The organism is Burkholderia sp. AU30198, assembly GCF_020419825.1.
Taxonomy (GTDB): domain Bacteria; phylum Pseudomonadota; class Gammaproteobacteria; order Burkholderiales; family Burkholderiaceae; genus Burkholderia.
Map to the genome: position 1 here is coordinate 55,895 of NZ_JAIZSA010000014.1, position 55,521 is coordinate 111,415.

Here is a 55,521-nt window from a genome sequence, read left to right on the forward strand (position 1 = left end):
CATCCGGTTGGTGTCGAACGCGGTCGCGCGATCGAACGTGAACGCGCCGCGCAGCATCGCCTGCAGATGCCCGCCCGACGGGCCTGCGAGCAGCCACGCGCCGTAGAACCCGGCCGCGAGCAGCGCGAACGAAGCCAGTTCGCGCGAACGCGCGACCTGCCCCTCCTCGCGCGCCTTCTCGCGGCGCCTGGGAGTGGCGGCTTCGGTCTTGTCGAGATCGCTCTCGTCTGCCACGGGGCCTCCAGTCGGGTACGGCGGAATGCCGCTTTCCAGTGACACCGATTATTCATGGAGGCGTCAAACGCCGATCGGTCGAGCAAAGCCGGGAAAGGGGGGTATTTCGAAGAATCGGGCGAGCCGGTGCGAACGGGGCTCGACAGGGGGACGGAACGGTGTGCGGCGCGGCGGAACAACGTGCCGGCCGGCGCAATGACGGGGCTGGGCTCCGGACGGAGCGGCGACCGCGTGAAGCGAGGAAAAGGGGCGGAAAGCGTGAAGCAGCGTAACGACGCCGCGAGTGCGACGCGAAATCAGGCCCCGACGCGACGGCGTCGCGCGTCGGGGCAGGCGTCGGTCAGGCCGCCGGAATCGGATCCGCGCCGAAGCGGTTCGGACCTTCGGTGCCGCGCGAGCACGTCCACACGAGCAGCAGGATGCTGCCGACGATCGGAATCAGCGCGATCAGCAGGAACCAGCCCGAGCGGCCCGTATCGTGCAGGCGGCGGACGCTGACCGCGATGCCCGGAATGATCAGCGCCAGCGAAACCAGGGAGAGCACGCCGAGCAGCAGCAGCGTGATCAGGCCCGCGTGACGGCCCGCCACGCCGATGACCTGGGCGGCGATCGAAAGAATGAAGCTCAGCAGCACGAAATACCAGTATTCGGCACGACGCGCACGGCCTTCGAATGTCGCGTATTTATTGAGTACGGAACGAACGGCTTCTGAAAAATTCATTTTATTACCCTCCTGTTTTATATTGGCACCCCGGAAACAACGCCGGCATTATATGTTTGAATTTCGACGCACTCCATCTCTTTTCGCATGCTGGCCGGCGCGCCCGCCCGCTCATCCGGCCTGCCGATACAACGCGAGAACGGCCGCAATGGCGTAACGCTGCGTCGCAGGCTTGCATGCCGCGTCATTTTAATAATCTTGAAAACGTGACGGAAATTACAGCTCGAGATAATCCAGCTTTTGATTACAACCAAATGAAATCGAGCGCGATCGATAATCGGCGCGAAGGTGCCGCATTCGATTAACCTGCCGGCATGACGCAGGCGTGCAAAGCGCGCTACCCTTCGCCAATCCCGATTCCGGTCGAACCGCACCATGCACCGTCATCCGCTCGTCCCGTCGCTGTTGCTCGCGTGCGCGCTGGCCGCCGGCTGCGCGCATACGCCGGCCCTGCCGTCCGGTGCGCAGGCGCCTGACGCGCCGCACCCTGGCACGATCGCCCTGCATCACGCGTGGAACGGGTCGACGCAAACCCTGCGCGCGCAGGATTTCCCCGCCAGCTTCGTGTTCCGCTGCGCCGACGCGCGCGGCGAACCGGCGGAACGCGCCCGCGCGGCCTGGTGCGTGCCGGTCGTCGAGATCGAATCGGTGTCGGTCGATGGCGCCGGGCACCTGGCCGCGCCGGCCGATGCCGTCCAGATCGAGAGCACCACGTACGGGCCAGGCCACCGCTTCCTCGACCACACGCGCCTGATGCGCAACGGCCGGCCACCGGTCTAGCGCCCGTTCGTGCCGGTCACGGGCCCGCGCCCTGGCCCGCCGCCGCACGCTGCAGCGCGCCGAGATCGAGCTTCTTCATCGTCATCACCTGCGCCATCACGCGCTCCGCGCGCGCCGGATCGCCCGTCATCAGTTCGGCCATCTGCACCGGCACGACCTGCCACGACACGCCGAACCGGTCGCGCAACCAGCCGCACTGCTGCGCGCGCTCGTCGCCGCCTTCGGACAGGCGCGCCCAGTAACGGTCGATTTCGGCCTGGTCCCGGCAGTTGACGACGAACGACACGGCCGGCGTGATCTGGAATACCGGGCCGCCGTTCAGCGCGACGAACGCCAGCCCGTCGAGCTCGAACACGACGGTCATCACCGCGCCCTCCGCGCTGCCGGCTACGTGTGCGCCGGCCTTGCCGTAGCGCGCGACGTGCACGATGCGCGCGTTGTCGAACACCGACACGTAGAAACCGGCCGCCGCCTCGGCGTCGCGGTCGAACCACAGGAATGGCGTGATGCGTTGTATGCGCGGGTTCATGGCGCTGCCTCCTCGATATCGTGCCGGACGAGTGCCGGTATTACATCGTAGGCGCTGGGCCCGCGCGCGGCGGCGATCCGGTCCGACCCGTCGTGCCGCGCGCGGCCGCCGGATAAAAAAAGGGGGCGATCGCTCGCCCCCTGCTTCCATGTCCGGCCGTACCGCGTCAGAACGCGACGAAAGGCTGCGCGCCGCCGCTCGCCGTCTTGTCCATCCCGAAGAAGATCGTCCGGTTGTAGAAGTGCGGCATGCCGATGTCGAGCGAGCCAGACGATCCGAACGGGCCCGCGATGTCGTCGAATGCGAACGTCGACGGGTTCGAGAACAGCACATCCGCGTTCGCGACGGACATCGCCACGGTCGCGGCCACGCCGTTCTGGCCACTCAGCGTCGCCGAGTAGCTGGCCGGCGGCGATACCGGGCAGTAGAACTGTGTGTTCTTCGGGCAGGTCGTCGACGTGTTCGTCAAATCGTTGAAGAAATACGCGTTCGAACCCGTATCGAAGAACGCAGTCACGTTGCGCCCCTGGAACGTTGCGCTGACATCGCCCGTCGTGGTCGACGTCATCACGGTCTTCCCGGTCAGGTCGGGCAGGCCGAACGTCAGCGTCCCGGTTGCGCTCGCCTGCCCGCTATCCGAGATGCTCGGCATGGTCACGCTCACCCCGCTGCTGTCGGCGAAACGATGAACCGGGTTGGCCACCTGCTGCGCAATCGGCACGAGCGCGACCGTGCAGTTCGCGTTGTTGCCGTTCGGGCACGCGTAGTAGTTGTTGCTCGACGACGTCGACGTCGCGCAGGTCGTGCCACAGTCGACCGGCGCCGGCCCGATGCCGAGGATCCCGTTCGCGCCGAGCGCGCTCGCAGTATTGGCCGATGCGCCGCCGTTCGTGCACGAACTCGGCACGTTCGTCGTGCCGAGGTCGCCGACGATCTGCACGGGCAGCGAGCTCGCCTGCTCGGAACCGATCGACAGGTCGACCGTGCGCACCGACCCCCACGTATAGCTCGACACGAACTTGCCGCACTCGGCGACCGGCGCGCCGCCGCTCGTCACTTGCGGGAAGCTGGCGAGCACGCCCGACACCGCGCTGCCGACGAGCCGCAGCCCGTAGGACGCGGTATCGACGAGCACGTTGTTGACCACCTGGCAGTTCGACGTGCCCGGCGCGCAGACCTTCACGCTGACGGTCGGGATGTTGATCACGTTCGCAACGCCGGCGTTGACGGTGATGACCGCCTTGTTCCCGGAATTGCCGTCCGAGCCGCCCGAACCGTTGTTGCCGTTGTTGCCCGAGTTGCCGCCGCCGTCGCCGCCGCCGCATGCCGTCACGAGTACGGCCGTTGCCGCCGCGAGGCCCAGCACGCCGAGCCAGCGCTTGAATGTACGAGGAATGCTCAAGATCGCTCTCCCGCTGTCACTGGATATCGGTGCCGGCCAGGCCGGCAGGCAGCGCCGCCGGCAGCCACGCCTGGCCCGAGAAGGCGCCCATGTGGCCGCCCGTCCGGATCACGAGGCCGCTCGTATTGACGGACACGGGCGCGCGCCAGCCGCGCGCCTGGTGCGCCGCCTGGACGCCAGCGGTGTACTGCGGGAAATAGCTGCCGAGCAGCGACGCGAGATCCGGCATCGTCGGCCCTCGCCACGCGAGGCCGAACACGCTGCCGGCGGCCGACGTGTATTCGTGGATGACGGTGCCCGATCCGAGCGTGATCTCGCGGACGGTATAGGTGGCCGTGCTCGTCTGCACGCCGTCTGCCGGACGCATCGCGCGCTGCAATGCGCGCACGGTTGCGGCCTGATCGTCCGCCGGCGGCGTCATCGGCGCGCCGCCCAGTTCCGCGTGTGCGTGGACGCTCCACAACACACCCATTGCAGCCGCCGCGTGCGCGACGGCCCAGCCCAAGCGTTTCAGCTTCACGTTCCCCCCCAAGGGACTGGCTTCGTTGCCGACGGTGCGGCCATCGGGCCCGCGCCGCCTCCCAACATATGAAATCGTACGAATGACGCTACGTTGCTGCTGACGCGTAGTATGCCTGCTGAGTGTGTCGAAGTGTCAATTTGACACAGGATCGCCGGGCCGCACATGTGCGGCGGATGGGGGGAAACGATAGGGTGGCGCGGTGACGCGCGCATCGGGCGCCCTCGCGAAACATGGCGCGCCGATGCATGCGGCAGAGTCAGAAGCCCAGGCTGGCGAGCAGGTCGTCGACCTGCCCCTGGTCCTGGACCACGTCGGATTTGCCTTCCGGCGCGATCTGCGGGCCGTTCAGCAGCGACTCGGGGCTGCCGGTCGAGCTCATCTGCACGGCCGCGAGCGCGGCCGCGGTGGCCGCGAACTGCTCGCGCCGCTCGGGCGCGATGTTCTCGACGAGCACGGTGAGGAGCTGCTGCTCGATCAGGTAGACCATGTCCATGATCTTCTTGATCACCTGCCCGGTCAGGTCCTGGAAATCCTGCGCGAGCATGATCTCGAGCAGTTGCGCGCTGGTCGCCGACGTCGATTCCGGCAGCGTGCGCAGGAACGTGCGCGTATCGTCCATCAGCTCGCGCACTTCCGCGTGCTCGATCGGCGCCGCATACCACTGCGCCCAACGCGTATCGAGTGCCTCGGCCTCGTTCTGGATGCGCTCCTGCATCGGCTTCGCGACCTCGATCGCATTCAGCACGCGCACGGCGGCCTGCTCGGTCATCGTCGCGACGTAGCGCAGCCGGTCGCGTGCATCGGGCACGGCTTCCGCCGCACGCTCGACATGCTTGTCGAGCCCGAGCTCGCGCATCGAGTCGCGCAGCGTGCGCGTGACATGGCCGATGCGCGCGAGGATGCGGTCGCTCGCGAAATCGGCGCCTTCGGCCTGGCCGTCGGCGCTGAACCCGGCGCCGGTCAATGCGGCATGGATCGGCTCGTTCACGTCAGCTCCCGGCCTTCGCCATCTTGTCGATGATCTTGTTCAGCTTCTCGTCGAGCGTCGCGGCCGTGAACGGTTTCACGACGTAGCCGCTCGCGCCGGCCTGCGCGGCCGCGATGATGTTCTCCTTCTTCGACTCGGCCGTGACCATCAGCACCGGCAGGTGCGTGAGCGTCGCGTCCGCGCGGATTTCCTTCAGCATCGCGAGGCCGTCGAGGTTCGGCATGTTCCAGTCCGAGATCACGAAGTCGTAGCCGCCGCCGCGCAGCCGCGCTAGGCCGGCAAGACCGTCCTCGGCTTCGTCGACGTTCGAGTAGCCCAGTTCCTTGAGCAGGTTGCGGACGATCCGGCGCATCGTCGGGAAATCGTCCACCACCAGGATTTTCATGCTCTTGTCCATCGTCGTTCCTTTCCAGATTCGTTTCCGTCGGGACGCGTATCGTGGCACGCGCCCCGTGACATTCCATTCAAACGCGCTGCACGCGGTCGCCCATCGTCGCCAGGCGCGCCATCACGCGGCGGCTCATCTCGGCGAGCGGCACGATCTCGTCCGCGCCGCCGAGCGCGATCGCCTCGCGCGGCATCCCGAACACGATGCAGCTTGCTTCATCCTGCGCGAACGTGTGAGCGCCCGCGCGTTTCATTTCCAGCAGACCGGCCGCGCCGTCGCGGCCCATCCCGGTCAGGATCACCCCGATCGCGTTCTTGCCCGCGTGGGTCGCCGCCGAGCGGAACAGCACGTCGACCGACGGACGGTGCCGGTTCACCGGCGGCTCGTCCGACAGTTGCGCAATATAGTTCGCCCCGCTTCTCGCAAGCAACAGGTGCGCGTGGCCCGGCGCGATATACGCGTGGCCCGGCAGCACGCGCTCGCCGTGCTCGGCTTCCTTCACCGCGATCCGGCACAGGCCGTTCAGCCGCTGCGCGAACGATTTCGTGAAGCCCGGCGGCATGTGCTGCGCGATCAGCACGGCCGGCGCATCCGGCGGCAGCGGCGTCAGCACTTCGCGGATCGCCTCGGTGCCGCCCGTCGATGCGCCGATGATGATCAGCTTCTCGGTACTGACGAGCGGGTTGTTGATCATCGGCGCGGCCGGCTGGCCCGCCGCCGCGCGTGCGACGGCCTGCGGCTGCGGCGCCTGGCGCACGCGTGCGCGCGACGCCGCGCGGATCTTGTCGGCGAGCTTTTCCGCGTAGTCGAGCATCCCGTCGCGGATCCCGACGCGCGGCTTCGTGACGAAATCGACCGCGCCGAGTTCGAGCGCGCGCAGCGTGATTTCCGAGCCGCGCTCGGTCAGCGACGACACCATCACGACCGGCATCGGCCGCAGGCGCATCAGCTTCTCGAGGAAGTCGAGCCCGTCCATGCGCGGCATTTCGACGTCGAGCGTGAGCACGTCGGGGTTGTGCTGCTTGATGAGCTCGCGCGCGACGAGCGGATCGGGCGCGGTCGCGCACACCGTCATGTCGGGCTGGCTGTTGATGATCTCCGTCATCAGGCTGCGGATCAGCGCCGAATCGTCGACGCACAATACTTTGATCTTCTGCACTGCGGTCATGCCTCCTGCTTTCTTGATAGGTTCGCCGCCCGCACGCCGCCGGCCGGCGCGGCGCCGCGCGCGCCGAACAGCTCGATGCGCGGCCGCGCCGGCTGCGGCGGGGCCGGACGCTTCGCCGCGAACAGCTCGACCTGCGGACGCGGCCGTGCGGCGCGGGCGCGATCGGCCTCGCGGGCCAGTGCGGCTTCGCGCTCGGTGACGCCCGGCACCTGCAGCCGCAGCTTCTTCACCATCGCGCGCCCGCTGTTCGGCATGAACGCGACCTTGCGCGGATGCACGCCCTGCAGGTCTTCCGCCGTGATGCGGATACGTTCGAGCGCCAGGTAGCGACGCACGAAATCCGCGTTGCGGTCGCCGATGTTGATGGTCGTCATCCCGGCCAGCACGGCCGCGCCGCCGAACACCTTCGCCTCGAAGCGTTCGCGGCGCCCGCCGGCCTTGATCAGCTCGTTGATCAGCACTTCCATCGCATACGCGCCGTAGCGCATCGATTCCGACGCGGCCGCGCCCGGATCGGCGCCATCGTCCGGCAGCATGAAGTGGTTCATTCCGCCGATGCCCGCATACGGGTCGTGCAGGCACGCGGCGACGCACGAGCCGAGCACGGTCATCAGCACCATGTCCTCGGACGTCGTGTAGAACTCGTTCGGCAACAGCTTCACGCCGGGACGGCCGAAGTGGCTGTCGAAGTAGCGATTGGTGGCGATCGGCAGGGCGCTCATCCGCGCTCTCCCAGGGCCGATACGGCACCCGCGGCCCGTGCGCGCACCGGCGACGGCATCGCTAGCGCCTGCGCGCCACGCGGCCGTGCGCCCTGCCCGGCGTCGCGGGTCAGTTCGTACACCGTCTGCCCGCGCAGCCGGAACGCCTGCGAGACATACGTGAAGTTTTCCGAATGCCCGGCGAACAGCAGCCCGCCCGGCTTCACGAGCGGCTCGAAGCGCGACAGCACCTGCCCCTGTGTCGGCTTGTCGAAATAGATCATCACGTTGCGGCAGAAGATCGCGTCGAACGGCTTCGCGATTCCGTAGTCCGCATCGGTCAGGTTCAGCTGCTCGAAGCGGATCATCGCGCGCAGCTCGGGGCGCACCTTCACGCGGCCGGCCTGCGGGCCCGTGCCCTTCAGGAAGAAGCGCTTCAGCCGCTCCGGTGCCAGGTGCTTGACCTGGTCGTACGTGTAGATGCCGGCCTCCGCCTTCGCGAGCACCTGCGTGTCGAGGTCGGTCGCGAGGATCGACGCGCCGCGTGCCGCCGATTCGCCGAGCGCCTCGATCAGCGTGATCGCGATCGAGTAAGGCTCCTCGCCGGTCGACGCCGCCGAGCACCAGACCGATACCGGCGCCGGCCGCCCCTTCACGAAATCCGACAGGATCGGGAAATGGTGCGACTCGCGGAAGAACGCGGTCAGGTTCGTGGTCAGCGCATTGGTGAACGCTTCCCACTCGAGCGGATCGTCTTCCTGCTCGAGCAGGTCGAGGTAGTCGCGGAACGTGTCGAGGCCGCGCGCCCGCAAGCGGCGCGCGAGGCGGCTGTACGCCATGTCGCGCTTGTGCTCGGACAGCGAGATCCCCGCGCGTTGATGAATCAGCGCGCGAATGCGTGCGAAATCCGCGCCCGTGAACGCGAAATCGCGCCCCGGCTCGCCCGCGCGAGGCGAGGCATCCGGTGCATCGGGTCGAAACGGCGCGCGCGCGTGCGGCATGGTTTAGAAGGTCTCCCAGTCGTCGTCGGACGTGCCGGCCGTGGCCGCCGCCGGCTTCTCGCCGTTCAGCGCCGGGCGCACGAGTGCGGGCTTCGCCGCCGGCTTGTCGGCCGGTGCGGCGGATTTCGTGAGACGCGGCCCATAGCCGCCCGCGGCGGTACCGCGGGAAGCCGGTGCGTCCTTCTGCACGTGCGCGCCGGCATCGGCCGCGCGCTTCGGTTCGTGGCTCGCGCCCGACGCAGCCACAGCACGCGGCGCCGGCGCGGCGCGCCGTGCCGGTTGTGCGGCGGGCTGCGGGGCCGGCAGCGCGGCGACCGGCGCCGCGTCGAAACGCGGCTCCGACGGCAGCGCCGGCACGGCCGCCGGCGCATGCGCGACCGGCCGTGCCACCCCGCGCGACGGCGCGAGCACGATGCCGCCCGCCACGTGCCAGCTCGACACGATCGCCTTCATCTGGCGCGTCTGCTCCTCGAGCGACGCGGCCGCGGCCGCTGCCTGCTCGACGAGCGCCGCGTTCTGCTGCGTGACCGAATCCATCTGGCCGACCGCGCGGTTGACCTGCTCGATGCCGGTCGACTGCTCGTCCGACGCGGCACTGATCTCGCCCATGATGTCGGTCACGCGGCGCACGGCCTGCACGATCTCGTCCATCGTCGAACCGGCACGCGACACGAGCGCCGATCCGCTTTCGACCTTCTCGACCGAATCGCCGATCAGCTGCTTGATTTCCTTCGCGGCGCTCGCGCTGCGCTGCGCGAGCGAGCGCACCTCGCCCGCGACCACCGCGAAGCCGCGGCCCTGTTCGCCCGCGCGGGCGGCTTCGACCGCCGCGTTCAGCGCGAGGATGTTGGTCTGGAACGCGATGCCTTCGATCGTGCCGATGATGTCGACGACCTTGCCCGAGCTCGCCGCGATGTCCTGCATCGTCGACACGACCTGGCCGACCACGTCACCGCCCTGCGTCGCGATGTCCGATGCGTTCACCGCGAGCTGGCTGGCCTGCCGCGCGTTCTCCGCGTTCTGCCGCACGGTGCCCGTCAGCTGCTCCATGCTCGACGCGGTTTCCTGCAGCGATGCGGCCTGCTCCTCCGTACGTTGCGACAGGTCAATGTTGCCGGTCGCGATCTCGCGCGCGCCGACGTCGATCGATTCGGTACCGCGATGCACGGCCTGCACCATCGTCGTGACGGCGTCCTGCATCCGCTTGACGCCGCCGAACAGCCGGCCGATCTCGTTCGTGCTGAACACGTTGACCGGCTGCGTGAGGTCGCCGCCGGCGATCCGCTCGAAGTGCGCGATCGCGTCCTCGAGCGGCTTCACGATCAGCCCGCGCAGCGCGAAACGGATCGCGACCACGACGACGAACGCGATCGCGATGCCGGCCGCGATCAGCCCGACCATCAGCGAGATCTGCGACTGCGTCGTGGCCTGGCGATCTTCCGCGCGCTTCTGCAACGATGCGATCACGGCCGACGCGGCCTGGTCGTACGCGACGAACATCGGGCTGATCTTCGTATCGGCGACCGCGTGGTACGCGGCCATGTCGCCCGCGCGCGCGGCCGCGAACTCGGGCTCGACGCCTTCCTTCACGATCGTCGTGTAGCGCGCGGTCAGGTCGTCGACGAGCGCCTGGTCGATGCCGAGCTTCGGCGTCTGCTGGAACGCCTGCCAGTTCTGGTTCGACTTCGCATACAGCTCCTGCGCGCGGTCGAGCACCTTGGCCGCTTCGGCCGTGTTGCCCCCCTCCGTCAGCGAACGGAAGCGGTCGAGCGACACGCGCGCGCGCAGCAGGTACGACGACGTGTCGTCGAGCGTGTGGAGCGCCGGCAGGTCGACGTGCGCGATCTCGTCGAGCGAGCGGCTCGCGTGATTCAGCGCCACCAGGCCGAGCCCGCCAACGGCTGCGGCAAGCGCCGCGAGGATGAGTCCGACCGCCGTGAGCGTCGTACGGATCGACCAGTTATGCAACATTGCAGATTCTCCCGAAATTCCTGCGCGCGCGGCGCGCTTACCCGCCGAGCGTCTCGATCAGCGCCATTTCACGGCTCGACATCAGCTTCTCGATGTCCATCAGGATCAGCATCCGGCCGTCGACCGTGCCGAGGCCCGTCAGGTACTCGGTCGTCAGCGTCGCGCCGAATTCCGGCGCCGGCATGATCTGGTCGGTCTGCAGCGTCAGCACGTCCGACACGCCGTCGACCACCATCCCGACCACGCGATGCGCGACGTTCAGGATGATCACGACGGTCTGGTGGTCGTACTCGACGCGGCCGAGATGGAACTTGATCCGCATGTCGACGATCGGCACGATGATCCCGCGCAGGTTGATCACGCCCTTGATGAACTCGGGCGCGTTCGCGATGCGCGTGACGCTGTCGTAGCCACGGATTTCCTGCACCTTCAGGATGTCGATCCCGTATTCCTCGTCGCCGAGCGTGAACACGAGGAATTCCTGTCCCGCCGCGTCGCCTTGCTCCGCGTTGCGGCGGCTCGTTGCCGCGTTCGCCGCGGCCGGATTGATCATTTGGACTTCAGCAGCCACGTTTGCCCCCAATCGGTTGAATGGCGAGAGACATCAGAACATCGCGAGCTCGGCGCCGGCACGGGCGCCGTGCGTCGCACGGGTTTCGCGGTTCAGCGCCGCGACGTCGACGATCAACGCGACGCTGCCGTCGCCGAGGATGGTCGCCGCCGAGATGCCGTGCACCTTGCGGTAGTTGGTTTCGAGGTTCTTCACGACCACCTGCTGCTGGCCGACCAGCTCGTCGATCAGCATCGCGAAGCGGCGCCCCTCGGTTTCCATGATCGTGACGATCCCTTGCGTCGGGTCGGTACGCGCGTCCTCGACCGAGAACACCTCGTGCAGCGCAACGAGCGGCAGGTATTCGCCGCGCACGCGCACCACGCGCTCGCCGTTGCCGACCGTGTAGATGTCGTCGTTCGACGGCTGCAGCGACTCCATCACGAAGTTCAGCGGCAGGATGAAGATCTCGTTGCCGACCTTCACCGACATCCCGTCGAGGATCGCCAGCGTGAGCGGCAGCACGATCCGCGTGGTCGTGCCGCGGCCGGCCAGCGACGTGATCTCGACGTGGCCGCCCATCGACTGGATGTTGCGCTTCACGACGTCCATCCCGACGCCCCGGCCCGACACGTCGGTCACCGTCTCGGCGGTCGAGAAGCCCGGCGCGAAGATCAGCTGCCAGACTTCGTCGTCGCTGATGGTGTCGGACACCTGCATGCCCTGTTTCGCGGCTTTCGCGAGGATCCGCTCGCGGTTCAGGCCCGCGCCGTCGTCGCTCACCTCGATCACGATGTTGCCGCCGTGATGCGCGGCCGACAGCACGAGCTGGCCGACCGCGTCCTTGCCAGCGGCGACGCGCTTGTCGACGGTCTCGATCCCGTGGTCGAGGCTGTTGCGCACGAGGTGGGTCAGCGGATCGATGATCCGTTCGATCAGGCTCTTGTCGAGTTCGGTCGCCTGGCCGAACGTAACCAGTTCGACCTGCTTGCCGAGCTTGCCGGCGAGGTCGCGCACGAGCCGCGGGAAGCGGCTGAACACGTAGTCCATCGGCATCATGCGGATCGACATCACCGCTTCCTGCAGGTCGCGCGCGTTGCGCTCGAGCTGCGCCATCCCGTTGAACAGGCGGTCGTGCAGCGCCGGATCGAATGCGCTCGCGGTTTCCGCGAGCATCGCCTGCGTGATTACCAGCTCGCCGACCAGGTTGATCAGCTGGTCGACCTTCTCGACGCCGACGCGGATCGAGCTGCCTTCGGCGCCCGATGCAGCCGCGGCGGCCGGGCGCGCGCGCTTGTCGTCGTGATGCGCGGCGGCCTGCGGTGCGTGGTCGGCGTGCGCGTGCTGGGACGGCTGTTGCGCTTGCGCGGCGGCGGCGGCGGCGGCGGCCGGCTCGGCGGGCGCGGGCGCCGCTGCCGATGCGGCTGGTTGCGGCGCGGCGGCCTGCGGCGCGAATACTTCGGCGCGCACCGGTTGCGCGGCGGCGGCCGGTTCTGCCACCGGTGCCGCGGCTTCCTGCGCGGCAGCCGGCGCGGCCGGCGCCGTGCCGTGCGCAACGCGAATCTGGCTTTCGTCGATCACGAAGCAGCACACGGCGACGATGTCGTCGGACGGCACGTCCGATTCGACCCACAGCGTCAGGTCGGCGCCCGCTTCCTCGCGGCCCACGATCCGGCCGAGGTTGCCGAGTTCTTCGGTGAGCAGTTCGCGATCCTTCGCATCGACGCCCACGAGCGTGATCTTCAGGTGCGGGCCGCCTTCGCCCGCGTCGGCCGCCGGATGCGCGGCCGCGACGGCCTGCTCGATCACGTGGTCGGGCGCGCGATCGTCGCTGGCGGCCGGTTCCGCGATCTGAGCCGCCGGAGCGGCAGCAGCAGCAACGACCGGCGCCGCAGGCGCGCCCGCGCTGCTCTCGGCCTTCAGCCGTTCGAGCTTCGCGCAGATCGTCGCGGCGGCGGCCGCGTCGGGTTCGGCGCTGGCGCGGTAGTCGACGAGCTGGTCGGACAGCACGTCCTTGGTCTCGAGGAACGCGTCGACCATGTCCTTGGTCAGCGTCAGCTCATGGTTGCGCGCGCGGTCGAGCAGCGATTCGAGGATGTGCGTCGTATCGGTCAGCGCGGAAAAGCCGAACGTCGCCGCGCCGCCCTTGATCGAATGCGCGGCGCGGAAGATCGCGGCCAGATCCTCGGGGTCGGGTGAATCGACGTCGAGGTTCAGCAGCAGCTGCTCCATCTGCGCGAGCAGCTCGTCCGCTTCGTCGAAAAATGTCTGGTAGAACTGAGTGATGTCGAGAGTCATGCCCGGTCCCGGGTTGAATGCGTCGCGTGAATGTCAGGAAGCGGCCGGTTCGGACAGCGTCGCGACCAGGTCGACCAGCACGGCGGGGTCGATCGGCTTCTCGATCCAGCCGGTCGCACCCGCGTCGCGCGCGGCGTCCTTGAACGCGTCGCTGCCTTCGGTCGTCAGCACGAGGATCGGCGTTTCCGTATAGGCGGTCAGCTGGCGCAGCGCGGCGATCACTTCGAGCCCGCTCTTGCGCGGCATGTTCTGGTCGGTCAGCACCAGGTCGTACGGCACGGTGGCCGCCAGGTCGAAGCCGGCCTCGCCGTCCGGCGCCACCGTCACGTCGTAGCCGGCCTGCATCAGCGTTGCCTGCAGCAGCGCACGCATGGTCGCGGAGTCGTCGATGGCGAGAATGGTTCGGATCATGTCAGCCTCCGCCGGGCCGCCCCAAGGAGGCTGACCGCCCCCGCGGGGGGCAGCGAACAAAGTGAGCGTGGGGGTCGTTTCATACGTGTCTCGGAATCTTGTAAACGTCAGGGTTTCGGCACGGCGACGGCGGACGCCGCGAGCGCCGGGCGCGCGGCCGGCGACGGGGCCAGCTGCTGCGCGAGCTGCTGCGAACCGGCCGCATCGGACGACAGCGTCGTGGTCGTCGCATCGTCGCGCATCAGCGCCTCTTCGGATTTACGATTCAGCACGATCACGCTGATCCGGCGGTTTTCCGGATCGAGCGGGTCGGCCTTGTTCAGGTTCTGGGTCGACGCGAGGCCGAGCACGCGCAGCACTTTCGCCTCGTCCATGCCGCCGGCGATCAGCTCGCGGCGCGACGCGTTCGCGCGGTCGGCCGACAGCTCCCAGTTGCTGTACCCGCCCTCGCCACCGGAGTACGGCACGGCGTCGGTGTGGCCCTGGACGATGATCCGGTTCGGCACGTCGTTCAGCGTCTTGCCGATCTCGCGCAGGATGTCGCGCATGTACGGCTCGACCTGGTCGCTCGACATCGCGAACATCGGCCGCTTCTGCGTATCGACGATCTCGATGCGCAGCCCCATCAGCGTGGAATCGATGCGGATCTGCTGCTTGAACTGGCGCAGCGTCGGGTTGGCCTCGATCGCGGCCATCAGCTTGATCTGCAGGTCGTGCAGGCGTGCCTGCTCGAGCCGGTCCTGCGCGCCCTGCGCCTGCGACCGGGAATGCTCGTCGCCCACTTTCGCGAAGCGCTCGGCGAGCTGCGTCGTGCCGTCGGTGCGGCGCAGCGTGCCGGCGTCGATGCTCGACAGGTCGCGGCCGCCGCCGTTGATGATGCTGGAATCCTGCGAGCTGCGGTCGCCGTTGCCGAACAGCGCGGCCTTCAGCGGCGTGTTGAAGTATTCGGCGATCCCCTTCAGCTGCACCGGCGTGACCGAACTCAGCAGCCACATCAGCAGGAAGAACGCCATCATCGCGGTCATGAAGTCCGCGTATGCGAGCTTCCATGCGCCGCCGTGGTGGCCCTTCTTCGCCGGGGCCACCCGCTTGACGACGATTGCGCGATCCTTGCTCTTGCTCATCGTGCGCTCCGCGTCACTTCGCCTTCACGCGGCGCACGTGCTCTTCGAGCTCGGAAAACGACGGCCGCTCGGTCGAGAACAGCACCTTGCGGCCGAACTCGACCGCAATCGCCGGCGCATAGCCGTTCAGCGTCGCGAGGATCGTCACCTTGATGCACTGGAACATCTTGGTCGACTCGGCGACGCGCTGCTCCGCGAGGCTCGCGAGCGGTCCGATCAGCCCGTACGACAGCAAAATCCCGAGGAACGTGCCGACCAGCGCCTGCGCGATCATCGCGCCGAGCACCGCGGGCGGCTTGTCGGCGGACGCCATCGTGTGCACGACGCCCATCACGGCCGCGACGATCCCGAACGCCGGCATCGCGTCGCCGACGCGCATCAGTGCATGCGCGGGGCCTTCGCCTTCCGCGTGGTGCGTCTCGATCTCCTCGTCCATCAGGCTCTCGATCTCGAACGCATTCATGTTGCCGCCCACCATCAGGCGCAGGTAGTCGGTCAGGAATTCGACGATGTGGTGATCGGCGAGGATCTTCGGGTATTGCGTGAAGATCGGGCTCTTTTCCGGATCGTCGATGTCGGCCTCGAGCGTGAGCGTGCCTTCCTTGCGTGCCTTCGCGAGCAGCACGTAAAGCAGCGCCATCAGCTCCATGTAGACGTCCTTCGTGTATTTCGAGCCCTTGAACAGCGTCGGCAGCACCCGCAGCGTGGCCTTGATGGTCTTGCCGCCGTTGCCGAGGATGAACGCGCCGACGCCCGCGCCCACGATCATCAGGATCTCGACGGGCTGGATCAAGGCGCCCAGATGCCCGCCTGCCAGCGCATAACCGCCGAAGACGGACAACAGCGTCACGAGTGTTCCCACGATAATCAGCACTGCCTGTCCCTCACGAATGACCGGCGGGGAGACCGCCGTTAAACAGGTTTACGGCAGTCGGCAGGAAAACTTTCGCGGCCGCCCGGCGGCGGCGCGGAGGTGTTTACCAGCAATTCGCAGACGATTCGCGCCACCCGGCGCGGCCGCTCGCGCCCCGCCCGGCCCTGCCCGGCCCGGCGCTCAGGCCGCGGCGGCGGCCAGTTCGGCGCGCGCGGCGGCGGCCTTGCGGGTCTTGCCCGCGCGCGACGGCGGCTGGCAGAGGCCGCAGACGAAACCTTGATGCGGATCATGCGCATGCGCGACGAAGTGGCCGCCGCAGCGCGTGCACGGGGTCATCTGCAGCATCCCCGAATCGAAGAAGCGCACGAGCGTCCACGCGCGCGTGAGGCTCAGCGCGGCCTCGTCGCCGGACAGGTTCACGTGCTCCAGATAGAGCCGGTACGCCTTCACGATCGACTGGATCGGCTCGCAACGGCCGTGGTCCTGCATGAACCGGTAGATGTTGTAGAACAGCGACGAGTGGATGTTCGGCTGCCACGTCATGAACCAGTCGGTCGAGAACGGCAGCATCCCCTTCGGCGGCGACACGCCCTTCAGTTCCTTGTACAGCTTGATCAGACGGTCCCGCGACAGGCTCGTCTCCGCTTCCAGCAACTGCAGCCGGGCGCCCAGTTCGATCAGTTCGATGGCGAGGGTGATTTCCTTCACCTCGATCACGACGCTTTTGCTTGCCATGGTGAAAACCGTCCGCTTGACGTTATTCGGATGGATGGCCAATACGCTGCCCACCGGCGCGGCACGCCGGGACAGTCGCAAGGCGGGATGGATCAGCGGACGCCTTCGACCTGCTGCCCGGCCATCAGGATGGCCGAGTGGGCGTGCGCGACGACATCGCTGCGGCCCTTGTCGGCGAGCGACGACAGCAGCGCGTGATCGTCGAAGCGGAAGCGGCACAGCATCTGGTTCGACGCGGCGAGCTTCACGGTCTGTGCGAGCGTGAGGTTCCCGAGCACGTCGGCCAGTTCCTGGGAAATTCCCATGCGGAACATGCCCATCGCCTTGTCTTCCCGCAGCAGGCGTTGCGCGAGGAGGAGGTACGACAGGTTGACCTCTTTGATCTCACTGAGCATTTCGCTGGTAGCGCTCATGATTCCCCCGTTAAAGAGCTTTGCTTTGGCCATTCGTGTTATGAAAACGTTTGCTCGATCGGCACGCTCTTGGCGGGCAGTCGGCTCGTTTATAGTCTTACAGGGCGAATTTTGGCTAAACGGCATTTACGCCGGTATCAGCGAAGTGGCGTATGCCATGCAGGATTTGTCTGTAAACCGTGTAGGAATTTTTCCGACAAAGCGAATTGAAAGGCTCAAGCGGGGAAGCGAGTGGCAGCGCGGATTCGGCTGCGATGTGTCCAATGGCCCCCACTCGGTCGTGGAAGGCTTGCCGGCAGGGCTGCCAACAATCGGATCGGTAAAAATTATAGTGGTTTTTCACGATGACGCAACAATAGTTGCGTCTATCTCCATTCCTGTTCCCGCGCCCTTTTTTTCGGGGTTTTCGCGTATTTCATCGTGTAACAAGCCTTAAGTGTTTGAAAAAACACTCGAACCCCTCAAGGCGATATCGATAATGGACTCCAATGGGCGGCGGCGCGAGCCGTGCCGGCCCGCCCCGCAGCTTGCCGTCCGGCGCCCCGCGCACCCCGCCCAGGGCACGGCCACGTACCGCCAACCGCGTGCGTCGGCGAGTTCCGCAACCTTGCACGGGATCCACATCGGCGCCACCGCGCCCTCGGATCGAAACAGGAGAACCCCATGCGAATTGCCCAGATCGCGCCGCTTTACGAAGCCGTTCCGCCGAAACTCTACGGCGGCACCGAGCGTGTCGTGTCCTACCTCACCGAGGCGCTCGTCGAACTCGGCCACGACGTGACGCTGTTCGCCAGCGGCGACTCCGTCACGTCGGCCCGTCTCGAGGCGGCCTGGCCGCGCGCCCTGCGGCTCGACCCGTCGATCCGCGATTCGATGGCGCCCCATATGCGGCTTCTCGAGCAGGTGGCCCGGGTCGCGCACGAATTCGACGTGCTGCACTTCCACCTCGACTACCTGCCGTTCCCGCTGATGTCGCGCCTCGACACGCCGTACGTGACGACGCTGCACGGCCGCCTCGACCTGCCGGAGCTGCAGCCGGTGTTCGACGCGTTCCCGGACGCGCCGGTCGTGTCGATCTCGAACAACCAGCGCAAGCCGCTGCCGCAGGCCGCGTGGGCCGGCACCGTGTATCACGGGCTGCCCGACACGCTGCTCACGCCGCAGCCGGGCGTGAAGCCCGAATACCTCGCGTTCCTCGGCCGGATCTGCCCGGAAAAGCGCGTCGACACCGCGATCCGGATCGCCGCGCAAAGCGGGCTGCCGCTGAAGATCGCCGCGAAGGTCGACAAGGCCGACGCCGACTATTTCAAGGAAGTGATCGAGCCGCTGCTCGGCCAGGCGCACGTCGAGTTCATCGGCGAGATCAACGAGGCGCAGAAGCCCGCGTTCCTGTCCGGTGCGAAGGCGCTGCTGTTCCCGATCGACTGGCCGGAGCCGTTCGGCCTCGTGATGATCGAGGCGATGGCCTGCGGCACGCCCGTCGTCGCGTTCAACCGCGGCTCGGTGCCGGAAGTGATCGAGGACGGCGTCACGGGCTTCATCGTCGAGGACGTGCAGGGCGCGGTCGGCGCGCTGCACCGGCTCGACAGCCTGTCGCGCACCGCCATCCGCGAACGTTTCGACACGCGTTTCAGCTCAAAGGCAATGGCGCAGCGTTATGTCGACACTTACGAATCGCTTTGCACGCAAACCCGGCAACCGGCATTGCGCCGGGTCGCCGGCGCCTGACACGGAAATCCGCGAGGAAATATTCCGTAATCAAATCCGCGCCGAAATCGGCGCGCAAAACAAAAGAGCCGCATCTCGATGCGGCTCTTTTGTTTGGGCTTTCGGTCATTCGATCAGGAAACGATCGCGGTTTTTACCGACGATCCAATTCGGCGGCTTGCCGCGCCCGCTCCACGTCGCGCCCGACTTCGGATCGCGGTATTTCGGCGGCAGCGGCGCCTTCTTCGGCGGGCGCCCGCGCTTCGCTCGCTCCGCGAAACCCAGATCCTGGGCCGTCAGCCCGTATTCGGCAATCTTTTGCTGGACTTCGGCAATCACCGCCGCCACTTCCTGGCGGCGCACGTCGTCCGCCTGGGCCTGCAGATCGGCGATCTGCGCCTTGAGTTTCGCGTATTGAGACATTTTTCGACTCCCCTTTGATGATGCGGCCCCGGCGAATCCGGCCGGGATACCCACATCCGTTACGCCATCCGCACTGCCGCCCTGCCCTTCGAAATTAATACTGTCATCTTTAACCGATTCGACTATATCGAGAATGCGGACTTATTCTAATAAAAGGCATTCGTCAGCCATTCAAATTTAACAATCGTTGACCCTCCCCGACCCGATTCATTTCCTATAATCCAGACCAATTCCGGGTGACGGTTTAAATCCGTCGTGTCATCCGGCTGTCTTCAATCCACTTGAACGAGGTCCTTACATGAATCTTTCTCAGCGTCTCGCTGCAGAGGTATTCGGCACGTTCTGGCTGGTGCTCGGCGGGTGCGGAAGCGCCGTGCTGGCCGCCGCCTTTCCGGGCCTCGGCATCGGCTTTGCCGGCGTCGCACTTGCCTTCGGCCTGACTGTGCTGACGATGGCATTCGCAATTGGCCACATCTCGGGTTGCCACCTGAATCCGGCGGTGAGCGTCGGCCTGACGGTCGCCGGCCGCTTCCCCGCACGCGATCTCGTGCCGTACATCGTCGCGCAGGTAGTCGGCGCGACGATCGGCGCATTCGTGCTGTACCTGATCGCGACCGGCAAGCCGGGCTTCGACGTCGTCGGCAGCGGCTTTGCGACGAACGGCTTCGGCGAGCGCTCGCCCGGCCACTACGCACTCGGCGCGGCGTTCATTTGCGAAGTCGTGATGACGGCCTTCTTCCTGTTCGTGATCCTGGGTGCCACCGACAAGCGCGCACCGGCCGGCTTTGCGCCGATCGCGATCGGCCTCTGCCTGACGCTGATTCACCTGATCTCGATCCCGGTCACCAACACGTCGGTGAACCCGGCCCGCTCGACCGGCCCGGCACTGTTCGTGGGCGGCGAAGCGATCGGCCAGCTCTGGCTGTTCTGGGTGGCGCCGATCATTGGCGCGGTACTCGCCGGGATCATCTACCCGCTGGTCGCAGGGCGTGACAACGCCGTCGACCAGCTGCCGGCATCGGCTCGCACAAGCGAATAAAACACTACGGGGTCAAGCGAGCAGAGCAGCGAGCCTCACGCTGTCCAAGAAGATCGAGGCAGGTAATTTCGACGGGCGCCACTGGCGCCCGTTTTTCATTTCCGTCCGGGCGGGACGCTCAGGATGCGGCGGCGCTGCCTTCGAGCGAGAACAGCGTGCGCAGATGGCGGGCAACGCCCGCGTCGAAGTTGTTGCCGATCCGCGGGATGTGCGGCAGCCGTGCGATCAGGTCGGGGTTCGCGTTGTTCATCATGAACGCGTGGCCGGCGGTTTCGAGCAGGTCGATATCGTTCATGTTGTCGCCGAACGCGATGCAGTGGCCGGTATCGACGCCGAGCCGCGCGAGCACCGAGCGCAGCGCGCGGCCCTTCGACACGTTCGCGGTCATCACTTCGAGGCAGTCGGGCAGCGAGTACGTGACGTACAGCGCATCGCCGAAGCGCACGCGCATCTGCTCGGCGACGACCGCCAGATCGGCCGGATCGCCGATGTACAGCACCTTCGCGATATCCGTGCCGTCGTGCGCGGCCATGTCGATCACGTCGTAGCGGAAGCCCGAATCCTGGTGGAATTCGAGCAGGTGCGGCGCATCGCGGTCGATCAGCCAGCCCTGGTCGGTGAACAGGTTGACGATCACCCGGCCATGCGCGCCGACGATATCGGGCTGCACGAGACCGCGAACGATCGCCGGATCGATGTCCTGCGCGTGGATCGTCGTGTCGTCCGGCGCGTGCACGCGCGCGCCGTTCGACGTGATCAGGTACGGCCGGATGCCGAGCACGTCGCGAATGCCGGCGACGTCCGCGTAGTGGCGCCCGGTGGCGATCACGAACTGCAGGCCGTCGCGGTCGAGCCGGCGGACGGTGTCGATCGTGTACGGATCGAGCTGGTGGTCGCTGTTCAGCAGGGTACCGTCGAGATCGGTGGCGATGACTTTGTACATGGGACGGAAGAATGGCGCTCAGGGCTCAGCGGAACGGCCATTCTAACGTCGTGCCCGGTTGCCCGCCGGACGGTTCCCGGTCGATCGCCGCCAACGGCCCCGCTTCGGGGCGCCTTCAGCCACCCGCAAGCGACTTCAAGCGACTTCAACCGCCTTCCGCCGCCCGCAGCGCTTGCAGCGCGAGCTGTAGCGCGCCGTGCGCCGAATCGTCGAGCGGCACGCGCAACCGGGCGGCATGGCGCGCCGGCACGGCCGGTGCAAGTGCGTCCGCCAATCCGCCGCACAGCGCGACCGGCAGCGCCTGCTGCGGATCGAGCGCGTCGATCATCTTGCCGATCTCGTCGCCCGCCTGCGCGATCAGTGCACCCGCGACCGGATGCGAACGGTGCGCGAACACGATCGGCGCAAGCCGCGCGTAGATCGTCTGGTTCGCATCGCACGACCACTGGACGAGTGCGTCGCGATCCTGCGCGCCCGTTTCCGCGAGCAGCGCGCTGGCGAACGCATCGCGCGGCACGCGGCCGTCGAGCGCCTGCTGCGCATACGCGAGCGCACGCACGCCGAGCCATGCGCCGCTCGCCTCGTCGCCGGACGGAAAGCCGAAGCCGCCCGCGATCCGGCACGCGCCGGCAGCATCGAGCGCCGCCGCGATGCTGCCGGTGCCAAGCGCGACGATCAGCCCCGGCGCGCCGCCGTGCGCGCCGACGACGGTGGTATATGCGTCGCTCTCGACCGCAAGCGCGCCGAGCGGCGCCTGCGCGCGGAACGCGGCCAGCCATGCCGCGTTGTTGACGCCTGCGAGCCCGCAACCGAGCGCGCACTGCGACCAGTTGAATGCGAGACCGGCCTGGGTGAACGCGTCGGCGCAGGCCGCACCGATCGATGCCCACGCGCGCTCGATGCCGAGCCCGAGCCCCGACGGGCCGCCGCGCCCCTGCGCGAGTTCGCGCCCGTGCCGGTCGGCCAGCACCGCGCGCGTGCCCGTGCCGCCGCCGTCGATGCCGATCGCAAAAAGTAATGCCGCCATGCCTTCATCCCGCTGATTCGAACAGGCGCCAAGCTTAACCGGATCGGCGCCGCGCGCCCATCTGCCGTTCGGCCGGCTGTCCCGTGAAAAGGGCTTACGCTATGCTGACGCGTTCGAGTCGATACTGAAAACGAGGCAGACGATGTCGCAGCGGTGCAACTGGGTGAAGACGGAAGCGGACGCTCACTATCACGATACCGAGTGGGGCGTGCCGTCGCACGACGATCGCCACCTGTTCGAAATGCTGATCCTGGAAGGGGCGCAGGCCGGGCTGTCTTGGTCGACGATCCTGAACAAGCGCGCGGGCTATCGCGAGGCCTTTGCGGATTTCGACGTCGATGCCGTCGCGCGCTTCACGCCGAAGCGCATCGAGAAGCTGCTGGAGAATCCCGCTATCGTGCGCAACCGCGCGAAGGTCGAATCGGCGGTCACCAATGCGCGCGCGGTGCAGCGCATTCGCGAAGAGCACGGGTCGCTCGCCGCGTTCCTGTGGTCGTTCGTCGGCGATACGCCGATCCAGAACGCGTGGCAGTCGTACCGCGACGCCCCCGCGTCGACCGAACAGTCCGACGCGCTCAGCAAGGCGCTGAAGGCATACGGCTGCAAGTTCGTCGGTTCGACGATCTGCTATGCGCTGATGCAGGCCACCGGCATGGTCAACGATCACGAGGTCGGCTGCCCGTGCCACGCGCAATGCGCGGCGCTCGGCGGCAAGCAGCCGGCACGCCGGCGCAAGGCGGGCTGACAGCACGGCGCGGGGCGGGGCGCGCCGGAACCGCCGCGCCCCCGGGATTTTTCCGGCCCCCAAAAGCAAAACGGCGGAGCGGCTTCTTTCGAAGCACGCTCCGCCGTTTCGCGGCGAACCGGAAGACGCTCTTAGTGGAGCTTCTTCGGCAGCATCTGGCTGCGCAGGCGCTTGTGCAGGCGCTTGACGGCTGCTGCCTTCTTGCGCTTGCGGACTGCGGTCGGCTTTTCGTAGGACTGGCGTTCGCGCAGTTCAGCGATCAGGCCATTTTTTTCGATAGCACGGCGAAAGCGGCGAATCGCCACTTCGAACGGCTCGTTTTCTTTCAGAAGAATCGTCGTCATGTCGTTCCTAAATTGCTTAAACGGTCAAAAACGTAGCGGCCAAGCGCCACGCACCGGCCATCCGAGCGTCCCCACAAACAGGCGAAACGAGCGGAAATACGGCCTCGGAGGCCGGAAAAGAGAGGCGGAAAGCACCGCGAGTACGCTTCACAAGCCGCGTGCAGCGCCGCGTTTGACTGCCAGCAGACATGCCGAAAACGGCAGAGGCTTGACAGAAATCTCAATTCAGCCCGCCATCATAGCAGGGAATCACAGACAAAACCACCCTTTTGTCGGGCGCGTGTGCACAGCGTTACGACTGCGTGCCGGAGCCGGCCGCCATCCTGTTTCTGCCCCCGTTTCATTCGGCATCGCGCCGGGCCCGTCCGAAATGACAAAGAAGGATAAAAAATCGGGCCGAATCTCAACGTGCCCCTCAAGTTTTGTTTTGGTGCGCCGAAATCCTGCTCTGAGGCGGCCAGCAATGAACGAGTGCTTCCGCCGACGCCAAAACGGCTTTCCAGGGCTTTCGGCTTAAACAGGAGAATTTCCATGCTCGGAATTAACAGCAACATCAACTCGCTGGTTGCACAGCAGAACCTCAACGGCTCGCAAAACGCCCTGTCGCAGGCAATCACCCGCCTGTCGTCGGGCAAGCGCATCAACAGCGCAGCAGACGACGCAGCCGGTCTCGCGATCGCAACCCGGATGCAGACGCAGATCAACGGCCTGAACCAGGGCGTGTCGAACTCGAACGACGGCGTGTCGATGATCCAGACCGCATCGAGCGGCCTGTCGCAGATCACGTCGAGCCTGCAGCGTATCCGCCAGCTGGCCGTTCAGGCATCGAGCGGCTCGCTGTCGACCAGCGACCAGCAAGCGCTGCAACAGGAAGTTTCGCAGCAGATCTCCGAAGTGAACCGTATCGCTTCGCAGACGAACTACAACGGCAAGAACCTGCTCGACGGGTCGGCCGGTAACGTCAGCTTCCAGGTCGGCGCGAACGTCGGTCAAACCATCACGCTGAACCTGACGCAAAGCGTCTCGGCAGCAAGCATGGGCACGGGCCTGCCGACGAACGGCGCGACGCTCGGCCAGCTCACGGGCCTGAGCCTGACGAGCGCCGGCGCAGCGACGACCGGCACGCAAACGCCGTCGATCACGACGATCAACATCCTGTCCGACGGCCAGGGCGGCTTCAAGTTTACCGACCAGAACAACCAGGCACTGGCTAGCGCCACGGTCACGAGCCTGTTCGGCGCCAATACGGCCGGCGCGGGTACGGCACTTTCGCTGACCCCGGTGGCAGGCGGCGCACTGGGTTCGATCACCAGCGTTCCGGCAGCAGCATCCGCCGCGACGACCAGCTCGGTGACCGCGATCAACGCCACCAACGCGGGGAACGGCTCCGGCGTAGCGGGTCGCGCGACCGCTGGCACCGCGCTTGGCACGATCACCGGCCTCAGCCTGGATTCGAACGGCGGCTTTATCGCCCCGAACGAGTCGGGTGCAACCATCACGTCGATCTCCGTGCTGTCGGACGGCGCCGGCGGCTTCACGTTCCAGGATCAGAACGGCAACGCACTGGCGGCCGCCGTCACCAACAAGGTGTTCTCCGTCACCGCTGCGACGGGGGCGGCCGGCGCTTCGCTTACGCTGAATGCCACCATCGGCAGCGCGACGACCAACGCGACGACCCAAGGCCTGGCTTCGCAAAGCGCAATCAACTCGACCAACCTCGCCAACGTGCCGCCGCGCGTCGCCGACATCAACATCAGCACGACGGCCGGCGCCAACCAGGCAATGGAATCGATCGACAACGCGCTGGCCACGGTGAACAACATCCAGGCAACGCTGGGTGCTGCACAAAACCGCTTCACCGCGATCAGCACGACGCAGCAAGCGCAAGCGACCAACCTGTCGCAAGCTCAATCGCAAATCCAGGACGCGAACTTCGCGCAGGAAACCGCGAACCTGAGCAAGGCACAGGTGCTGCAACAAGCGGGCATCTCGGTGCTCGCACAAGCGAACTCGCTGCCGCAGCAGGTCCTGAAGCTCCTGCAGTAATCGCTTCACGGCGTCTCGCCCGGGGCCCCGCGCAATGCATCGCGCGGCGCCCCGGGCGCTTTGGCTTGCGCGAATCGGTTGCCTGAATCGCGACAACCCAAAGCCTTCGCGCAATACGCATTCAATCACCAGATACGCATCGCTCATCCCAGGCACGGAGCCGTCACATGTCCACCGTCAACACCAATACGTCCACCGCCAATGCGAACAGCGCGCTTCAGCAAGCTGCGCAGTCGATCATCAGCGGCTCGACCGGCAACTCGACGATGGACGTCAACTCGCTCGTAACGGCGCTCGTGAATGCGAAAACGGCCGGCCAGACCTCCGCGCTGACCGCCCAGCAAACCACCGACAACACCCAGATTTCCGCGTTCGGCACGCTGTCTTCCGCGCTGAGCGCGCTGCAGGCGAGCCTGACGACGCTCTCCAACGGCTCGCTGCAGAGCACCTTCACCGCGACGCCCAGCGGCAACGGCCTCACCGCGACGGCCGGCCAGGGCGCCGTTGCCGGCACCTACAACGTGAACGTCACCCAGATCGCGGCGGCGCAGGCGTTGTCGTCCACCGGCTTCGCCGATCCGACCAAGGGCCTCGGCAACGGCACGCTGGCCCTGTCGCTCGGCAATCAGTCGTTCTCCGTCAACATCGACAGCTCGAACAACACGGTGGCGGGCATCGCGGCCGCGATCAACGGCGCATCCGGCAACCCGGGCATCACGGCGACGGTCGTCACCGGTACCGACGGCGCCCACCTCGTGTTGAGCTCGGCGGCAACCGGCGCATCCAACACGATCAGCGTCGCGGTCAGCAACCTGAGCGGCGACGCCGGGTTGTCGAATCTCGGCGTCAAGTCGGTTCCCGGACAGAACGGCGGCCCGTCGACCTTCACGTCGGCCAACAGCAGCGCCGCGTGGACGCAGAGCACCGCGGCCCAGAATGCCACCTTCTCGATCAACGGGATCAGCGCAACGAGCTCGACCAACACGGTCACCACCGCGATCGCCGGTGTCACGCTGAACCTGACGTCGGCCGCGGTCGGCGCCGCGCAGGCCCAGACGCTGACGATCGCATCCGACACGAAGACGCAGGCAACGGCGATCAACAACTTCGTGAACCTCTACAACACGCTCGTCACGACGATGGGCACGCTCACCCAGTTCACGGCGGGGGCAACGACGCAAGGCCCGCTGCTCGGCGACTCGACGCTGAGCACGGTCAAGAACACGCTCGCGGCGCTCGTGACGCAAGGTGTGAAGAGCGGCAGCTCGACGATCACGCTGTCGTCGATCGGCATCACGCTACAAGCCGACGGCACGTTGCAGACCGACAGCACCAAGCTCAATACCGCGCTGCAGAGCAACCCGGCAAGCGTCGCCGCGCTCTTCAATTCGACGAACGGCGTCGGCGCGCAGATGTCGACGGCAATCAACAACTTTACGAAGACGGGCGGCCTGATCGACCTGCGGACGTCCGCGCTCAATGCCGACCTGAAGAGCATCGCGCAACAGCAGACGACGCTGTCGAACTACGCGACGCAGCTGACGAACCAGTATCAGGCACAATTCACCGCGCTCAACACGCTGATGGCGACGATGAACAACAATTCGCAGTACCTGACGCAGCTGTTCGGCGGCCAGAACAGTGCCGGCGCGATGTCGAACAACAAGTAACCGACGCAGACGAGGCCAAGCATGGAACAGCACGCACTGATCGAGCGCTTGAATGCGCTGACCGACGAGATCGAACACGCGACCGCAATGGCCGACTGGACGGAAGTCGCACGCCTTGCGGAAGTCCGCTCGCCGCTCGTCATGGCGTTGACCGCCAACCAGCCGCCGGAAGGCATCGCCGCCATTCGCCGCATTCAGGCCAGCAACGAACGCGTGGTCGCCAACGCGCATCACGCCCAGCGCGAGCTCACCGACGAGTATCACGTCGCGATGGGCCGCGTGCAGGCCGTCGGCGAGTATCACGACATGGCACGCCTGTAAGAACACGCAGCGTATCGCCTGCGGCGATACGCGCCCACCGACAACAAGCACTACACGCCGAAGTGAGGGCGTGCTCGTTCGACTCATGCCCGCCTTGTGCGGGCATTTTTTTGTCCGGTCGATCGGGCGTGCGCCGACAACCGTACTCGCAGCCAGCCGACGTACGCCTTGCCGAATACGATGCGCGCCGCCGCACCACCCGCGCCTAGTTACTCGACGAACACCCGCCGCAGCTGCTCGAACTGCACGAGCTGGAACTGCACGAACTCGACGAACTGCAGCTCGACGACGAGCAACTGCTGTCCGACGCATCGAACGAACTGCCGCTGCCTGCTTTCGCGGCAACCAGCGACGACATCCGCGACGCGGTCTGCACGGTTTGCGAATACACCGACCATGCGGTGCCGGCCAATGCGGCCGTGCCGAACAGCGCAGCAGTCCACAGCAGCGGGTCCGGATCGCCGCGTTCGCGATCCTGCGTCTGTTGCGCGGCCTGCGTCTCGGGCGTGGGTCGCGGGTTGCGTGCAGCCCGTGGATCGTGCGCGATCCGGCGCGCGAGCAGCGCGGCTCGCCCCGCAGCCGTCGCCCCGCCGCGCCCGAAGCCGGTCAGCCGCCGCGCGACGAGCCGGTATGCGACCGCGAACACCACCATGCAGACCGCAAGCAGCAGCACGGGCCGCCCGCGGCTCAGGCCGATCGCGAGTTTCGCGGCACCGATGCCCAGCACGATCAGCACGATCGCACGCGCGGCCATGCGCGACGCGCGCATCTCGCCGGGCGCCCAGAGCCAGCCCTGCGCGCGCATCCCGTCGACGACCTCCTGCGCGTACCCGGCGAGGCGCTCGCGAAACAGGTTGTAGCGCACGGTGCCGGACGGCCGCTCCTTGAGCCACGCGCAGTGGTCGTCATGCCGGCCCGCGCGGTTCAGGTCGGCGATCTGCACGTAGCCGCCCTGTCCGGGGACCGTCCACAGGTCGACCGCGCCCGCATGCGCGAGCGACATCGTCACGACTTGGGCGACCCGTGCTTCGCCGCCGGTGAGATAGGCGACTTCGTCGGTGCTCAGGTCGGCCGACGCCTTGCGCGTGCGCCCGCCCCACCGGCGGCGCCGGAACTCGATCGCCTGCAGCACCATGATCAACAACAACGCGACGACGCACGCCGGCACGTAGAACGCGAGAAACTGCGGGCCCGCGTAGTTCAGCACGTTGAAATCCTGCGCCGATGCGCAGGTCGCGGCGACGCTCGCGGCGGCAGCCGGCCATGCGAATTTCGGCAGCCGGTCGCGCCAGGTCCTGCCGGCCGGCGCCGTGGCCGGCGAATCCGCGCGCCCCGCCCCGCTCACTGCCAACGGTTCCGGCTGCGACGATCCGGATGTGCCGCGCAGGCCGGGCGGCGGCGGCCAGATCGACTCGGGCGGCGCGCAGCCGAACAGCCGGCGATAGCTGTCCAGCGTGTCGCGGTAACGCTGCGCGTACACGACGGCCTCGTCCGGCGCGCCCGTGCCGGGCATGTGATGCAACCGCGTGCGCAGCACGCCGGCGCAGAACACGTCCCAGTATTCGAGCGTGTATTGCAGGTGGAAATGCCACGCGGCGTCGACCGCGACCGACGGCGTGACCGGATGTCCGGCCGCCTGCGCGAGAAACGCGAAGCGCTTGTATTCGACGATCACGGCCAGCGCGTGCGCATGCGACCAGCCTTCGGCTTCGGCCAGGCGCCGGCTGTACGGCAGCGGCGCGTTCGGGTCGTCAGGGGAATAGGCGTCGAGACGCGCGAGCAGCGCCTGCTGCGCATCGGTCAGCGCACGGACATCGACTGCGGTCGAGGTAGACGGGATGGCTGCCATCGGGAGTCGGCGCGATGCGCGGACGGCCGCCGCGATCGACGCTTGGAGTTGTCGTTGCCGGCGATTCTCGCACAACGACGAGGCAACACGACACCGGCACGCCAGCCGCGTCCGGGGCGTCAGGCGCGTATGCCGCGCCGCGCGTCAGAAATCGAGCTGCGCGAGCGTGATGCCGAGCGCGGCCGCGATCTTCCTGCGCACCGACTTGCGCAGCTTTTCGCGCTTCTCGCGTTTCGCGTAGTCGGAACGACTGATGCCGATCCGCTGCGCGACCTCGGCCCGCGTCAGCCCGAGATACTCGCGCCACGCGCGCGCGGGCGAACTGCCGTCGAACACGGCACGCGTCACGACTTCGTGCGGAACCGGGTCGCGCGTGACCCGCTGCTGCGCGACATAGTCGGCGTACGGAATCACGACGAAGGCCGGTGTACCGTCCGGGCCGTTGATGAATTGAACGGGGAGTGATTGGCTCATGCGGTGATCGCCGCGCGCGAGGCGACGCGGCTATTTCTCGTTTCGGTCGACATTTTCAACCAGCCCTTTCAGATGAGCTTCGAGCACGTCGAACCGGATCAGCGAATGGTTGCGCCGAATCAGGCGCGCATGCGATCGACAACTGCCGACTGGCCGGGATATTACTGCAAACGGGAAAATGACGAGACGGCGAAACCGCCGAGTGCCTGAACAGGCATGTTTTGGCGCGCCCGGCTGGGATCGAACCAGCAACCCCTGCCTTCGGAGGGCAGTACTCTATCCATTGAGCTACGGGCGCCTGTGACAATGAAGCGACCCCAATATACAGGCCGCCCACGATTGGCAAGACGGCAAGGATACCCGGTTTCCCATGGCGCGTCCACCTTGCCCGACGAATCCCCGCCGGGCCGCGCTGCGTGCGGGTAAACACGCGCCATCGCACCGCTCGCCGTGATGTAAACGTTCCGTCTATAATCGACCGGGCTTCATTGGACTGCCATTTGCCGTTGCACCGCGCTCACAATTCCTAATCACGGAGACGAGGCAAGCATGAGCGAAGCACCCCACGAATCTCCCGTCAAAACTCCCGGGCAGCTGATTGCCGTCATCATCGCGTCGTTCGCGATTCCGATCGTCCTGATCGTCCTGTTCGCCAACTATGCGAACCATGCGTTCCGTTACGGCGCCGGCACGGACGCGCTATCCGACGAACAGGTCGCCGCGCGTATCGCCCCGCTCGCGAAGGTCGACGTGAAGGACGCCAACGCGCCCCGCACGTACAAGACCGGCGAGGAAGTCTACAAGGCCGTCTGCGTGACCTGCCACGGCACGGGTGCCGCCGGTGCACCGAAGTTCGGCAACAAGGACGACTGGGCGCCGCGCATCTCGCAAGGCTTCGACACGCTGCTGAAGACGGCCCTGGCCGGCAAGGGGGCGATGCCGCCACGCGGCGGCACGAACCCCGACGACGTCAGCGACTATGAAATCGCCCGTGCGATCGTCTACATGGCGAACAACGACGGCGCGAACTTCCCCGAACCGGCCGCGCCGGCCGCCAACGCGGCACCGGCCGCCAACGGCGCCGCAGCCGCATCGGGCGCAGCCGACGCCGCCAGCGTGCAGGTCGCCGCGGCACAGGCGGCGATCGCCGCGATCCCGAAGGCCGGTGAAGCGCCCGCAGCCGCGGCCGCCCCGGCCGGCGCCGACGCCGGCAAGGCGCTGTACACGTCGACCTGCCAGGCCTGCCACGCGGCAGGCGTGCTCGGCGCGCCGAAGTTCGGCAGCAAGGAAGACTGGGCGCCGCGCCTGAAGGACTCGATGGATACGGTCTACAACTACGCGCTGCACGGCAAGGGCGCGATGCCGCCGAAGGGCGGGTCGAGCGCGTCGGACGCCGATGTGAAGGCCGCCGTCGACTACATGGTCAACTCGGCGAAGTAAGCACGCCGCCACCAGCCGGCCCGTAAAAAACCCCCGCGCTGCGCAAGCATCGCGGGGGTTTCGTTTTGTTCGGCGGAAGCGGCCGGTCCGGCCGCCGGCGCACGCTCACTTCTGCAGCAATGCCTTCAGGCTCGCGAGCCGGTCCTTCGGCGACATCGGCGCCTCTTCCGGCGTGGGCGGCGGCGCTTCGTCGAGCCCCATCTCCGGGATGAAGCGCGACGGTTCGCACACGACCGTCTCGCGCGCCCGCTTGCGCTTCTTGCACCAGTTCAGGTGCAAGCTGCGCTGCGCGCGCGTGATCGCCACGTACATCAGCCGGCGCTCCTCCTCGATCCGCTCGTTGTCGATCGGGCCATCGTCCTCGCTGCCGCCGCGGTGCGGCATGATGCCTTCCTCGACCCCCACCAGGAACACGTGCGGATACTCGAGCCCCTTCGACGCATGGACGGTCGACAGCCGCACGGCGTCCGGATCCTCGTCCTTGCCCTCGAGCATCGACATCAGCGCGACGGTCTGGATCAGGCCGAGCAGGTTCTTGCCCGTATCGGCGAGCCCGTCCGCGTTGTGGAAGCCATTCGCCTCGCCGTCGACGGCCTCCGTCTCGGGCTTGGTGCCCTTGCGCTTCAGCCATTCGAGGAATTCGAGTACGTTCTGCCACTTCGACTGCGCCTGCCGCTCGTCGAACGCGTCGTACAGGTACGCCTCGTAGTGGATCGCCTCCATCATGTCGTCGAGCACGGCGGTCGCGGGATCCTTGTCCGCGCGCTCGGTCAGGCGCTGGATGAAGTCGCAGAACATCCGCAGCGGCTCGACCTGCCGCGCGGACAGCCGCGCCTCGATCCCGCCCATGTACACGGCCTCGAACAGCGACACCTTCGCCTGGCCCGCGAACGAGCCGAGGGCTTCGAGCGTCGTGTTGCCGATCCCGCGGCGCGGCGTGGTGACCGCGCGGATGAACGCGGGATCGTCGTCGGCGTTCGCGATCAGCCGCAGGTACGCGCACAGATCCTTGATCTCGGCCTTGTCGAAGAACGACTGGCCGCCAGACAGCACGTACGGGATCCGCTCGCGCCGCAGCACCTGCTCGAAGATCCGCGCCTGGAAGTTGCCGCGGTACAGGATCGCGTAGTCGCGGAACTGCGCGCGCCGCTCGAACTTGTGCGCGGACAGCCGGAACACGACCGATTCGGCTTCATGCTCCTCGTCGTTGCACGGCGTGACGGTGATCGAATCGCCCATCCCGTGCTCGGACCACAGCTTCTTCTCGAACAGCTTCGGGTTGTTCGCGATCACGTTGTTCGCGGCGGTCAGGATGCGCACCGTCGACCGGTAGTTCTGCTCGAGCTTGACCAGGTGCAGTTTCGGGAAATCCTTGCCGAGCTGCGCGAGGTTCTCGAGCGTCGCGCCGCGCCAGCCGTAGATCGCCTGGTCGTCGTCGCCCACCGCCGTGAACGCCGCGCGCGGGCCGGCGAGCTGCTTCAGCAGCTCGTACTGGCACGCGTTGGTGTCCTGGTACTCGTCGATCAGCAGGTAGCGCAGCTTGTTCTGCCAGCGGTCGCGCACCTGCTCGTTCTTCGCGAACAGCTCGGCCGGCAGGCGGATCAGGTCGTCGAAGTCGACCGCCTGATACGCATGCAGCGTCGCGACGTAGTTGCGGTAGACGATCGCGGCCTGATGCTCGTCCTCGTTGGCAGCGATCGCCATCGCTTCGTCGGGCATGATCAGGCCGTTCTTCCACAGCGAGATGATGCTCTGGATCTTGCGGATCAGCCCCTTGTCGGTCGTGCCGAGCTGCTCCTGGATCATCCCGAAGCAGTCGTCCGAATCCATGATCGAGAACTGCGGCTTCAGGCCGACGTGCTCGGCCTCCTGGCGCAGGATCTGCACGCCCAGCGAGTGGAACGTGCAGACGGTGAGCTGGTTGACGGGCACCTTGCGGCCTTCCTTGCCGGGCGTGGTGAGCGTCTTGCCCTCGAGCAGCTTCGACACGCGCTCGCGCATTTCGGCGGCCGCCTTGTTCGTGAACGTGACGGCGGCGATGTGGCGCGGCTCGAAGCCTTTCGCTTCGATCAGGTGCGCGATCTTCTGCGTGATCACGCGGGTCTTGCCGCTGCCCGCGCCGGCGAGCACGAGACAGGGACCGTCGAGGTAGCGCACCGCTTCGTTCTGGGCGGGATTGAGGCCTGCGGACATGATGGCGGATGGTGTTGCGGTTGACGGCGGAACGCCGGGAGGATGCCGTGCGCGGCAGGCTGGCGAAGCAGGCGGACACGCGGGCAGGACGGGCATGTTAACACGTCGGCGGCGTGCTTTTCTGGAGCGCCGCCGGACGGGGCCGCGCGGGCGGATCCCGCGGCCGCCCCCTGTCCGTTCGGCCAATCCGGCCCCGTTCACGCACCGATCGGCCACAATATGTCCACCCGGCGGCACCCCGCGCCGGCCCGCTTGAAACACCTGAACCGCCTGAATCGTCACCGGATCGACATCATGGGATACCCGTTCGCCACCGCTGCCCTCGGCCCGCTGCTGTTCGCGCAGGGGCGCTACGTGCGCCGCGTCACGCCGCGGCTGCCCGAGGCGGCCGGCCCGCGCGACGGCGTGGCGGGCGAGGGCCCGCCGCTGCGCGTGCTGGTGGTCGGCGATTCGGCCGCCGCGGGCGTCGGCGTCGCGACGCAGCGCGACGCGCTGTCCGGGCAACTGGCGAACGCGCTCGCGGCCACCCATCGCGTGAGCTGGAAGCTGCTCGCGCGCACGGGCCTGACCACGCAGGAGCTCGTCGACTGGCTCGCCGCCGAGCCGGCCGAGCCGGCCGAGCCGTTCGACGTGGCCGTCACGTCGCTCGGCGTCAACGACGTGACGGGCGGTGTGCCGCCGGCCCGCTGGCAGGCGCAGCAGGCCGAACTCGTCCGGTTGCTCGGCGCGCGCTTCCGGGTCGGGCACGCGATCCTGTCGGCGGTGCCGCCGATGGAGCGCTTCCCGGCGCTGCCGCAACCGCTCGCGTGGTATCTCGGGCTGCGCGCGAAGCGGCTCAACGCGGCGCTCGCCGGCTGGGCCGCCACGCAGCCGCACTGCACGTTCCTGCGCGTCGCGCTGCCGCTCGAGCGCCACCTGATGGCCACCGACGGCTTCCACCCCGGTGCAACCGCCTGCACCGCGTGGGCTGCCCAGGTCGCCGCCGCCGTGCGGCAGCGGGCCGCCGCATGACGGGGCGCGGCGCCCCCGCGCCGGCCGTTCACCGCGTGGGCCGGCAGGCAACCCCGCGCGCACAGCAGGCGGAGGCCCGCGCAAAATGCCGGCGCTCGCTGCGCAGGCGCCGCCTCGCGCCGCGCGTTTCGCCCAAACGCGCCGGTGCAAGCGGCGGCGCCATGCCAAAATAGCCGGTCGTCTTCGCGCCGTCTCGGCGCACCGTCCTTTAGTTTCCTTCGCAGCCAGGGATTGCCATGTCGTCATTGCTCAGGATTGGTTTGATGGGTTTCGGTTTCGCCGGCGCGACGTTCCACGCACCCGTGATCGCCACGAGCGGCCGCACTGAAGTCGCCGCGATCGCAACGGGGCAACCCGATCGCGCGCAGGCTGCGTATCCGGGCGCGCGCGTCGTCCCCGATCTCGACACGCTGCTCGGCCTCGACGACATCGAATGCGTGGTGATCGCCACGCCGAACGACACGCACTTCGCACTCGCGCGCCAGGTGCTCGAAGCCGGCCGCCACGTGGTCGTCGACAAGCCCGTCACGCTCACCGCCGACGAAGCGCTCGCGCTCGCGCGGCTCGCGAACGCGCGCAGCCGGCTGTTCGCGCCGTTCCACAACCGCCGCTGGGACGGCGATTTCCTCACCGTGCGCCGCATCGTCGAATCAGGCGAGCTCGGCCGGCTCACCTATTTCGCGTCGCACTTCGACCGCTTCCGGCCGACGCCGCGCACGCGCTGGCGCGAGGAGCCCGCCCGCGGCGGCGGCCTGCTGCTCGACCTCGGCCCGCACCTGATCGACCAGGCGCTCGCGCTGTTCGGCCTGCCGGAAACGGTCGGCGCGACCGTCAAGACGCGCCGCGACAACGGCACGGCGCCCGATTTCGTGCATCTGCAACTCGGCTATCCGGACAAGGACGTCGCGCTGCATGCGAGCGCGCTGTCGGCGATCGAACCGGCGCGCTTCACGCTGCACGGCACGCTCGGCAGCTACCAGAAGTTCGGGCTCGACACGCAGGAGGACCAGCTCAAGGCCGGCCTCACCGCGGACGACGTCGAATTCGGCGGCGGCAACCCGCCCGGCCTGCTGCGCGTGCTCGACGGCGACGTCGAGGTCGAGCGCCCGGTGCCGACGCTCGACGGCCAGTATGCGGAGTTCTACCGCGCGCTCGCCGCATCGATCCGCGACGGCGCGCCGTTCCCCGTCACCGCGCAAGACGCCGTCGACGTGATGACGATCATCGAGCTCGCCGCCCAGAGCGAGCACGACGGCCGCCGGCTGCCGTTCGTGCGCCGCACGATCTGACACCCGCGCGCCGCGCCGGTAATGGCCGGCCGGCGCACGTGCCGTTGGATCAGCCGGAACATTCGGTTACAAATGCCGGGGGAACGAAAGTCAGCGCCCGACCGGTCTGACGCGTTTCTCAAAAAAGTCGATCCGACACCAATCCGTCAGGAGAATGTTGATGCAACGGTTGATTCGCGCGGCAGCGTGCTGCGTCCTGGTTTCCTCACTTGCGGCCTGTATCGTGCAGCCGCCGCAGCCGGTCCGCCCGGCGCCCCCGCCGCGGCCCAATCCGCAGGTCGTCGCGAACGAGCGGCTGCAGCAGATCCAGGGCCGGATCGACAACCTGCACCGCCGCATCGATGCGCGCGTGAACGGCGGCTACTACCCGCCACCCTACGGTGCGCAGCTTCACCATCGCCTCGACGTGATCCGCCAGGAATCGAACGACATGTCCGCGCAGCATAGCGGCGGCCTGTCCGGCGACGAACAGCGTGTGCTGAATCAGGAACTCGACACGGCCGCACGCGCGATCGGCGAGTAACGCGCCGGCGCCCGCCGGTGCGGAAAAAGCGGCGGCACCGGTTGCCGCCGCTTGTCGCGAAGCGACATTCTTTTGCTCAAATTGACAATGCCCACCCGCTCGCGTACAGTCGCCCGCACGCGTCGGGAGAGCGTGTGACCGGGCTGTTTCAACCCGGTTGCGCCGCCGAAGGGGCACACCCGCAAACTCTCAGGCAAAAGGACCGACCGCGTCGGGGAATCCCGTCCGCGCATTGCGCGGGCCCTACTCTCCCCGCACTCTGGAGAGCGGCAGTAGCCCGCAGCGCATCCGCTGCGCGGGCAAGCTGCCCACCGAAGGGGCGCGCGTTCGCCAGGCTTGGCCGGCAGCGCAATCTCTCAGGTATCGAGGACAGAGGGGCATGTACCGGATCGCTCGCAGGCCGTCGGCCGCGGTGGTCGGCACATGGCCGTTCTGATCCGCGCGCAAGCGCCTTGCCTGAGGCCTCGATGACTGCACTGAATCACACCCCGCTCAACGCCGCGCACCGCGCGCTCAATGCCCGCATGGTCGACTTCGGCGGCTGGGACATGCCCGTCAACTACGGCTCGCAGATCGAAGAACATGCAGCCGTGCGCAGCGACGCCGGCATGTTCGACGTGTCGCACATGTGCGTCGTCGATTTCACCGGCAGCCGCGTGCGCGCGTTCTTCGAGCATGCGATCGCGAACAACGTCGGCAAGCTCAAGACGCCCGGCAAGGCACTCTACTCGTGCCTGCTCAATCCGCAAGGCGGCGTCATCGACGACCTGATCGTCTATTACTTCACCGAAGAATTCTTCCGCGTCGTCGTCAACGCCGGCACGGCCGAGAAAGACATCGCGTGGTTCAACCAGCTGAACGAGCAAGGCGGCTTCGGCGTCACGATCGCGCCGCGCCGCGATTTCGCGATCGTCGCCGTTCAGGGCCCGAACGCCCGCGAAAAGGCCTGGGCGACGGTGCCCGCCGCGCGCGCCGCAACGAGCGAGCTGAAGCCGTTCAACGCCGCGCAGGTCGCCGGCACGCCGTTCGGCGATCTCACCGTCGCGCGCACCGGCTATACCGGTGAAGACGGCTTCGAGGTGATCGTCCCGGCCGTGCACGTCGAAGCGCTGTGGAACGCGCTGCAGCAAAACGGCGTGCGCCCGTGCGGGCTCGGCGCGCGCGACACGCTGCGCCTCGAGGCCGGCATGAACCTGTACGGCCAGGACATGGACGACACCGTGTCGCCGCTCGACGCGGGCCTCGCGTGGACGGTCGATCTCTCCGCGCCGCGCGACTTCGTCGGCCGCACCGCACTGGAAGCCAACGGCACCCGCGCCGCGTTCGTCGGCCTGATCCTGCAGAAGGAAAACGGCAAGGCGGGCGGCGTGCTGCGCGCGCACCAGAAGGTCGTCACGCCGCACGGCGAAGGCGAGATCACGAGCGGCACGTTCTCGCCGTCGATGCAGGAATCGATCGCGTTCGCGCGCGTGCCGGCGGCCGTCCAGATCGGCGACCTGGTCCAGGTGCAAATTCGCGACAAGAATCTTCCCGCGCGCGTGGTAAAACTGCCGTTCGTGCGCAACGGCAAGGTCCTCGCTGCGTAACGGCCGGGAGGCCCGCCTCCCGGGAAGCCGGGAGATGGCGCCCGGCGCAACACCACACCCGGCGCGCCCCGGCGGCGCGCCAGCAAAACGAACAAACCCTTTTATCAGGAGCATCCGATGAGCAACGTCCCGGCCGATCTGAAATACACCGACGAACACGAGTGGATCCGCACCGAAGCAGACGGCACGCTGACGGTCGGCATCACCGATCACGCGCAGAACACGCTTGGCGACATCGTGTTCCTCGAACTGCCGAAAGTCGGCACGCAAGTGAAGGCAGGCGACGCGATCGGCGTCGTCGAATCGGTGAAAGCCGCGTCGGACATCTATTCGCCCGTGACCGGCGAAGTGGTCGCGATCAACACGGACGTGGCCGACGCCCCGGAAGACGTGAATGGCGATGCGTATGACGCATGGCTGTTCAAGATCAAGCTCGCGGCCGGCGCATCGACCGACAACCTGCTCGACGCTGCCGCCTACAGCAAGCTGATCGACTAACCCTCCCTGAATCGCGCGGGACGGGTCAGCCGCCCTGCCCCGCGCGGAACCCGGGCCGGCGCCAACGCGCCGCCCCGGGTCGACCGCACAGCATGGGGCCCGAATGGGCGCGCAAGCGCCAGCCTGGGCCGACCAAGGAACGCCATGAAGCTCGAACACCCGGACCGCCTGATGAACCGCACGCCCCTCTCGCTCGCCGCGCTCGAAACGCACGATGCGTTCGCCGAACGCCACATCGGCCCCGACGCCGCCAGCCAGCAGGCCATGCTCGACACGCTCGGCTTCGCGTCGCGCGCCGCCCTGATCGACGCCGTGATCCCGGCCTCGATCCGCCGCGCCGAAACGCTGCCGCTCGGCCCGTTCGCGCAGCCGAAGAGCGAGGCCGAAGCCCTCGCCGCACTGCGGGTTCTCGCGGACAAGAACCAGGTGTTCCGCTCGTATATCGGTCAGGGTTACCACGACACGCACACGCCGGCCGTCATCCTGCGCAACGTGCTCGAAAACCCGGCGTGGTACACGGCCTACACGCCGTACCAGCCTGAAATTTCCCAGGGTCGCCTCGAGGCGCTCCTGAACTTCCAGCAGATGGTCGCCGACCTGACGGGCCTCGCGATCTCGAATGCGTCGCTGCTCGATGAAGCCACCGCCGCGGCCGAAGCGATGACGCTGTTGCAGCGCACCGGCAAGCCGGCGTCGAACGTGTTCTACGTCGCCGACGACGTGCTGCCGCAAACGCTCGAAGTGATCCGCACGCGCGCGCTGCCGGTCGGCATCGAGGTCAAGACGGGCCCGGCCGACGACGCTGCGCAATCGAACGCATTCGGCGTGCTGCTGCAGTACCCGGGCGTGAACGGCGACGTGCGCGACTACCGCGCACTCACCGAAGCGATCCACGCGGCCGGCGGCCACGTGGTCGTCGCGGCCGACCTGCTCGCGCTGACCGTGCTCACGCCGCCCGGCGACTGGGGCGCGGACGTCGCGATCGGCAACACGCAGCGCTTCGGCGTGCCGATGGGCTTCGGCGGCCCGCACGCCGCGTATCTCGCGGTGCGTGACGAATTCAAGCGCCAGATGCCGGGCCGCCTCGTCGGCGTGACGGTCGACGCGCAGGGCAAGCCCGCGCTGCGCCTCGCGCTGCAGACGCGCGAACAGCACATCCGCCGCGAGAAGGCGACGTCGAACGTGTGTACCGCGCAGGCGCTGCTCGCGATCATGGCCAGCATGTACGCGGTCTACCACGGCCCGCACGGCCTGAAGACGATCGCGCTGCGCGTGAACCGCATCGCGGCACTGCTCGGCGCCGGCGTGAAGCAGCTCGGCTTCACGACCGTCAACGACACGTTCTTCGACACGCTGACGATCGACACCGGCGCGCGCACCGCGCAGGTTCACGAATTCGCGAAGGCGAAGCGCATCAACCTGCGCCGCGTGAGCGACACGCAAGTCGGCGTGTCGGTCGACGAAACGACGACGCGCGACGACCTCGCCGATCTGCTCGCCGTGTTCGCGCAAGCCGCGGGCGGCACCGCACCGGCCGTCGACGCGCTGGACGCGGGCCTCGCCGGCGTCGCCGCGCTGCCGGCCGGCCTCGAGCGCACGAGCGCGTACCTGACGCACCACGTGTTCAACCGCCACCATTCCGAGACCGAAATGCTGCGCTACCTGCGCAGCCTGTCGGACAAGGATCTCGCGCTCGACCGCTCGATGATCCCGCTCGGCTCGTGCACGATGAAGTTGAACGCGACGTCGGAAATGCTGCCCGTCACGTGGCCCGAATTCGGCGGCATCCACCCGTTCGCACCGGCCGAACAGACCGTCGGCTATCGCGAGATGATCGACCAGCTCGAGCAGATGCTCGTCGCGGCCACCGGCTACGCGGCCGTGTCGCTGCAGCCGAACGCGGGCTCGCAGGGCGAGTACGCGGGCCTGCTGATCATCCACGCTTACCACGCATCGCGCGGCGAAGCCCATCGCGACGTGTGCCTGATCCCGGCGTCCGCCCACGGCACGAACCCGGCATCCGCGCACATGGCCGGCATGAAGGTCGTGGTCGTCGCATGCGACGCACAGGGCAACGTCGACATCGCCGATCTCAAGGCGAAGGCCGACGAGCACGCGAAGGACCTCGCGGCGATCATGATCACGTATCCGTCGACGCACGGCGTGTTCGAGCAGAACGTCCGCGAGATCTGCGAGATCGTTCATGCGCACGGCGGCCAGGTGTACGTCGACGGCGCGAACATGAACGCGATGGTCGGCCTGACCGCGCCGGGCCAGTTCGGCGGCGACGTGTCGCACCTGAACCTGCACAAGACCTTCTGCATCCCGCACGGTGGTGGCGGCCCGGGCGTCGGCCCGGTTGCAGTCGGCGCGCACCTCGCGAAGTTCCTGCCGAACCAGCGTTCGACCGGCTACACGCGCGAAGAAGACGGCATCGGCGCGGTATCGGCCGCGCCGTACGGCTCGGCGTCGATCCTGCCGATCTCGTGGATGTACATCGCGATGATGGGCGCGAAGAACCTGACCGCCGCGACGGAAACCGCGATCCTCAACGCGAACTACATCGCGAAGCGCCTCGCGCCGCACTACCCGGTGCTGTATTCGGGCCCGGGCGGGCTGGTTGCGCACGAGTGCATTCTCGACCTGCGTCCGATCAAGGAATCGAGCGGCATCAGCGTCGACGACGTCGCGAAGCGCCTGATGGACTACGGCTTCCATGCGCCGACGATGAGCTTCCCGGTGCCGGGCACGCTGATGGTCGAGCCGACCGAATCGGAATCGCAGGAAGAACTCGACCGCTTCATCGCCGCGATGATCGCGATCCGCGACGAAATCCGTGCGGTCGAGGAAGGCCGCGCCGACCGTGAGGACAACCCGCTGCGTCACGCGCCGCACACGGCGGCCGTCGTCACCGCGAACGAATGGCCGCACGCGTACTCGCGCGAGCAGGCCGCGTACCCGGTCGCGTCGCTGGGCACGAACAAGTACTGGCCGCCGGTCGGCCGCGCGGACAACGTCTATGGCGACCGCAACCTGTTCTGCTCGTGCGTGCCGATGTCGGAATACGCATAACGCACGCCAGGCCAGGAGCCGCCCGATGGTGACCACACCGCACGCAACCCGGGGTTGCGTGCGGTTTTTTTGTTCGCCGCTCGAACCGGTTCACGTTCGCCCGACAATCCGGCTAACATCACACGCGATCCAGCCAATGAAGGAGTTCCGCATGGTGCGTCCGATGTTTCCGGGCCATGGTGCAATGCAAGGGCGGCCGCGCGCGCGCCGCGTCGTGCCGATGCTTGTTGCGTCGCTGTCGTTTGCCGCTGCCGGCCTCGGCGCGGCCGGCAGCGCGCGCGCGGCGATGAATTTCTGCGCGGCGCCGGCACTGCAGGCGAGCGAGACGACACAAGCCGAGCCGGGCGTCCAGGCGCTGATCCGCAGCGTCGACGCGCGCATCGGCGAGCAGCCGAAGGCGATGGCGCGCGTACACACCGAGGGCACGCTGCCGCACGAAGGTATCTACGACCAAAGTGCGGCCGCGCTGAAGGATCTCGACCTGATGCGCGATGCTGCGCTCGCGTGGCGCGTGACGAACGCGCCGCGCTACCTGCAGCTCGTCGACCGCTTCCTGTCCGCGTGGGTCGCGACCTACCAGCCGAGCTTCAACCCGATCGACGAAACACGTTTTGAAAGCCTGATCGTCGCGTACGACATGACGGCCAGCGCGCTGCCGGTGAAGACCCGCAACGCGACGGCCGCGTTCATCGCGAAGCTCGGCGCCGGCTATGTCGCGCAGATCGACGCGCAGAAGCGCCCGCTCACCGGCACCTGGCGCAACAACTGGCAGAGCCACCGGATCAAGCTGATCGCGCTGTCAGCATTCACGCTCGGCGACCGCAAGATGATGAACGCCGCGCAGCGGCTGTTCGTCGAGCATCTTGCCGACAATATCGGCCCGGACGGCAAGACCTGGGACTTCGAGGAACGCGATGCACTGCACTACGCGGTCTACGACCTGCAGCCGCTGGTGACGGCCGCGCTCGCCGCGCGCCGCTTCAACCGCAACTGGCTGCGCGAACGGGGCGCGAACGGCGCGACGCTCGCGGTCGCGCTCGACTGGCTCGTGCCGTACGCGCTCGGCGAGAAGACGCATGAGGAATTCGTGAATTCGCCGGTGCCGTTCGACGCGAAACGCCGCGAGGCCGGCCTGCCGGGCTACACGGGGCAGTGGGACCCGAAAAACGCCACCGAACTCTTTCATCTGGCCGCGCGGCTCGACGGGCGCTATGCCCGCGTCGCGCAACAGCTTTCCCCAACGCCGCCCGCATGGCTCGCCGCGTGCCTGCCATTGCAGGCGCGCTAGCATTATTCTTAAAGCAAGGCAGGAATCAACATGGCAGTCAGCGTCTTTGACCTCTTCAAGATCGGTATCGGTCCGTCCAGCTCGCATACGGTCGGGCCGATGCGCGCGGCGCTGATGTTCGTCCAGGGCCTCGAGCGCGACGGGCAACTCGACGCCACGGCGCACGTGAAGGTCGAGCTGTACGGCTCGCTCGGCGCGACCGGCAAGGGCCACGGCACCGACCGCGGCGTGATGCTCGGCCTGCTCGGCGACGCGCCCGACACCGTCGATCCCGAAACCATCGACGCGCGGCTGGAAGACGTCCGCAAATCGAAGCAGCTCGCGCTGCTCGGCACGCATCCGGTGCCGTTCGTGCTGAAGGAGAACATCGCGTTCTACCGTCAGGCGCTGCCCGAGCATCCGAACGGCATGAAACTGCGCGCGTCCGACGCGAGCGGCAACGTGCTGGTCGAGCGCACCTACCTGTCGGTCGGCGGCGGCTTCGTCGTGACGGCCGGCGCACCGAACACGAAGGTGCTGAGCGCGGCCGAGCAGATGACGCACCCGTTCCGCACCGGTGCCGAGCTGCTCGCGCTGACTCAGTCGACCGGCAAGTCGATCGCGCAGCTGATGTGGGAAAACGAGCGTACGTGGCACACCGAGGAAGAAACGCGCGACGGCCTGCTGAAGATCTGGGCCGTGATGCAGTCGTGCGTGTCGCGCGGCTGCGGGATCGGCAACCCGGAAGCCGACGGCAACCTGCCCGGCCCGTTCCAGGTCAAGCGCCGCGCGCCGCAGCTGTACCGCACGCTGACGGGCAGCCCGGAGCGCGCGCTGCAGGATCCGCTGTCGATGATCGACTGGATCAACCTGTACGCGATCGCGGTCAACGAGGAAAACGCGGCCGGCGGCCGGGTCGTCACCGCGCCGACCAACGGCGCGGCCGGCATCATCCCGGCCGTGCTGCACTACTACACGCGCTTCACGCCCGGTGCGAACGAACAGGGCGTGATCGACTTCCTGCTCACGGCTGCCGCGATCGGCATTCTTTACAAGCTGAACGCGTCGATCTCGGGTGCGGAAGTCGGCTGCCAGGGCGAAGTGGGCGTCGCATGCTCGATGGCGGCCGGCGCGCTCGCGGCCGTGCTCGGCGGCACGCCGCAGCAGGTCGAAAACGCGGCCGAAATCGGGATGGAACACAATCTCGGCCTCACCTGCGACCCGGTCGGCGGGATGGTGCAGATCCCGTGCATCGAGCGCAACGCGATGGCGTCGGTGAAGGCGGTCAACGCGGCGCGCATGGCGCTGCGCGGCGACGGCTCGCACTACGTGTCGCTCGACTCCGTGATCAAGACGATGCGCGAGACGGGTGCCGACATGAAGACGAAGTACAAGGAAACGTCGCGCGGCGGGCTGGCGGTGAATATCGTCGAGTGCTGATGCCGCACGGGTGGCCGCGCGGGACGGATCAATCTCCCGCGTGACCGCCGGACACGGTACCCGGCATCAATCGTCCAGCCAGTTCTCCAGCCGCAATCCCGGATAACTGTCGAAATCCCGCTCGTTGTTGGTCACGAGGACAACATCGAGCGACACCGCATGAGCGGCGATCAGCTTGTCGAGGTGATCCTTCTTCCGCTCGCGGGTTGCCTCGCGGACCGGGCCGTACGCTTGCGCAGCCGCGACGTCGAACGGCGCGACCGGAATGTCGTCGATCAGCGCGGCAAGATTGCCGCGCTCCCGCGCAGGGCTCGCGCACGTCGTGACGCCGTACTCGAGCTCTGCGTACGTGATCGCCGACATCACGACGTCCCCCGTGTAGCACTGCGCAAATCGTCTCGCAACCTGCTCCGGCTGATTCTTCATCAGGTAGATGCACATGTTGGTGTCGAGCATGTAGCGCGGCATCACAAACCCTCGCGTTCGGCCTGCTCGTGGTCACCACGCCCTTCAGCCATGAAATCCGGCCCGAATTGCGCGAATTTCTCGAGGACGCGGGTCAACGGCCGCCGCGCCGGCCGAATACGGATTTCGTCGCCGATGCGCTCGATTTCCAGTTCGATATCACTGCGTTCATAGGCCAGGTCGGCAGGAATTCGCACGGCCTGCGAGTTGCCGTTCCGAAATACCCTCGTCGTATGCATGTCGCCCCCAACATCCGGATGTACCGTGGATGTACAGTATATCCGCTTGGCCGACGATGTAAATCCATGTGTGTACATGTGCGCTCACCCTGATATCGATTCGAAAGCGAACGCCGGCACGCCGTTCTGTTCATTCCGGATAGGGGCCCCATTCGCGGCGCCCACGGCAAGCGAGCCGGCTCGACATTCGTAGCGCCTGATTTTTCAGCGTCGGGGGCGCGCACACAAGCTGGCCGTTCGGCCGAACCCGAAGCGCGTGCCACGAATCCCCCCTGCGTTCCGGCACTTTTCAGCGGCCGGCGCACCGGCGCCCCGTCAACGGGCGTAAGCTGTACGTCCCGCTACCCAGGGAGACGGCAGCCCATGTCGCATTCCAAGGATCTCGAGCAGCACGCCACCACCGGCGCACGACTGCTCGTCGATGCGTTGCTCGCCAATCACGTCGAACGCGTGTTCTGCGTGCCGGGCGAGAGTTTCCTCGCCGTACTCGATGCGCTGGCGGACGACACCGCGCGCATCCAGACGGTCGTCTGCCGCCACGAGGCGGCCGCCGCGAACATGGCCGAGGCCGTCGGCAAGCTGACCGGCCGCCCCGGCATCGCGTTCGTCACGCGCGGGCCCGGCGCGACCCACGCGTCGATCGGCGTGCACACCGCGTTCCAGGATTCGACACCGATGATCCTGTTCGTCGGCCAGTGCGCACGCGAGCACCTCGACCGCGAAGCCTTCCAGGAAATCGACTACCGGCGGATGTTCGGCCAGATGGCGAAATGGGTCGCGCAGATCGACGACCCGCGCCGCATTCCCGAATACCTGAGCCATGCGTTCCACATCGCGACGTCCGGCCGTCCCGGCCCGGTCGTGCTCGCGCTGCCGGAAGACGTGCTGTCCGACGCATGCGCGCCGCAGCCCGTCGTGCCGGCCGCGAAACGCGTCGCGGCCGCGCCGTCGGCCGCGCAGGTCGACGAGCTGCGCGAGCGGCTCGCGCGCGCCGAGCGGCCGTTCGCGATCGTCGGCGGCAGCGGCTGGACGCCCGACGCGTGCGCGAACCTGCGCACCTTCGTCGAGCGCTGGCAGTTGCCGGTCGCGTGCGCGTTCCGTTACCAGGACACGATCGACAACGCGCACCCGAACTACGCGGGCGACGTCGGGCTCGGGATCAACCCCGCGCTCGCGAAGCGCATCCGCGACGCCGACCTGCTGCTCGTGATCGGGCCGCGTCTCGGCGAAGCGACGACCGCCGGCTATACGCTGCTCGACATCCCGAAGACCCGCCAGACGCTGATCCACGTGCACCAGGGCGCGGACGAGCTCGGCCGCGTGTATGCGGCCGACCTGCCGATCGTGTCCGGGATGCCCGAGATCGCCGCGCCGCTCGCCGCCCTCGAGGCGCCCGAGCACCCCGCCTGGGCCGGCACGGCCGCCGACGCGCACCGCGCGTATCGCGAATGGCATGCGCCGCTGCCGATGCCCGGCGATGTCCAGCTCGGCGACGTGATGGTGCAGTTGCGCGAGCGCCTGCCGCACGACGCGATCCTCACCAACGGCGCCGGCAACTATGCGATCTGGCTGCATCGCCACTTCGCGTACCGGCACTTCCGCTCGCAGCTCGCGCCGACCAGCGGCGCAATGGGCTACGGCGTGCCGGCCGCGCTCGCCGCGAAGTCGCTGTACCCGTCGCGTGCCGTCGTCGCGCTCGCGGGCGACGGCTGCTTCATGATGGCCGGCAACGAACTCGCGACCGCGATGCAATACGGACTGAACATCGTCGTGATCGTCGTCAACAACGGTCATTTCGGTACGATCCGCATGCATCAGGAACGCAACTATCCGGGGCGCGTGCATGGCACGGGGCTCACGAACCCCGATTTCGCCGCCTATGCGCGCGCGTTCGGCGCGCATGGCGAGACCGTCGAGCGCACCGCCGATTTCGCGCCCGCGCTCGAACGCGCACTGACCTGCGGGCTGCCCGCGCTGATCGAGATCCGCATCCCGCAGGACGCCAGCACGCCGGCCGCGACACTCGAACAGATCCGCGAACAGGGCCGCCGCGCGCGCGGCGGATGACGGTGGACACGCGCACCGTGCCGCCCGCCGTCGCGCTGTCGCATGACGACGCGCTCACGCTCCCCGGCACGCTGCTCGCACCGGACGGCACGCTCGTCGCGCCTTACGACCTCGAGCACGGCGGTGCGCGTGCCGTCGGCCACGTGCCGGCCGCGCCCGCGCGCGGCCTGCTGCACGCCGCGCACCGGCCGTTCCGGCTCGACTATGACGGCGCACGGCAGGTGCACGTGATCAACGGGATGGGCGTCACGCTCGGCGATTCGGTGATCGGGCTCACGGCCCTCGCCGCGCTGCGCGCCGCGCACCCGGGCCTGCGCTTCATGCTGTACCGGCCGGCCCGCGCGCCGCGCTATGTCGAGGCGCTGTATGCGCTCGCCGCCGACCTCGTCGCGCCGTCGCGCACGCTGCCGTACCTCGCCGACGCGCTGCCGGCGGACGCGCCGTGCATCGACGTCGGCAATCATCTGTACTGGCCCGCGTTCGCGCGGCTGCCGATGATCGATTTCTTCCTCGACGCGCTCGGCGTGGAACCCGCGTCGGTGCCGGCGTCGGCCAAGCGCAACCGCTGGCTCGCGCGGCTGCCGCTGCCTGCGTTGCCTGCGCAATGGCAGCGTCCGTACGTGCTGTTCTGCCCGACCGCGAGCACCGCGTTGCGCAGCGTGCCGCCCGCACTGCGGGCAACGTTCGTCGAGCAGCTCGCGCAGCGCTACGGATTGCCGGTGGCCGGGTTCGGGCCGGTTGCGCATCCCGCGTATCTCGACGTGAGCGTCGATGCGGCCGGCGATACGGCCCGCTTCATCGCATGGGTCAAGGGCGCCCGCCTGCTGTTCGCGCCCGACACGGCCGCGCTGCATCTCGCCGACGGTTTCGACGTGCCGACGCTCGCATGCTTCACGACGATCGGGCCGACGCTGCGCGTGCGCGACTATCCGCACTGCGTGCCGGTCGCGCTCGACGTGCCCGCCGAATTGCGCGGGCTGCATCGCAGCGAACGGCCGGCCGATCTCGCGGCGGTCGAAGCCGCCTATCGCGCGATCGACTGGGATGCGCTGGCGTGGCCCGCGCCGCGCGAAGCGGCGGCTACCGCCGAATAGGGAAACCGGGTGCGGCGGCCCGTTGCGAGGCCGAAAGCGTAGCTGCGTGTACGCGCCGCCTGAGCTGGTGTCTGAGCTGGTGTCTGAGCTGGTGTCTGAGCTGGTGTCTGAGCCGGTGTCTGAGCCGGTGTCTGAGCCGGTGTCTGAGCCGGTGTCTGAGCCTGAGCCTGAGCCTGAGCCTGAGCCTGAGCCTGAGCCTGAGCCTGAGCCTGAGCCTGAGCCAGTGCCCGTGCCCGTGCCCGTGCCTGAGCCCGTGCCTGAGCCGGTGCCTGAGCCGGTGCCTGAGCCGGTGCCTGAGCCGGTGCCTGAGCCGATGCCTGAGCCTGAGCCAGTGCCGAAGTCCGCGTCGAAGCCAGAGCCGCTTCGACTACCGTCCCGCGCTCACCCCACGGCCACCATCACCGCGCGATCGCGCAGCGTCTCCGACGGCCGCTTCCCGAACAGCCGCCGGTAATCGGTCGCGAACTGGCTGAGATGCCAGAAGCCCCATGCCTCCGCCACGTCCTGCACCGAGCCGGCCGCGCGGCCGCACAGATCGCGCCGCGCCCCGTTCAACCGCAGCGTGCGCAGGTAGGTCGCGGGCGCCATGCCGAGCACGTCCTGGAAGCAGTACTGCAGCGTGCGCCGGCTCACGTGCAACTGCTCGCACAGCTCGGGCACGCCGACCGGGCGCGTGCGGTGCGCGAGCACGTAGTCGCGTGCCTGTTCGACGATCCAGCGGCGCATCGACGGCGCACGGCCGGCAGCGTCGTCGGCCGGTTGCGCGCACACGTCGAACAATGCGGCCAGCACCTCGGCCTGCAGATCGTCGCGCTGCGCGTCGGCCAGCGGGCCGGCCATTGCCACCGCCCCGTCGAGCCGGCGGCCGAGCAGCGCGCACAGGCGCGCGAGCCGCGCATCGCCGACCTGCATCACACGCTGCGTGAACAGCCGTTCGTCGAGCGCGTGGCGCTCGACCTCCTCCGCATAGCGGCGCAACACGTCGCCGCGCACGACCACGCCGTAGATCGAGAACTGCGCGGGCGTCACCAGTTCGAATTCGACGTTGCCGGGCCGGAACGCAAGCGCGCCGGGCCCGATGCGGCACGCGTCGACGCGCGCGGTGCCGTCGCACACGAGCGGGATGCCGAACCAGTACGCATCGCCGCGCACCTCGCACGCCTGGCGCAGCAGGTGGCTCGTCGATTCGCGAAACAGCTTCATCGTGTCGAGCGGCAGCTCGGTCAGCGTGCCGACGAAGCGGCCGGCCGCGAGCTGGTCGTAGGTCTGCCGCCAGCCGATCAGGTTGCGCGCCTGCTCGTCGGCGTCATGCGCGACGCTGACGACCGCCTGCCCGGCCAGCGCATCGTCGCCCTGCGCGTTGCGCCGCGTATCTTCGGCCGTCGGTTCTTCGCTGCACGCCACGTGTTGGTCCATCGTGTCCTCCCTCACCTGCCTGGAACCGCGCCTGTCACGCAAGTCCCGTGCCGAACCGTGCGCGACCCGCGCAAAGCCCGTCATTCGACGCTGCGCGGCACGAACGCGCCATGCGGGCATGCCCGAACGCCTTGTCGCACGAACCCGCCGGTGCGGCACGCGCCGCGCCAGCGCATCCGGTACGCGTCGCCCGCCCGGCAATGCGCAGCGGCCGGCTAGCCACCGTTCGCGGGCCGCATCCGCACGACCCGCGTGCCGCAATTGCCGTACGCCTGCGCGACCGCCAGCTCGACGATCGCGCTGTCGGCCGGCCACGGCGCCGCGTCCGCCTCGGACAGATCCGTGCGCAGCGTCGCGCGCCCGTTGATCCGGTAGCGGATGCCGCGCAGGAAATCGACGAACAGCAGCCCGACACCACTGCCGTCACACTGCGCCGCATCGATCCGGCCGCCATCGCCCTCGCCATACACCGGCAGCGCGAAGCGCAGCGTCTTCGTGTCGATCACGCGCACGACCGGCAGCAGGTCGCCGTTCGCGTCGCGCCGGCTCTGCACGATGTCGCAGGTCACGCCCGCCTGCCCGCCACACGCGGTGCCGACGAACATGAACGGCTGCGTCTCGACGAACTGCCGCACGCCGATGCTCAGCCGCGTCGTCACGACGTCGCTCATCCGCTCGGCTTCGTCGGCGACGCCGAAGCGGCGATGCGCATCGAGTTCGCCCGCGTGGAACACGGGATGGCGCGGACTGGATCGGGGCGGTTCTGACATGGGGTTTGATGTCCGGCGCGCCGGCTCAAGCTGCCGCTGCGAACGGACGGCCGCCGGTATCGTTTCCGGCGCAAGCCGCGGCGATGCGCAGCCGATGCCGGGTTGCGAATGCGAATGGGCTGAAACGGCGAACCACCGGATCACCGGTCGGCCGCGCGGCACGCATCCGCGCACCATCGTCGGCCAGGCAGCCACCCTCGCCCGGCACGACACGCGTTCGACGACTCTCCGGCATCCGCCGCTTCGCCGCTCGAGACGGCGCCCCGACCGGCCGACGCATACCACCGCCGACCGGCCAGGACGCCCGTGCGCGGATCAGAAGAACCCGAGCGCCTCGGCCTGGTAGCTCACCAGCAGGCACTTCGTCTGCTGATAGTTCGACAGCGCCATCTTGTGCGTCTCGCGGCCGATCCCCGACTGCTTGTAGCCACCGAACGCCGCGTGTGCGGGGTACAGGTGATAGCAGTTGGTCCACACGCGGCCGGCCTCGACCTCGCGGCCCATCCGGTACGCACGCGTGCCGTTGCGCGTCCACACGCCGGCGCCGAGCCCGTAGAACGTGTCGTTCGCGAGTTCGATCGCGTCCTGCTCGTCCTTGAACGTCATCACCGACGCGACCGGCCCGAAGATCTCTTCCTGGAACACGCGCATCTTGTTGTTGCCGAGCAGCATCGTCGGCTTCACGTAGTAGCCCGTGCCGAGTTCCGCCGCCGGTGCCGTGCGCTCGCCGCCCGTCAGGCATTGCGCGCCTTCGTCGCGGCCGATGTCGATGTACGACAGGATCTTGTCGAGCTGCTGCTGCGACGCCTGCGCGCCGATCATCGTCTGCAGGTCGAGCGGGTGGCCGGCCTTGATGCGCTCGACGCGCGCGACGGCCTTCTCGATGAACTTCTCGTAGATCGATTCCTGGATCAGGATCCGCGACGGGCACGTGCACACTTCGCCCTGGTTCAGCGCGAACATCGCGAGCCCTTCGAGCGCCTTGTCGAGGAACGCATCGTCCTGGTCGAGCACGTCGGCGAAGAAGATGTTCGGGCTCTTGCCGCCCAGTTCGACCGTCGACGGGATCAGGTTGTCGGCCGCCGCACGCAGGATGTGCTTGCCGACCGGTGTCGAGCCCGTGAACGCGATCTTCGCGATCCGCTTGCTGGTCGCGAGCGCTTCGCCCGCTTCCTTGCCGAAGCCGTTCACGATGTTGATCGTGCCGGCCGGGAACAGGTCGCCGATCAGCTCCATCAGCACCAGCACCGACGCGGGCGTCTGCTCGGCCGGCTTCATCACCACGCAGCAGCCGGCCGCGAGCGCCGGTGCGAGCTTCCATGCGGCCATCAGCAGCGGGAAGTTCCACGGGATGATCTGGCCGACGACGCCGAGCGGCTCGTGGAAGTGGTACGCGACGGTGTTGTCGTCGATTTCGGAGATGCCGCCTTCCTGCGCGCGGATGCAGCCCGCGAAGTAGCGGAAGTGGTCGACCGCGAGCGGCAGGTCGGCCGCCATCGTCTCGCGCAGCGGCTTGCCGTTGTCGATCGTCTCGGCCACGGCCAGCAGCTTCAGGTTCTTTTCCATCCGGTCGGCGGCAGCGAGCAGCAGGTTCGCGCGCTCGGCCACCGACGTCTTGCCCCATTTGCGGCGCGCGGCATGCGCGGCGTCCAGCGCCAGCTCGATGTCGTCGGCGCCCGAGCGCGGCACGCGGCAGAACGGCTTGCCGTTGATCGGCGACACGTTCTCGAAATACTCGCCCTTCACCGGCGGAACCCACTTGCCGCCGATGTAGTTGTCGTATTGCTGACGGTACGGGTATTCGACGTCGAGGCCCAGTTGCTTCAGGTCAAACGGGTTCATACATGTCTCCTGTTCATCGTGCTTGTGTGAGTACAGCGCCGGTTGGAATTGCGCTGCCCTCGTTTACGCAACATGCGTGCCAAACAGGACGAAAGCACCGCGACCACGGCCGGCCCGCGTGCGCACCGTGCCGTGTTCACCGACGCGGCACGGCGGGTGTGCCGTTTCTGAACAGCGCGACTGCGCAGTGGCCGGTCCGGTGTTCGAAATTTCTACAGTGCGCGGGCGCGCCTGCGTGCGGATGCCGGCCGCGCCACGTGGCATGTCGCTTGCGTGCGCATCGCGCATTCCCACGCAACGGCGCGTGCGCCGACCGACGCCATGAACGACTGCGGCCCCCTGACCGACGACGCGATCGCGTTCATCCGCGAGCAGGCGTTCCTGATCGTCGCGACCGCCGACGCGGGAGGCAACAGCGACTGCTCGTACCGTGGCCGCCAGCCACGCGCGGACGGCTCGTTCGAGCCGCTCGTCGACCTGCCCGACCGCCGCACGCTCGTGCTGCCCGACTTCGCCGGCAACAACCTGTTCAACACGATCGGCAACCTGCTCGTGAATCCGGCCATCGCGCTGCTGTTCGTCGATTTCGTCCGCCAGACGACCTGGCTCGTGCAGGGCCGCGCGACGATCGACGAGGCGGCGGAAGGCCGTGCGCATCTGTGGCCGGACGCGCGGCGCTATGTGGTGGTCGAAGTGGAACGGGCGCAGGCACGGGCGGAGGTGGCGATGCCGCCGCTGGTGCTGGCGTGATGCGCGTGGCGGATCGTCAGGGTGCGAATGCAGCGATGACGTAATACGAAGGCACCCCGGCCACCGTGGCCGAAGCACCCGTGCGCGACGACGCGACGCTCAACGCCCCTGCGTCTCCGCACAAGCCGCTTCGATCCGGTTGCGCACTGGCACGTCGGCATGTGCGTGCCCGTCGGTGTCGTCGCCCGCTTCGGCAGCCACCCGCCGCCCGCCGAGAAACGCGAACACCACGCCCGCGCACAGCACCGTAACGACCGCCAACCCGATCAACAACCGATCGAACGCATGCGTGTAACTCGCGAGCAGCGCCGCATGCCCGACACCCGGCAACGCAGCCGCCGCACCCGCGAGATCGCCGGTCGCGAGCCGCGCGGCCGCACGCAGCGTCGCGTCGGGCGTGCCGGCAGCGCCTGCTGCCTGCGTCAACCCCGTCCGCGCAAGCACAGCCAGCACCGCACCGACGATCGCGAGCGCGATCCCCTCGCCGGCCACGCGCGTCGTGCTGAAGATCCCCGTTGCCATCCCCGCGCGCTCCTTCGGCACGACGCTCACCGACAGCCCGTCCATCAGCCCCCAAGGCATGCCGGCCCCGACACCGATCGCGAGCATCGGCCCGATCGCCGCGGGCCCCGCGCCGCCGCGCAGAGCGACGCCCAGCCACACGAGCCCGGCCGCCGCGACCAGGAGCCCGAGCCCCGAGATCACGCCGGCCGACAGCCAGCGCGTGAGCGTCGCCGCGACGAGCGGCACGACCAGCATCGGCGCGGAAATCGCGAGCATCAGCCAGCCGGCGTCGATCTCGCTGAAGCCGTCGATGCCGATGAAGCGCAGCGGCAGCACGACGAGCAGCACGATGTAGCAGCAGCAGGTCGACACCGGCAGCACCTGCACGCCGACGAAGCGCGCGATCCGGAACAGCGACAGGTCGAGCATCGGCCGCGCGACCCGCGTCTCGATCCTCACGAACGCGCAGGCGCCGAGCGCAGCGCCGGCCAGCAGCGCGATCACGAGGGTGTTCGACCAGCCGCGCGCGGGTGCCTCGATCACACCGAACGTGAACAGCGTCAGCGCGGCGGTGAACGCGGTCGTGCCGGGCCAGTCGAGCCCCGTCGCGTGCGGGTCGCGCGACTCGTGCATCCGCGGCAGCCCGACGCCGAGCGACAGCACGCCGGCCACCGCGCTCGTCACGAAGATCGCGCGCCAGCCGTAATGCCCGATCAGCGCGCCGGCCAGCACGGGCCCGAACGCAAGCCCGATCCCGAAGGTCGTGCCGAGCAGGCTGAACGCGCGCGTGCGCGCCGCGCCGTCGAACTCCTGCGCGAGCGCGGCCGTGCCGCCCGCGAGCGCCGCGGCCGCCGCGAGCCCCTGCGCAGCGCGCAGCAGGTCGACCGCGAGCATCGACGGCGCGAACGCGAGCGCGACCGACATCAGCGTGAAGCCGCCAACGCCGATCGCGAACAGGCGCTTGCGGCCGAACTGGTCGGCCAGCGCGCCGGCCGCCATCAGGAAGCTGCCGAACGCGAGCATGAACGCGTTGGTGATCCAGTTCATCGCGACCGTGCCGCCGTGCAGGTCGCGGCCGATCGCGGGCGTCGCGACCGCGCCGCCCGAAAACGACAGCGGCAGCGCGACGGCGGCCAGGCAGACGGCGGCCAGCACCCACGCGCGCCGACGTGCCGACTGAGCCGAAGCGGCTGAAAAAGGCTGATCCATCATCGCTCCTCGAAAAGCCGGCGCGGATGCGCCGTCAGAGCGACAGAAGATAAATCCGATTCAATCCACGAAAAACTACGCAAAGCTCCGCATATAACGGACTATAATTCCGCAATTCCCTTGGCTACACGCGTCGGCGCACGCCCTTCGATTCAATGGAAAACCTGACCGGCATCGTCGCCTTCGTCCGCACCGCCGAAGCACTGAGCTTCGTCGCGGCCGGCCGCGCGCTCGGCATCTCGGCGTCGGCGGTCGGCAAGACGATCGCGAAACTCGAGCAGTCGCTCGGCGTGCGCCTGTTCAACCGCACGACGCGGCGCGTCACGCTCACCGACGAAGGGCGGCATTTCTACGAACGCTGCCAGCGGATCCTCGAGGATTTCCGCGATGCGGAGGCGACCGTGACGGCATCGGCGCAGCGCCCGCGCGGCAAGCTGCGCGTGAGCCTGCCGGTGATCGGCTACCGGTTCCTGCTGCCGGTGCTGCCCGAATTCCGGCAGCGCTACCCGGACGTCGAGCTCGATCTCGACTTCAACGACCGGATGGTGGATGTCGTCGAAGGTGGCTTCGACGCGGTGATCCGCAGCGGCCCGCTGTCCGATTCGAGCCTGATGTCGCGGCGGCTCGGCCCGTTCGCGTTCGTGCTGTGCGCGACGCCCGCGTATCTCGCGCAGGCCGGCACACCGCGCACGCCGCACGATCTCGAAGCGCACGAATGCGTGCGCTACTGCTTCCCGACCACCGGCAAGCTGCAGGACTGGGCGCTCGCGGCCGACGACGGCACGCCGCTGAAGCTGCGCACCGCGATGACCTGCAACAACATGGAAGCGCTGCGCGGCACCGTGCTCGCGGGGCTCGGCATCGGCTACATGCCCGACTTCCTCGCCCGCGACGCGCTCGATGCGGGCATGCTCGTGACCGTGCTCGACGACTACCGGATCGCGCCCGGGCAATTCTCGATCGTGTGGCCGTCGAGCCGGCAGCTGTCGCCGAAGCTGCGCGTGCTCGTCGATTTTCTGTGCGAGCGGCTGTTCAAGTAACCGAGGACGGACGCCTCGACCGGTGTCCAGCACGTCGCCCGCACGGCACGACGGAACGCCGCTGTGCGGCAGCAACGTGCGCGCATCGTTCCGAGCCGTTCAGTCCGCCCCGATCCGCTCCGCTTCCGCCTGCGGCAACAACGCGTCGCTGTCATCCTTCAGCCCGACGCCCGTCAGCCCGAGCCGGCGCGCGTGCGTCATCAGGTAATGCAGCTTGTGCGCGGCCCCCGCGTACGGCAGCCCTTCGGGACGCACGTTCGAGATGCAGTTGCGCAATGCGTCGTGGCAGCCGACCTTCGGCGCCCACGTCAGGTACACGCCGAGACTGTCCGGCGAGCTGAGCCCCGGCCGTTCGCCGATCAGCATCGCGACGACCTTCGCGCGCAGCAGCTCGCCGATCTCGTCGC

General features: G+C 67.9%; 54 protein-coding genes, 1 tRNA gene and 2 riboswitches (2 of these 57 only partly in view). Of the genes, 21 read left to right on the forward strand and 34 right to left on the reverse strand.

Annotation, left to right across the window (positions count from 1 at the left end; all coding sequences use genetic code 11):
- From flhB to LGN19_RS26980, 3 genes are all read right to left on the reverse strand, one after another.
- A protein-coding gene (flhB, locus tag LGN19_RS26970; protein ID WP_122944138.1) for a flagellar biosynthesis protein FlhB crosses the window boundary here: on the reverse strand, positions 1-234 show its 5' portion. 963 nt of this gene lie to the left of the window's left edge; the window shows 234 of its 1,197 coding nt (coding positions 1-234); the start codon lies at positions 232-234; its stop codon lies off the left edge, out of view.
- 340 nt (positions 235-574) lie between these two features.
- Entirely contained in the window at positions 575-955 is a 381-nt protein-coding gene (locus tag LGN19_RS26975; protein ID WP_122944137.1) for a DUF805 domain-containing protein, read from the reverse strand.
- Positions 956-972: 17 nt separating this feature from the next.
- Positions 973-1,332, reverse strand: coding sequence for a hypothetical protein (locus LGN19_RS26980; RefSeq protein ID WP_226218064.1), 360 nt, complete (start codon positions 1,330-1,332; stop codon positions 973-975).
- On the opposite strand from LGN19_RS26980, the gene LGN19_RS26985 reads away from it, so the two are divergent.
- The gene (locus LGN19_RS26985; protein ID WP_226218066.1) at positions 1,331-1,735 is read left to right on the forward strand and encodes a hypothetical protein; all 405 of its coding nucleotides are present in this window, start codon (positions 1,331-1,333) and stop codon (positions 1,733-1,735) included. The two genes, LGN19_RS26980 and LGN19_RS26985, sit on opposite strands and share 2 nt — an antisense overlap.
- A 16-nt stretch (positions 1,736-1,751) precedes the next feature.
- Here LGN19_RS26985 and LGN19_RS26990 read toward each other — a convergent pair whose 3' ends face one another.
- The 16 genes from LGN19_RS26990 to flhD all read right to left on the reverse strand — a co-directional run bounded on the left by LGN19_RS26990 (position 1,752) and on the right by flhD (position 16,811).
- Entirely contained in the window at positions 1,752-2,264 is a 513-nt protein-coding gene (locus tag LGN19_RS26990; RefSeq protein ID WP_122944135.1) for a VOC family protein, read from the reverse strand.
- 166 nt (positions 2,265-2,430) lie between these two features.
- A complete protein-coding gene (locus tag LGN19_RS26995; RefSeq protein WP_226218069.1) occupies positions 2,431-3,666 on the reverse strand; it encodes a DUF3443 family protein in 1,236 nt (411 codons plus the stop codon).
- A 16-nt stretch (positions 3,667-3,682) separates the two neighbouring features.
- Positions 3,683-4,186 (reverse strand): DUF2844 domain-containing protein, encoded by a 504-nt coding sequence (locus tag LGN19_RS27000; protein ID WP_226218072.1) that lies wholly within the window; start codon positions 4,184-4,186, stop codon positions 3,683-3,685.
- 259 nt (positions 4,187-4,445) lie between these two features.
- Positions 4,446-5,177, reverse strand: coding sequence for a protein phosphatase CheZ (gene cheZ / locus LGN19_RS27005; RefSeq protein ID WP_122944132.1), 732 nt, complete (start codon positions 5,175-5,177; stop codon positions 4,446-4,448).
- Position 5,178: 1 nt separating this feature from the next.
- A complete protein-coding gene (gene cheY / locus LGN19_RS27010) occupies positions 5,179-5,574 on the reverse strand; it encodes a chemotaxis response regulator CheY (RefSeq protein WP_006485893.1) in 396 nt (131 codons plus the stop codon).
- A gap of 67 nt (positions 5,575-5,641) precedes the next feature.
- Entirely contained in the window at positions 5,642-6,733 is a 1,092-nt protein-coding gene (locus tag LGN19_RS27015; protein WP_122944131.1) for a protein-glutamate methylesterase/protein-glutamine glutaminase, read from the reverse strand.
- Positions 6,730-7,455 carry a chemoreceptor glutamine deamidase CheD gene (gene cheD / locus LGN19_RS27020; RefSeq protein ID WP_122944130.1) on the reverse strand — a complete coding sequence of 242 codons (726 nt, stop codon included), beginning with the start codon at positions 7,453-7,455 and terminating at the stop codon, positions 6,730-6,732. The genes LGN19_RS27015 and cheD overlap by 4 nt, the downstream gene beginning before the upstream one ends.
- Entirely contained in the window at positions 7,452-8,435 is a 984-nt protein-coding gene (locus LGN19_RS27025; protein WP_226218074.1) for a CheR family methyltransferase, read from the reverse strand. Before LGN19_RS27025 ends, cheD begins: the two co-directional genes overlap by 4 nt.
- Before the next feature lie 3 nt (positions 8,436-8,438).
- On the reverse strand, positions 8,439-10,406 hold the full coding sequence (locus LGN19_RS27030) for a methyl-accepting chemotaxis protein (protein WP_226218077.1): 1,968 nt from the start codon (positions 10,404-10,406) through the stop codon (positions 8,439-8,441).
- A gap of 37 nt (positions 10,407-10,443) precedes the next feature.
- A complete protein-coding gene (gene cheW, locus LGN19_RS27035) occupies positions 10,444-10,959 on the reverse strand; it encodes a chemotaxis protein CheW (RefSeq protein WP_226218080.1) in 516 nt (171 codons plus the stop codon).
- Positions 10,960-11,010: 51 nt separating this feature from the next.
- Positions 11,011-13,254, reverse strand: coding sequence for a chemotaxis protein CheA (gene cheA / locus LGN19_RS27040; RefSeq protein WP_226218082.1), 2,244 nt, complete (start codon positions 13,252-13,254; stop codon positions 11,011-11,013).
- A gap of 33 nt (positions 13,255-13,287) precedes the next feature.
- Positions 13,288-13,665: a response regulator gene (locus LGN19_RS27045; protein WP_122944126.1), complete on the reverse strand. Its 378-nt coding sequence runs from the start codon at positions 13,663-13,665 to the stop codon at positions 13,288-13,290.
- A gap of 107 nt (positions 13,666-13,772) precedes the next feature.
- The gene (gene motB / locus LGN19_RS27050) at positions 13,773-14,789 is read right to left on the reverse strand and encodes a flagellar motor protein MotB (RefSeq protein WP_226218084.1); all 1,017 of its coding nucleotides are present in this window, start codon (positions 14,787-14,789) and stop codon (positions 13,773-13,775) included.
- A gap of 13 nt (positions 14,790-14,802) precedes the next feature.
- The gene (gene motA, locus LGN19_RS27055; protein ID WP_011350592.1) at positions 14,803-15,663 is read right to left on the reverse strand and encodes a flagellar motor stator protein MotA; all 861 of its coding nucleotides are present in this window, start codon (positions 15,661-15,663) and stop codon (positions 14,803-14,805) included.
- 180 nt (positions 15,664-15,843) lie between these two features.
- Positions 15,844-16,398 carry a flagellar transcriptional regulator FlhC gene (flhC, locus tag LGN19_RS27060; RefSeq protein ID WP_034209584.1) on the reverse strand — a complete coding sequence of 185 codons (555 nt, stop codon included), beginning with the start codon at positions 16,396-16,398 and terminating at the stop codon, positions 15,844-15,846.
- A 92-nt stretch (positions 16,399-16,490) separates the two neighbouring features.
- Positions 16,491-16,811 (reverse strand): flagellar transcriptional regulator FlhD, encoded by a 321-nt coding sequence (gene flhD / locus LGN19_RS27065; protein ID WP_027788649.1) that lies wholly within the window; start codon positions 16,809-16,811, stop codon positions 16,491-16,493.
- A gap of 663 nt (positions 16,812-17,474) precedes the next feature.
- Between flhD and LGN19_RS27070 the strand changes: the two genes are divergently transcribed.
- A complete protein-coding gene (locus tag LGN19_RS27070) occupies positions 17,475-18,539 on the forward strand; it encodes a glycosyltransferase family 4 protein (RefSeq protein WP_226218088.1) in 1,065 nt (354 codons plus the stop codon).
- 105 nt (positions 18,540-18,644) lie between these two features.
- On the opposite strand, the gene LGN19_RS27075 is transcribed toward LGN19_RS27070, so the two are convergent.
- On the reverse strand, positions 18,645-18,941 hold the full coding sequence (locus LGN19_RS27075; RefSeq protein ID WP_021162849.1) for an H-NS histone family protein: 297 nt from the start codon (positions 18,939-18,941) through the stop codon (positions 18,645-18,647).
- 298 nt (positions 18,942-19,239) lie between these two features.
- Here LGN19_RS27075 and aqpZ point away from each other — a divergent pair, with 298 nt between their 5' ends.
- Positions 19,240-19,980: an aquaporin Z gene (gene aqpZ, locus LGN19_RS27080; protein ID WP_226218092.1), complete on the forward strand. Its 741-nt coding sequence runs from the start codon at positions 19,240-19,242 to the stop codon at positions 19,978-19,980.
- A 118-nt stretch (positions 19,981-20,098) separates the two neighbouring features.
- Here aqpZ and LGN19_RS27085 read toward each other — a convergent pair whose 3' ends face one another.
- On the reverse strand, positions 20,099-20,923 hold the full coding sequence (locus tag LGN19_RS27085) for a Cof-type HAD-IIB family hydrolase (protein ID WP_226218096.1): 825 nt from the start codon (positions 20,921-20,923) through the stop codon (positions 20,099-20,101).
- Between the two features lie 145 nt (positions 20,924-21,068).
- Positions 21,069-21,950, reverse strand: a complete 882-nt coding sequence (locus LGN19_RS27090) for a BadF/BadG/BcrA/BcrD ATPase family protein (RefSeq protein WP_226218099.1) — start codon at positions 21,948-21,950, stop codon at positions 21,069-21,071.
- Positions 21,951-22,092: 142 nt separating this feature from the next.
- Between LGN19_RS27090 and LGN19_RS27095 the strand changes: the two genes are divergently transcribed.
- Positions 22,093-22,695 (forward strand): DNA-3-methyladenine glycosylase I, encoded by a 603-nt coding sequence (locus LGN19_RS27095; protein ID WP_174960247.1) that lies wholly within the window; start codon positions 22,093-22,095, stop codon positions 22,693-22,695.
- 131 nt (positions 22,696-22,826) lie between these two features.
- Here LGN19_RS27095 and rpsU read toward each other — a convergent pair whose 3' ends face one another.
- On the reverse strand, positions 22,827-23,039 hold the full coding sequence (gene rpsU / locus LGN19_RS27100) for a 30S ribosomal protein S21 (RefSeq protein WP_006401410.1): 213 nt from the start codon (positions 23,037-23,039) through the stop codon (positions 22,827-22,829).
- Positions 23,040-23,570: 531 nt separating this feature from the next.
- On the opposite strand from rpsU, the gene LGN19_RS27105 reads away from it, so the two are divergent.
- From LGN19_RS27105 to LGN19_RS27115, 3 genes are all read left to right on the forward strand, one after another.
- Positions 23,571-25,085 carry a flagellin gene (locus LGN19_RS27105; protein WP_226218102.1) on the forward strand — a complete coding sequence of 505 codons (1,515 nt, stop codon included), beginning with the start codon at positions 23,571-23,573 and terminating at the stop codon, positions 25,083-25,085.
- A gap of 167 nt (positions 25,086-25,252) precedes the next feature.
- A complete protein-coding gene (gene fliD / locus LGN19_RS27110) occupies positions 25,253-26,755 on the forward strand; it encodes a flagellar filament capping protein FliD (RefSeq protein ID WP_226218104.1) in 1,503 nt (500 codons plus the stop codon).
- Positions 26,756-26,776: 21 nt separating this feature from the next.
- Positions 26,777-27,076 (forward strand): flagellar protein FliT, encoded by a 300-nt coding sequence (locus tag LGN19_RS27115; RefSeq protein ID WP_122944117.1) that lies wholly within the window; start codon positions 26,777-26,779, stop codon positions 27,074-27,076.
- A 205-nt stretch (positions 27,077-27,281) separates the two neighbouring features.
- Here LGN19_RS27115 and LGN19_RS27120 read toward each other — a convergent pair whose 3' ends face one another.
- Complete coding sequence (locus LGN19_RS27120; protein ID WP_226218106.1) at positions 27,282-28,925, reverse strand: TIGR04222 domain-containing membrane protein; 1,644 nt, start codon at positions 28,923-28,925, stop codon at positions 27,282-27,284.
- A gap of 144 nt (positions 28,926-29,069) precedes the next feature.
- Positions 29,070-29,399 carry a helix-turn-helix domain-containing protein gene (locus LGN19_RS27125; protein WP_043185016.1) on the reverse strand — a complete coding sequence of 110 codons (330 nt, stop codon included), beginning with the start codon at positions 29,397-29,399 and terminating at the stop codon, positions 29,070-29,072.
- Here LGN19_RS27125 and LGN19_RS27130 point away from each other — a divergent pair.
- Positions 29,391-29,609 (forward strand): hypothetical protein, encoded by a 219-nt coding sequence (locus LGN19_RS27130; protein WP_175222279.1) that lies wholly within the window; start codon positions 29,391-29,393, stop codon positions 29,607-29,609. The two genes, LGN19_RS27125 and LGN19_RS27130, sit on opposite strands and share 9 nt — an antisense overlap.
- A 12-nt stretch (positions 29,610-29,621) precedes the next feature.
- Here the strand turns inward: LGN19_RS27130 and LGN19_RS27135 are convergent.
- Positions 29,622-29,697: transfer RNA gene (locus tag LGN19_RS27135), tRNA-Arg, on the reverse strand.
- A gap of 251 nt (positions 29,698-29,948) precedes the next feature.
- Between LGN19_RS27135 and LGN19_RS27140 the strand changes: the two genes are divergently transcribed.
- On the forward strand, positions 29,949-30,839 hold the full coding sequence (locus LGN19_RS27140; protein ID WP_226218108.1) for a c-type cytochrome: 891 nt from the start codon (positions 29,949-29,951) through the stop codon (positions 30,837-30,839).
- Between the two features lie 105 nt (positions 30,840-30,944).
- Here the strand turns inward: LGN19_RS27140 and LGN19_RS27145 are convergent, their stop codons facing one another.
- Complete coding sequence (locus LGN19_RS27145; RefSeq protein WP_226218112.1) at positions 30,945-33,032, reverse strand: UvrD-helicase domain-containing protein; 2,088 nt, start codon at positions 33,030-33,032, stop codon at positions 30,945-30,947.
- A 294-nt stretch (positions 33,033-33,326) separates the two neighbouring features.
- On the opposite strand from LGN19_RS27145, the gene LGN19_RS27150 reads away from it, so the two are divergent.
- The 8 genes from LGN19_RS27150 (at position 33,327) to LGN19_RS27185 (ending at position 43,718) form a co-directional block, all read left to right on the forward strand.
- Positions 33,327-34,043 (forward strand): SGNH/GDSL hydrolase family protein, encoded by a 717-nt coding sequence (locus tag LGN19_RS27150; RefSeq protein WP_226218115.1) that lies wholly within the window; start codon positions 33,327-33,329, stop codon positions 34,041-34,043.
- Positions 34,044-34,279: 236 nt separating this feature from the next.
- The gene (locus LGN19_RS27155; RefSeq protein ID WP_226218118.1) at positions 34,280-35,332 is read left to right on the forward strand and encodes an oxidoreductase; all 1,053 of its coding nucleotides are present in this window, start codon (positions 34,280-34,282) and stop codon (positions 35,330-35,332) included.
- 160 nt (positions 35,333-35,492) lie between these two features.
- A complete protein-coding gene (locus LGN19_RS27160) occupies positions 35,493-35,855 on the forward strand; it encodes a hypothetical protein (protein WP_122946578.1) in 363 nt (120 codons plus the stop codon).
- A 113-nt stretch (positions 35,856-35,968) separates the two neighbouring features.
- Positions 35,969-36,071, forward strand: a riboswitch (glycine riboswitch).
- Positions 36,072-36,104: 33 nt separating this feature from the next.
- Positions 36,105-36,238: riboswitch (glycine riboswitch) on the forward strand.
- Between the two features lie 84 nt (positions 36,239-36,322).
- A complete protein-coding gene (gcvT, locus tag LGN19_RS27165) occupies positions 36,323-37,441 on the forward strand; it encodes a glycine cleavage system aminomethyltransferase GcvT (RefSeq protein ID WP_122944110.1) in 1,119 nt (372 codons plus the stop codon).
- A 117-nt stretch (positions 37,442-37,558) separates the two neighbouring features.
- Complete coding sequence (gene gcvH, locus LGN19_RS27170; protein ID WP_122944109.1) at positions 37,559-37,939, forward strand: glycine cleavage system protein GcvH; 381 nt, start codon at positions 37,559-37,561, stop codon at positions 37,937-37,939.
- Between the two features lie 144 nt (positions 37,940-38,083).
- Positions 38,084-41,011, forward strand: a complete 2,928-nt coding sequence (gene gcvP / locus LGN19_RS27175) for an aminomethyl-transferring glycine dehydrogenase (RefSeq protein ID WP_226218121.1) — start codon at positions 38,084-38,086, stop codon at positions 41,009-41,011.
- A 151-nt stretch (positions 41,012-41,162) separates the two neighbouring features.
- Positions 41,163-42,299 carry an alginate lyase family protein gene (locus LGN19_RS27180; RefSeq protein WP_122946577.1) on the forward strand — a complete coding sequence of 379 codons (1,137 nt, stop codon included), beginning with the start codon at positions 41,163-41,165 and terminating at the stop codon, positions 42,297-42,299.
- Positions 42,300-42,329: 30 nt separating this feature from the next.
- Complete coding sequence (locus LGN19_RS27185) at positions 42,330-43,718, forward strand: L-serine ammonia-lyase (protein ID WP_226218123.1); 1,389 nt, start codon at positions 42,330-42,332, stop codon at positions 43,716-43,718.
- Positions 43,719-43,784: 66 nt separating this feature from the next.
- On the opposite strand, the gene LGN19_RS27190 is transcribed toward LGN19_RS27185, so the two are convergent.
- The gene (locus LGN19_RS27190; RefSeq protein WP_122944106.1) at positions 43,785-44,186 is read right to left on the reverse strand and encodes a type II toxin-antitoxin system VapC family toxin; all 402 of its coding nucleotides are present in this window, start codon (positions 44,184-44,186) and stop codon (positions 43,785-43,787) included.
- Positions 44,186-44,422 carry a type II toxin-antitoxin system VapB family antitoxin gene (gene vapB / locus LGN19_RS27195; protein ID WP_122944105.1) on the reverse strand — a complete coding sequence of 79 codons (237 nt, stop codon included), beginning with the start codon at positions 44,420-44,422 and terminating at the stop codon, positions 44,186-44,188. Before vapB ends, LGN19_RS27190 begins: the two co-directional genes overlap by 1 nt.
- 363 nt (positions 44,423-44,785) lie before the next feature.
- Here vapB and LGN19_RS27200 point away from each other — a divergent pair, with 363 nt between their 5' ends.
- Complete coding sequence (locus LGN19_RS27200) at positions 44,786-46,489, forward strand: thiamine pyrophosphate-binding protein (protein ID WP_226218125.1); 1,704 nt, start codon at positions 44,786-44,788, stop codon at positions 46,487-46,489.
- Positions 46,486-47,583, forward strand: coding sequence for an ADP-heptose--LPS heptosyltransferase (locus LGN19_RS27205; protein ID WP_226218127.1), 1,098 nt, complete (start codon positions 46,486-46,488; stop codon positions 47,581-47,583). Before LGN19_RS27200 ends, LGN19_RS27205 begins: the two co-directional genes overlap by 4 nt.
- Before the next feature lie 381 nt (positions 47,584-47,964).
- Here LGN19_RS27205 and LGN19_RS27210 read toward each other — a convergent pair whose 3' ends face one another.
- From LGN19_RS27210 to LGN19_RS27220, 3 genes are all read right to left on the reverse strand, one after another.
- A complete protein-coding gene (locus tag LGN19_RS27210; RefSeq protein ID WP_175222270.1) occupies positions 47,965-48,999 on the reverse strand; it encodes a helix-turn-helix domain-containing protein in 1,035 nt (344 codons plus the stop codon).
- 215 nt (positions 49,000-49,214) lie between these two features.
- Entirely contained in the window at positions 49,215-49,769 is a 555-nt protein-coding gene (locus LGN19_RS27215; RefSeq protein WP_226218129.1) for a hypothetical protein, read from the reverse strand.
- Positions 49,770-50,084: 315 nt separating this feature from the next.
- Positions 50,085-51,611, reverse strand: coding sequence for an aldehyde dehydrogenase family protein (locus LGN19_RS27220; protein ID WP_122944100.1), 1,527 nt, complete (start codon positions 51,609-51,611; stop codon positions 50,085-50,087).
- A 321-nt stretch (positions 51,612-51,932) separates the two neighbouring features.
- Here LGN19_RS27220 and LGN19_RS27225 point away from each other — a divergent pair, with 321 nt between their 5' ends.
- The gene (locus LGN19_RS27225) at positions 51,933-52,361 is read left to right on the forward strand and encodes a pyridoxamine 5'-phosphate oxidase family protein (RefSeq protein ID WP_226218132.1); all 429 of its coding nucleotides are present in this window, start codon (positions 51,933-51,935) and stop codon (positions 52,359-52,361) included.
- A gap of 99 nt (positions 52,362-52,460) precedes the next feature.
- Here the strand turns inward: LGN19_RS27225 and LGN19_RS27230 are convergent, their stop codons facing one another.
- A complete protein-coding gene (locus LGN19_RS27230; protein ID WP_226218134.1) occupies positions 52,461-54,074 on the reverse strand; it encodes an MFS transporter in 1,614 nt (537 codons plus the stop codon).
- A gap of 155 nt (positions 54,075-54,229) precedes the next feature.
- Here LGN19_RS27230 and LGN19_RS27235 point away from each other — a divergent pair, with 155 nt between their 5' ends.
- Complete coding sequence (locus tag LGN19_RS27235) at positions 54,230-55,114, forward strand: LysR family transcriptional regulator (protein ID WP_122944091.1); 885 nt, start codon at positions 54,230-54,232, stop codon at positions 55,112-55,114.
- A gap of 99 nt (positions 55,115-55,213) precedes the next feature.
- On the opposite strand, the gene eutC is transcribed toward LGN19_RS27235, so the two are convergent.
- Positions 55,214-55,521: the end of an ethanolamine ammonia-lyase subunit EutC gene (eutC, locus tag LGN19_RS27240; RefSeq protein ID WP_122944090.1), read on the reverse strand. Its footprint extends 487 nt past the window's final position; only the last 308 of its 795 coding nucleotides appear in the window; its start codon lies beyond the right edge, outside the window — the gene reads right to left on this strand; its stop codon occupies positions 55,214-55,216.

Excerpts from the sequence above, each read along its gene's own strand:
- LGN19_RS27180 (WP_122946577.1), top strand. The coding sequence starts at position 41,163 with ATGGTGCGTCCGATGTTTCCGGGCCATGGTGCAATGCAAGGGCGGCCG.
- flhC (WP_034209584.1), bottom strand. The coding sequence starts at position 16,398 with ATGGCAAGCAAAAGCGTCGTGATCGAGGTGAAGGAAATCACCCTCGCC.
- LGN19_RS27015 (WP_122944131.1), bottom strand. The coding sequence starts at position 6,733 with ATGACCGCAGTGCAGAAGATCAAAGTATTGTGCGTCGACGATTCGGCG.
- vapB (WP_122944105.1), bottom strand. The coding sequence starts at position 44,422 with ATGCATACGACGAGGGTATTTCGGAACGGCAACTCGCAGGCCGTGCGA.
- LGN19_RS27090 (WP_226218099.1), bottom strand. The coding sequence starts at position 21,950 with ATGGCGGCATTACTTTTTGCGATCGGCATCGACGGCGGCGGCACGGGC.
- cheA (WP_226218082.1), bottom strand. The coding sequence starts at position 13,254 with ATGACTCTCGACATCACTCAGTTCTACCAGACATTTTTCGACGAAGCG.
- LGN19_RS27045 (WP_122944126.1), bottom strand. The coding sequence starts at position 13,665 with ATGATCCGAACCATTCTCGCCATCGACGACTCCGCGACCATGCGTGCG.
- LGN19_RS26990 (WP_122944135.1), bottom strand. The coding sequence starts at position 2,264 with ATGAACCCGCGCATACAACGCATCACGCCATTCCTGTGGTTCGACCGC.
- cheY (WP_006485893.1), bottom strand. The coding sequence starts at position 5,574 with ATGGACAAGAGCATGAAAATCCTGGTGGTGGACGATTTCCCGACGATG.
- LGN19_RS27145 (WP_226218112.1), bottom strand. The coding sequence starts at position 33,032 with ATGTCCGCAGGCCTCAATCCCGCCCAGAACGAAGCGGTGCGCTACCTC.
- LGN19_RS27115 (WP_122944117.1), top strand. The coding sequence starts at position 26,777 with ATGGAACAGCACGCACTGATCGAGCGCTTGAATGCGCTGACCGACGAG.
- LGN19_RS27200 (WP_226218125.1), top strand. The coding sequence starts at position 44,786 with ATGTCGCATTCCAAGGATCTCGAGCAGCACGCCACCACCGGCGCACGA.
- LGN19_RS27085 (WP_226218096.1), bottom strand. The coding sequence starts at position 20,923 with ATGTACAAAGTCATCGCCACCGATCTCGACGGTACCCTGCTGAACAGC.
- cheD (WP_122944130.1), bottom strand. The coding sequence starts at position 7,455 with ATGAGCGCCCTGCCGATCGCCACCAATCGCTACTTCGACAGCCACTTC.
- fliD (WP_226218104.1), top strand. The coding sequence starts at position 25,253 with ATGTCCACCGTCAACACCAATACGTCCACCGCCAATGCGAACAGCGCG.
- LGN19_RS27075 (WP_021162849.1), bottom strand. The coding sequence starts at position 18,941 with ATGTCTCAATACGCGAAACTCAAGGCGCAGATCGCCGATCTGCAGGCC.
- LGN19_RS27225 (WP_226218132.1), top strand. The coding sequence starts at position 51,933 with ATGAACGACTGCGGCCCCCTGACCGACGACGCGATCGCGTTCATCCGC.
- LGN19_RS27140 (WP_226218108.1), top strand. The coding sequence starts at position 29,949 with ATGAGCGAAGCACCCCACGAATCTCCCGTCAAAACTCCCGGGCAGCTG.
- gcvT (WP_122944110.1), top strand. The coding sequence starts at position 36,323 with ATGACTGCACTGAATCACACCCCGCTCAACGCCGCGCACCGCGCGCTC.
- LGN19_RS27215 (WP_226218129.1), bottom strand. The coding sequence starts at position 49,769 with ATGTCAGAACCGCCCCGATCCAGTCCGCGCCATCCCGTGTTCCACGCG.
- LGN19_RS27025 (WP_226218074.1), bottom strand. The coding sequence starts at position 8,435 with ATGCCGCACGCGCGCGCGCCGTTTCGACCCGATGCACCGGATGCCTCG.
- LGN19_RS27030 (WP_226218077.1), bottom strand. The coding sequence starts at position 10,406 with ATGTTGCATAACTGGTCGATCCGTACGACGCTCACGGCGGTCGGACTC.
- gcvP (WP_226218121.1), top strand. The coding sequence starts at position 38,084 with ATGAAGCTCGAACACCCGGACCGCCTGATGAACCGCACGCCCCTCTCG.
- motB (WP_226218084.1), bottom strand. The coding sequence starts at position 14,789 with ATGAGCAAGAGCAAGGATCGCGCAATCGTCGTCAAGCGGGTGGCCCCG.
- LGN19_RS27095 (WP_174960247.1), top strand. The coding sequence starts at position 22,093 with ATGTCGCAGCGGTGCAACTGGGTGAAGACGGAAGCGGACGCTCACTAT.
- LGN19_RS27160 (WP_122946578.1), top strand. The coding sequence starts at position 35,493 with ATGCAACGGTTGATTCGCGCGGCAGCGTGCTGCGTCCTGGTTTCCTCA.
- LGN19_RS26980 (WP_226218064.1), bottom strand. The coding sequence starts at position 1,332 with ATGGTGCGGTTCGACCGGAATCGGGATTGGCGAAGGGTAGCGCGCTTT.
- LGN19_RS27070 (WP_226218088.1), top strand. The coding sequence starts at position 17,475 with ATGCGAATTGCCCAGATCGCGCCGCTTTACGAAGCCGTTCCGCCGAAA.
- LGN19_RS27125 (WP_043185016.1), bottom strand. The coding sequence starts at position 29,399 with ATGAGCCAATCACTCCCCGTTCAATTCATCAACGGCCCGGACGGTACA.
- aqpZ (WP_226218092.1), top strand. The coding sequence starts at position 19,240 with ATGAATCTTTCTCAGCGTCTCGCTGCAGAGGTATTCGGCACGTTCTGG.
- LGN19_RS27190 (WP_122944106.1), bottom strand. The coding sequence starts at position 44,186 with ATGCCGCGCTACATGCTCGACACCAACATGTGCATCTACCTGATGAAG.
- LGN19_RS26975 (WP_122944137.1), bottom strand. The coding sequence starts at position 955 with ATGAATTTTTCAGAAGCCGTTCGTTCCGTACTCAATAAATACGCGACA.
- LGN19_RS27205 (WP_226218127.1), top strand. The coding sequence starts at position 46,486 with ATGACGGTGGACACGCGCACCGTGCCGCCCGCCGTCGCGCTGTCGCAT.
- LGN19_RS27185 (WP_226218123.1), top strand. The coding sequence starts at position 42,330 with ATGGCAGTCAGCGTCTTTGACCTCTTCAAGATCGGTATCGGTCCGTCC.
- cheW (WP_226218080.1), bottom strand. The coding sequence starts at position 10,959 with ATGATCAATCCGGCCGCGGCGAACGCGGCAACGAGCCGCCGCAACGCG.
- LGN19_RS26985 (WP_226218066.1), top strand. The coding sequence starts at position 1,331 with ATGCACCGTCATCCGCTCGTCCCGTCGCTGTTGCTCGCGTGCGCGCTG.
- rpsU (WP_006401410.1), bottom strand. The coding sequence starts at position 23,039 with ATGACGACGATTCTTCTGAAAGAAAACGAGCCGTTCGAAGTGGCGATT.
- LGN19_RS27150 (WP_226218115.1), top strand. The coding sequence starts at position 33,327 with ATGGGATACCCGTTCGCCACCGCTGCCCTCGGCCCGCTGCTGTTCGCG.
- LGN19_RS27105 (WP_226218102.1), top strand. The coding sequence starts at position 23,571 with ATGCTCGGAATTAACAGCAACATCAACTCGCTGGTTGCACAGCAGAAC.
- LGN19_RS27235 (WP_122944091.1), top strand. The coding sequence starts at position 54,230 with ATGGAAAACCTGACCGGCATCGTCGCCTTCGTCCGCACCGCCGAAGCA.
- LGN19_RS27120 (WP_226218106.1), bottom strand. The coding sequence starts at position 28,925 with ATGGCAGCCATCCCGTCTACCTCGACCGCAGTCGATGTCCGTGCGCTG.
- gcvH (WP_122944109.1), top strand. The coding sequence starts at position 37,559 with ATGAGCAACGTCCCGGCCGATCTGAAATACACCGACGAACACGAGTGG.
- flhD (WP_027788649.1), bottom strand. The coding sequence starts at position 16,811 with ATGAGCGCTACCAGCGAAATGCTCAGTGAGATCAAAGAGGTCAACCTG.
- LGN19_RS27220 (WP_122944100.1), bottom strand. The coding sequence starts at position 51,611 with ATGAACCCGTTTGACCTGAAGCAACTGGGCCTCGACGTCGAATACCCG.
- LGN19_RS27155 (WP_226218118.1), top strand. The coding sequence starts at position 34,280 with ATGTCGTCATTGCTCAGGATTGGTTTGATGGGTTTCGGTTTCGCCGGC.
- LGN19_RS27210 (WP_175222270.1), bottom strand. The coding sequence starts at position 48,999 with ATGGACCAACACGTGGCGTGCAGCGAAGAACCGACGGCCGAAGATACG.
- LGN19_RS27230 (WP_226218134.1), bottom strand. The coding sequence starts at position 54,074 with ATGGATCAGCCTTTTTCAGCCGCTTCGGCTCAGTCGGCACGTCGGCGC.